Annotated in this window: 53 protein-coding genes and 3 pseudogenes (2 of these 56 only partly in view); 31 read left to right on the top strand and 25 right to left on the bottom strand. The window is 70.8% G+C overall.

Features of this window, described 5'->3' with window-relative positions:
- A protein-coding gene (paaK, locus tag A6A29_RS40255; RefSeq protein WP_073728623.1) for a phenylacetate--CoA ligase PaaK crosses the window boundary here: on the bottom strand, positions 1-1,280 show its 5' portion. 10 nt of this gene lie to the left of the window's left edge; only the first 1,280 of its 1,290 coding nucleotides appear in the window; its start codon is at positions 1,278-1,280; its stop codon lies beyond the left edge, outside the window.
- 301 nt (positions 1,281-1,581) lie between these two features.
- On the bottom strand, positions 1,582-3,240 hold the full coding sequence (locus tag A6A29_RS40250; protein ID WP_073728621.1) for an FAD-dependent oxidoreductase: 1,659 nt from the start codon (positions 3,238-3,240) through the stop codon (positions 1,582-1,584).
- Positions 3,241-3,512: 272 nt separating this feature from the next.
- Here A6A29_RS40250 and A6A29_RS40245 point away from each other — a divergent pair, with 272 nt between their 5' ends.
- The 7 genes from A6A29_RS40245 (at position 3,513) to A6A29_RS40215 (ending at position 8,842) form a co-directional block, all read left to right on the top strand.
- A complete protein-coding gene (locus A6A29_RS40245; protein WP_073728619.1) occupies positions 3,513-4,631 on the top strand; it encodes a TcmI family type II polyketide cyclase in 1,119 nt (372 codons plus the stop codon).
- Between the two features lie 89 nt (positions 4,632-4,720).
- Positions 4,721-5,170 (top strand): cupin domain-containing protein, encoded by a 450-nt coding sequence (locus A6A29_RS40240; RefSeq protein WP_073728617.1) that lies wholly within the window; start codon positions 4,721-4,723, stop codon positions 5,168-5,170.
- A complete protein-coding gene (locus A6A29_RS40235; RefSeq protein ID WP_073728615.1) occupies positions 5,167-6,435 on the top strand; it encodes a beta-ketoacyl-[acyl-carrier-protein] synthase family protein in 1,269 nt (422 codons plus the stop codon). The genes A6A29_RS40240 and A6A29_RS40235 overlap by 4 nt, the downstream gene beginning before the upstream one ends.
- Positions 6,432-7,682 (top strand): ketosynthase chain-length factor, encoded by a 1,251-nt coding sequence (locus tag A6A29_RS40230; protein ID WP_073728613.1) that lies wholly within the window; start codon positions 6,432-6,434, stop codon positions 7,680-7,682. Before A6A29_RS40235 ends, A6A29_RS40230 begins: the two co-directional genes overlap by 4 nt.
- Before the next feature lie 16 nt (positions 7,683-7,698).
- Positions 7,699-7,956, top strand: coding sequence for an acyl carrier protein (locus A6A29_RS40225; protein WP_073728611.1), 258 nt, complete (start codon positions 7,699-7,701; stop codon positions 7,954-7,956).
- A gap of 1 nt (position 7,957) precedes the next feature.
- A complete protein-coding gene (locus tag A6A29_RS40220; protein WP_073728609.1) occupies positions 7,958-8,437 on the top strand; it encodes an SRPBCC family protein in 480 nt (159 codons plus the stop codon).
- A gap of 72 nt (positions 8,438-8,509) precedes the next feature.
- Positions 8,510-8,842, top strand: a complete 333-nt coding sequence (locus tag A6A29_RS40215) for a TcmI family type II polyketide cyclase (RefSeq protein ID WP_073728607.1) — start codon at positions 8,510-8,512, stop codon at positions 8,840-8,842.
- A 70-nt stretch (positions 8,843-8,912) separates the two neighbouring features.
- On the opposite strand, the gene A6A29_RS40210 is transcribed toward A6A29_RS40215, so the two are convergent.
- The 3 genes from A6A29_RS40210 to A6A29_RS40200 form a co-directional block, all read right to left on the bottom strand.
- On the bottom strand, positions 8,913-9,983 hold the full coding sequence (locus A6A29_RS40210; protein ID WP_073728605.1) for a methyltransferase: 1,071 nt from the start codon (positions 9,981-9,983) through the stop codon (positions 8,913-8,915).
- Between the two features lie 35 nt (positions 9,984-10,018).
- Positions 10,019-11,164 carry a right-handed parallel beta-helix repeat-containing protein gene (locus tag A6A29_RS40205; protein WP_073728603.1) on the bottom strand — a complete coding sequence of 382 codons (1,146 nt, stop codon included), beginning with the start codon at positions 11,162-11,164 and terminating at the stop codon, positions 10,019-10,021.
- A gap of 147 nt (positions 11,165-11,311) precedes the next feature.
- A complete protein-coding gene (locus tag A6A29_RS40200) occupies positions 11,312-12,934 on the bottom strand; it encodes an acyl-CoA synthetase (RefSeq protein ID WP_073728602.1) in 1,623 nt (540 codons plus the stop codon).
- Positions 12,935-13,100: 166 nt separating this feature from the next.
- Here A6A29_RS40200 and A6A29_RS40195 point away from each other — a divergent pair, with 166 nt between their 5' ends.
- The 4 genes from A6A29_RS40195 to A6A29_RS40180 are packed head-to-tail and all read left to right on the top strand — an operon-like array spanning position 13,101 to position 17,085.
- Positions 13,101-13,901, top strand: coding sequence for a crotonase/enoyl-CoA hydratase family protein (locus tag A6A29_RS40195; RefSeq protein ID WP_073728601.1), 801 nt, complete (start codon positions 13,101-13,103; stop codon positions 13,899-13,901).
- 15 nt (positions 13,902-13,916) lie between these two features.
- A complete protein-coding gene (locus A6A29_RS40190) occupies positions 13,917-14,873 on the top strand; it encodes a Zn-ribbon domain-containing OB-fold protein (protein ID WP_073728600.1) in 957 nt (318 codons plus the stop codon).
- The gene (locus A6A29_RS40185) at positions 14,874-15,926 is read left to right on the top strand and encodes a thiolase domain-containing protein (protein ID WP_073728599.1); all 1,053 of its coding nucleotides are present in this window, start codon (positions 14,874-14,876) and stop codon (positions 15,924-15,926) included.
- Entirely contained in the window at positions 15,919-17,085 is a 1,167-nt protein-coding gene (locus A6A29_RS40180; RefSeq protein ID WP_073728598.1) for a thiolase domain-containing protein, read from the top strand. The genes A6A29_RS40185 and A6A29_RS40180 overlap by 8 nt, the downstream gene beginning before the upstream one ends.
- Here the strand turns inward: A6A29_RS40180 and A6A29_RS40175 are convergent.
- Positions 17,022-17,225: a hypothetical protein gene (locus tag A6A29_RS40175; RefSeq protein WP_073728597.1), complete on the bottom strand. Its 204-nt coding sequence runs from the start codon at positions 17,223-17,225 to the stop codon at positions 17,022-17,024. The genes A6A29_RS40180 and A6A29_RS40175 overlap by 64 nt on opposite strands.
- 127 nt (positions 17,226-17,352) lie before the next feature.
- Here A6A29_RS40175 and A6A29_RS40170 point away from each other — a divergent pair, with 127 nt between their 5' ends.
- From A6A29_RS40170 to A6A29_RS46085, 4 genes are all read left to right on the top strand, one after another.
- On the top strand, positions 17,353-17,946 hold the full coding sequence (locus tag A6A29_RS40170; protein WP_073728596.1) for a CGNR zinc finger domain-containing protein: 594 nt from the start codon (positions 17,353-17,355) through the stop codon (positions 17,944-17,946).
- A 172-nt stretch (positions 17,947-18,118) separates the two neighbouring features.
- Positions 18,119-18,619 (top strand): hypothetical protein, encoded by a 501-nt coding sequence (locus A6A29_RS40165; protein WP_073728595.1) that lies wholly within the window; start codon positions 18,119-18,121, stop codon positions 18,617-18,619.
- Between the two features lie 201 nt (positions 18,620-18,820).
- On the top strand, positions 18,821-19,666 hold the full coding sequence (locus A6A29_RS40160) for a glycoside hydrolase family 95 protein (protein ID WP_241838825.1): 846 nt from the start codon (positions 18,821-18,823) through the stop codon (positions 19,664-19,666).
- Between the two features lie 156 nt (positions 19,667-19,822).
- The gene (locus A6A29_RS46085) at positions 19,823-20,080 is read left to right on the top strand and encodes a glycoside hydrolase family 95-like protein (RefSeq protein WP_198953577.1); all 258 of its coding nucleotides are present in this window, start codon (positions 19,823-19,825) and stop codon (positions 20,078-20,080) included.
- Here the strand turns inward: A6A29_RS46085 and A6A29_RS40145 are convergent.
- On the bottom strand, positions 20,062-22,281 hold the full coding sequence (locus tag A6A29_RS40145) for a terpene synthase family protein (RefSeq protein ID WP_073728591.1): 2,220 nt from the start codon (positions 22,279-22,281) through the stop codon (positions 20,062-20,064). The genes A6A29_RS46085 and A6A29_RS40145 overlap by 19 nt on opposite strands.
- Positions 22,282-22,591: 310 nt before the next feature.
- On the opposite strand from A6A29_RS40145, the gene A6A29_RS40140 reads away from it, so the two are divergent.
- Entirely contained in the window at positions 22,592-23,923 is a 1,332-nt protein-coding gene (locus A6A29_RS40140; RefSeq protein WP_073728590.1) for an N-acetylmuramoyl-L-alanine amidase, read from the top strand.
- Between the two features lie 121 nt (positions 23,924-24,044).
- Here A6A29_RS40140 and A6A29_RS40135 read toward each other — a convergent pair whose 3' ends face one another.
- A complete protein-coding gene (locus A6A29_RS40135) occupies positions 24,045-24,737 on the bottom strand; it encodes a transglycosylase SLT domain-containing protein (protein ID WP_073728589.1) in 693 nt (230 codons plus the stop codon).
- A gap of 501 nt (positions 24,738-25,238) precedes the next feature.
- Positions 25,239-25,841, bottom strand: a complete 603-nt coding sequence (locus A6A29_RS40130) for an ROK family protein (RefSeq protein ID WP_241838843.1) — start codon at positions 25,839-25,841, stop codon at positions 25,239-25,241.
- 116 nt (positions 25,842-25,957) lie between these two features.
- Here A6A29_RS40130 and A6A29_RS40125 point away from each other — a divergent pair.
- Positions 25,958-26,969: pseudogene (locus A6A29_RS40125) on the top strand (ABC transporter permease).
- Positions 26,966-27,759 (top strand): annotated as a pseudogene (locus A6A29_RS40120) (substrate-binding domain-containing protein); the annotation flags it as partial. The pseudogenes A6A29_RS40125 and A6A29_RS40120, both read left to right, overlap by 4 nt.
- A 187-nt stretch (positions 27,760-27,946) precedes the next feature.
- Here A6A29_RS40120 and A6A29_RS40115 read toward each other — a convergent pair.
- A complete protein-coding gene (locus tag A6A29_RS40115; RefSeq protein WP_073728588.1) occupies positions 27,947-29,083 on the bottom strand; it encodes an aminoglycoside phosphotransferase family protein in 1,137 nt (378 codons plus the stop codon).
- Positions 29,084-29,314: 231 nt separating this feature from the next.
- Here A6A29_RS40115 and A6A29_RS40110 point away from each other — a divergent pair, with 231 nt between their 5' ends.
- Positions 29,315-30,808 (top strand): DNA-binding protein NsdB, encoded by a 1,494-nt coding sequence (locus A6A29_RS40110; protein ID WP_073728587.1) that lies wholly within the window; start codon positions 29,315-29,317, stop codon positions 30,806-30,808.
- Positions 30,809-30,927: 119 nt separating this feature from the next.
- Here A6A29_RS40110 and A6A29_RS40105 read toward each other — a convergent pair whose 3' ends face one another.
- Positions 30,928-32,379, bottom strand: a complete 1,452-nt coding sequence (locus A6A29_RS40105) for a PP2C family protein-serine/threonine phosphatase (RefSeq protein WP_073728586.1) — start codon at positions 32,377-32,379, stop codon at positions 30,928-30,930.
- 423 nt (positions 32,380-32,802) lie between these two features.
- Between A6A29_RS40105 and rpmG the strand changes: the two genes are divergently transcribed.
- Positions 32,803-32,967: a 50S ribosomal protein L33 gene (rpmG, locus tag A6A29_RS40100; RefSeq protein WP_073728585.1), complete on the top strand. Its 165-nt coding sequence runs from the start codon at positions 32,803-32,805 to the stop codon at positions 32,965-32,967.
- Between the two features lie 63 nt (positions 32,968-33,030).
- Positions 33,031-33,291: a type B 50S ribosomal protein L31 gene (locus A6A29_RS40095; RefSeq protein ID WP_073728584.1), complete on the top strand. Its 261-nt coding sequence runs from the start codon at positions 33,031-33,033 to the stop codon at positions 33,289-33,291.
- Positions 33,292-33,544: 253 nt separating this feature from the next.
- Here A6A29_RS40095 and A6A29_RS40090 read toward each other — a convergent pair whose 3' ends face one another.
- Positions 33,545-34,045, bottom strand: a complete 501-nt coding sequence (locus A6A29_RS40090; RefSeq protein WP_073728583.1) for a tetratricopeptide repeat protein — start codon at positions 34,043-34,045, stop codon at positions 33,545-33,547.
- Positions 34,046-34,120: 75 nt separating this feature from the next.
- Here A6A29_RS40090 and A6A29_RS40085 point away from each other — a divergent pair, with 75 nt between their 5' ends.
- Positions 34,121-34,966, top strand: a complete 846-nt coding sequence (locus A6A29_RS40085) for a VanZ family protein (protein ID WP_073728582.1) — start codon at positions 34,121-34,123, stop codon at positions 34,964-34,966.
- Here A6A29_RS40085 and A6A29_RS40080 read toward each other — a convergent pair.
- The 4 genes and pseudogenes from A6A29_RS40080 to A6A29_RS40065 all read right to left on the bottom strand — a co-directional run bounded on the left by A6A29_RS40080 (position 34,938) and on the right by A6A29_RS40065 (position 40,781).
- Entirely contained in the window at positions 34,938-36,671 is a 1,734-nt protein-coding gene (locus tag A6A29_RS40080) for a glycoside hydrolase family 6 protein (RefSeq protein ID WP_274535859.1), read from the bottom strand. The two genes, A6A29_RS40085 and A6A29_RS40080, sit on opposite strands and share 29 nt — an antisense overlap.
- A gap of 15 nt (positions 36,672-36,686) precedes the next feature.
- Positions 36,687-38,179 (bottom strand): annotated as a pseudogene (locus A6A29_RS40075) (cellulase family glycosylhydrolase).
- 396 nt (positions 38,180-38,575) lie between these two features.
- Entirely contained in the window at positions 38,576-40,132 is a 1,557-nt protein-coding gene (locus tag A6A29_RS40070; RefSeq protein ID WP_241838842.1) for a DHA2 family efflux MFS transporter permease subunit, read from the bottom strand.
- Positions 40,133-40,301: 169 nt separating this feature from the next.
- Positions 40,302-40,781: a MarR family winged helix-turn-helix transcriptional regulator gene (locus tag A6A29_RS40065; RefSeq protein ID WP_073728581.1), complete on the bottom strand. Its 480-nt coding sequence runs from the start codon at positions 40,779-40,781 to the stop codon at positions 40,302-40,304.
- Positions 40,782-41,022: 241 nt separating this feature from the next.
- On the opposite strand from A6A29_RS40065, the gene A6A29_RS40060 reads away from it, so the two are divergent.
- The 8 genes from A6A29_RS40060 to A6A29_RS40025 all read left to right on the top strand — a co-directional run bounded on the left by A6A29_RS40060 (position 41,023) and on the right by A6A29_RS40025 (position 47,474).
- The gene (locus A6A29_RS40060; RefSeq protein WP_073728579.1) at positions 41,023-41,808 is read left to right on the top strand and encodes a DUF4389 domain-containing protein; all 786 of its coding nucleotides are present in this window, start codon (positions 41,023-41,025) and stop codon (positions 41,806-41,808) included.
- A 37-nt stretch (positions 41,809-41,845) separates the two neighbouring features.
- Positions 41,846-42,379: a DinB family protein gene (locus A6A29_RS40055; protein WP_073728577.1), complete on the top strand. Its 534-nt coding sequence runs from the start codon at positions 41,846-41,848 to the stop codon at positions 42,377-42,379.
- A 385-nt stretch (positions 42,380-42,764) separates the two neighbouring features.
- Entirely contained in the window at positions 42,765-43,280 is a 516-nt protein-coding gene (locus tag A6A29_RS40050) for a lytic polysaccharide monooxygenase auxiliary activity family 9 protein (protein ID WP_073728575.1), read from the top strand.
- A gap of 249 nt (positions 43,281-43,529) precedes the next feature.
- Positions 43,530-44,555 (top strand): alpha/beta fold hydrolase, encoded by a 1,026-nt coding sequence (locus A6A29_RS40045; protein WP_073728573.1) that lies wholly within the window; start codon positions 43,530-43,532, stop codon positions 44,553-44,555.
- Between the two features lie 75 nt (positions 44,556-44,630).
- Positions 44,631-45,140: a mycothiol transferase gene (locus tag A6A29_RS40040; protein WP_073728571.1), complete on the top strand. Its 510-nt coding sequence runs from the start codon at positions 44,631-44,633 to the stop codon at positions 45,138-45,140.
- A 132-nt stretch (positions 45,141-45,272) separates the two neighbouring features.
- Complete coding sequence (locus A6A29_RS40035; protein ID WP_073728898.1) at positions 45,273-45,584, top strand: hypothetical protein; 312 nt, start codon at positions 45,273-45,275, stop codon at positions 45,582-45,584.
- Between the two features lie 370 nt (positions 45,585-45,954).
- A complete protein-coding gene (gene lepB, locus A6A29_RS40030; RefSeq protein WP_073728569.1) occupies positions 45,955-46,734 on the top strand; it encodes a signal peptidase I in 780 nt (259 codons plus the stop codon).
- A gap of 74 nt (positions 46,735-46,808) precedes the next feature.
- A complete protein-coding gene (locus A6A29_RS40025; protein ID WP_073728567.1) occupies positions 46,809-47,474 on the top strand; it encodes an SAM-dependent methyltransferase in 666 nt (221 codons plus the stop codon).
- A gap of 80 nt (positions 47,475-47,554) precedes the next feature.
- Here A6A29_RS40025 and A6A29_RS40020 read toward each other — a convergent pair whose 3' ends face one another.
- From A6A29_RS40020 to A6A29_RS39990, 7 genes are all read right to left on the bottom strand, one after another.
- Complete coding sequence (locus tag A6A29_RS40020; RefSeq protein WP_073728565.1) at positions 47,555-48,046, bottom strand: YfbM family protein; 492 nt, start codon at positions 48,044-48,046, stop codon at positions 47,555-47,557.
- A gap of 60 nt (positions 48,047-48,106) precedes the next feature.
- Positions 48,107-48,544, bottom strand: a complete 438-nt coding sequence (locus A6A29_RS40015; protein WP_073728563.1) for a protein-tyrosine phosphatase family protein — start codon at positions 48,542-48,544, stop codon at positions 48,107-48,109.
- Positions 48,545-48,682: 138 nt separating this feature from the next.
- On the bottom strand, positions 48,683-48,955 hold the full coding sequence (locus A6A29_RS40010) for an HPr family phosphocarrier protein (protein ID WP_073728561.1): 273 nt from the start codon (positions 48,953-48,955) through the stop codon (positions 48,683-48,685).
- A 63-nt stretch (positions 48,956-49,018) separates the two neighbouring features.
- Positions 49,019-51,058 carry a PTS fructose transporter subunit IIABC gene (locus tag A6A29_RS40005; protein ID WP_073728559.1) on the bottom strand — a complete coding sequence of 680 codons (2,040 nt, stop codon included), beginning with the start codon at positions 51,056-51,058 and terminating at the stop codon, positions 49,019-49,021.
- Positions 51,059-51,149: 91 nt separating this feature from the next.
- Complete coding sequence (pfkB, locus tag A6A29_RS40000; RefSeq protein ID WP_073728557.1) at positions 51,150-52,097, bottom strand: 1-phosphofructokinase; 948 nt, start codon at positions 52,095-52,097, stop codon at positions 51,150-51,152.
- Entirely contained in the window at positions 52,094-52,855 is a 762-nt protein-coding gene (locus A6A29_RS39995; protein WP_073728555.1) for a DeoR/GlpR family DNA-binding transcription regulator, read from the bottom strand. Before A6A29_RS39995 ends, pfkB begins: the two co-directional genes overlap by 4 nt.
- Positions 52,856-53,093: 238 nt before the next feature.
- Positions 53,094-53,342, bottom strand: coding sequence for a DUF6296 family protein (locus A6A29_RS39990; RefSeq protein ID WP_073728553.1), 249 nt, complete (start codon positions 53,340-53,342; stop codon positions 53,094-53,096).
- A 249-nt stretch (positions 53,343-53,591) separates the two neighbouring features.
- Between A6A29_RS39990 and A6A29_RS39985 the strand changes: the two genes are divergently transcribed.
- Positions 53,592-54,380 (top strand): PepSY domain-containing protein, encoded by a 789-nt coding sequence (locus A6A29_RS39985; protein ID WP_198953570.1) that lies wholly within the window; start codon positions 53,592-53,594, stop codon positions 54,378-54,380.
- A 92-nt stretch (positions 54,381-54,472) separates the two neighbouring features.
- Here the strand turns inward: A6A29_RS39985 and A6A29_RS39980 are convergent, their stop codons facing one another.
- Both A6A29_RS39980 and A6A29_RS39975 read right to left on the bottom strand, forming a co-directional pair.
- Complete coding sequence (locus tag A6A29_RS39980) at positions 54,473-54,967, bottom strand: GNAT family N-acetyltransferase (RefSeq protein ID WP_073728549.1); 495 nt, start codon at positions 54,965-54,967, stop codon at positions 54,473-54,475.
- A gap of 61 nt (positions 54,968-55,028) precedes the next feature.
- Positions 55,029-55,764, bottom strand: partial view of an ATP-binding protein gene (locus A6A29_RS39975; RefSeq protein WP_073728547.1) — the final stretch only. Its footprint extends 1,298 nt past the window's final position; the window shows 736 of its 2,034 coding nt (coding positions 1,299-2,034); the start codon falls outside the window, past its right edge — the gene reads right to left on this strand; the stop codon is at positions 55,029-55,031.

The raw sequence follows: 55,764 nt of genomic DNA, 5'->3' as shown, positions 1-55,764 counted from the left end.
TCCCGGAGGTCGATGATCCGCTTGATCTTGCCGACCGAGCGCTCCAATGACTCGGGGTCCACGATCTCGACCCCGACCGAGACCCCGATGCAGTCCTTCACCGCCGCCGTGATGGACAGCGCGGCGGCGGCCCGCTCCGCCGTCGTGGCATCGGCCCGCGCCTCCGCCCGTACCGTCAGCGCGTCGAGCCGCCCCTGCCGGGTCAGCCGCAGCTGGAAATGGGGCGCCACGCCTGGCGTACGCAGCACGATCTCCTCGATCTGGGTCGGGAAGAGGTTCACCCCGCGCAGGATCACCAGGTCGTCGCTGCGCCCGGTGACCTTCTCCATCCGCCGGAAGACCCGGGCCGTGCCGGGCAGCAGCCGGGTCAGATCCCGCGTGCGGTAGCGGATCACCGGCATGGCCTCCTTGGTGAGCGAGGTGAAGACCAGTTCGCCCTCCTCCCCTTCCGGCAGGACCTCGCCGGTGAACGGGTCGACGACCTCCGGATAGAAGTGGTCCTCCCAGATGTGCAGCCCGTCCTTCGTCTCCACGCACTCCTGCGCGACGCCGGGGCCCATCACCTCGGAGAGCCCGTAGATGTCGACCGCGTCGATCGCGAACCGCTCCTCGATCTCGCGCCGCATCTCCTCGGTCCACGGCTCGGCCCCGAAGATCCCGACCTTCAGCGCGGTCGTCCGCGGATCGACGCCCTGGCGCTCGAACTCGTCCAGGAGCGTCAGCATGTACGACGGCGTGATCATGATGATCTCGGGCCGGAAGTCCTGGATCAGCCGCACCTGCCGGGCCGTCATGCCGCCGGACGCGGGGATGACCGTGCAGCCGAGCCGCTCCGCGCCGTAGTGCGCCCCGAGACCGCCGGTGAACAGCCCGTATCCGTACGCCACATGAACCTTGTGCCCCGGACGGCCCCCGGCGGCCCGGATCGACCGGGCGACCACGTCCGCCCAGATGTCCAGGTCACGGTCGGTGTACCCGACCACGGTGGGCAGGCCGGTGGTCCCGCTGGACGCGTGGATGCGCCGGACCCGGTCCTGTGGCACGGCGAACATCCCGAAGGGGTAGTTGTCCCGCAGGTCCGCCTTGGTGGTGAAGGGGAAGCGGGCGAGATCGGCGAGCGTACGGCAGTCCTCGGGCCGCAGACCGGCCGTGTCGAAGGCCGCACGGTAGAAGGGCACGTTCTCGTACGCATGGCGGAGCGTGGCGCGCAGCCGCTCCAGTTGCAGCGTCTCCAGCTCGTCGCGGCCGAGTCGTTCCGCTGCGTCCAGCAGGGCCGTCATGCGCGTGTTCCTCTCCCCGGGCGGGCGACCGATCATTCGGTCGATCTTCCTGGGAGCAGTAATTCAGGATGCCGCGACCATGGCAAGGGGGGTGCACGGTGGATGACCGGCCGACGCTCCGGCGGCGCCAAGGGCGTGTTGCTGATGGAGGCGAAGCGCACCGCGATGCGGTTTCCGGGGGCGCGATCGCGACAGCGGCCGGTTCGGGCTCGCCCGAACCGGCACTCCGCGCCGAGGAGGCCGCCGTCCTGCTCCTGGCTGCCAACCGATCCGCCGCGTACGCCGGTTCGGGCGAGAGCGATCAGGTCCTGTACAGAACGGAGTCGAGGACCTCGTGCAGGGTCGCCTCCGGGTCCGGCACGGGGCCCGGAGACCGCCAGGCCACGAAGCCGTCGGGGCGCACCAGGACGGCACCTTCCGCGGTGACGCCGTGTGCCTGGGCCCAGTCGGTCCCGTCCTCGGTCTTGAGATCGGAGCCCGTTCCCGCCCCGATGCCGAGGGCGTCCAGGGAGACGGACAGCCGGCCGGCGACCCGCGCGGCAGCGGCGCGCCACGCCGTGTCCCCGGCATCGCTCAGCAGTACGAAGGACCGTTCGTAGAGATCGAGGGTGGACACCCGCTCGCCGGCCCGGCGCACCCACAGATGCGGTGCCCGCGACCCGGGTTCCCCCGCCAGCCGCATGCCCTCGGGCACCACCGGACCGTCGGGGTCCGCGTCCACCACGGCACCGTGGACATAGCGGTAGCCCAGTACGACCGGAAGCATCCCGCCCTTCCTTCCGCCGCCGGGACCGCCGGCGTCCGGTCCGCCCGCGTCCGGTGTGGGTGCGTAGCCGGGGTGGCTGTGCTCTCCCGAGCGGGCCGAGGCGCGTGCGCTGGTCGCCCTCGCCACGGGCAGGCGCTCCGTGCCGTAGGTCTCCAGCAGTCCGGGTCCCGCCGAGCCGTCGAGCACCGCGGCCAGCTTCCAGGCGAGGTTGTGCGCGTCCTGGATACCCGTGTTGGAGCCGAACGCGCCGGTGGGGGACATCTCGTGGGCCGAGTCCCCGGCGAGGAAGACCCGCCCGGACACATACCGCTCGGCGACCCGCTCGGCGGCGTGCCACGGCGCCTTGCCGGTGATCTCCACATCGAGACCGGGGTCGCCGATCGCCCGGCGGATGTGCTCGGCGCACCGCTCGTCGGTGAAGTCCTCCAGCGTCTCGCCCCGGTCGGGGTGCCAGGGCGCGTGGAAGACCCAGCTCTCCTCGTTGTCCACCGGCAGCAGCGCACCGTCCGCCTCGGGGTTGGTCAGATAGCAGACGATGAAGCGCCGCTCGCCCACCACCGCGGCGAGCCGCCGGGACCTGAAGGTCACGCTCACGTTGTGGAAGAGGTCACCGGGACCCGACTGGCCGATACGCAACTGCTCCCGGATCGGGCTGCGCGGCCCGTCGGCCGCGATGAGGTAGTCCGCGCGCACGATGGTGTGCTCACCGCTCTCGCGGTTCTTCACCACCGCGGTGACCCCTGAACCGTCCTGGACGAAGGACATCATCTCGCTGGAGAACCGCAGGTCACCGCCCTGTTCGCGGGCGTGGTCCAGCAGCACCGGTTCGAGGTCGTTCTGGCTGCACAGGCACCAGCCGCTCGGGCTGAAGCGGGCGAGCGCGCCACCGGGGTCGATCTCCTTGAACAGCCACTCCTCCTCGCCGCCGGTCAGCGAGAACGCCTGCAGGATGCCGTGGTTGTCGGCGAGGACGGAAGCGGCGTCCCGGATCAGCGGCTCCGCGCCGGCGACCCGGAAGACCTCCATCGTGCGCACGTTGTTGCCCCGCCCACGTGGATGGGTCGAGGTGGCCGCGTGTTTCTCGACCAGCACGTGCTCGACGCCGAGCCGTCCCAGGAAGAGTGAGGCGGACAGGCCCACCAGGGAGCCGCCCACGATGAGGACTGGTACGCGGAGGTCGACGTTCTCGTTCATCAGTTGATTGCTCCAGCTCGGACGCCGTGCGGATGCAGGTTCCATGCCCTTGTTCCGAGCGGTTCGGACGTCGGCTCACCTGAACGGTTCATAAATCTCGCACCAGCCGTACCAGCGTTCCAGGATCAGTGGGAGAACGATGCCCGCGATGCGCGGGTGGATGGCACACACCAGCGGTCGGGCGGGGCCCCGCGCTGAAACTCCACTGGACATCGACGGTTGACGCAGGGCCACGGAGGTGGCCGCCGCACCGTCTCGAAGGAGAGCGAAAGATGACCACCCTCTCGGAACGGATATCACAGTCCGCCTTCGACGGTTCAAGGCTCAGGGTCGTGCTGCTGCTGGATCTGCACGACGGAGCGCAGAAGCAGTTCCTGGAGGCGTACGAGCACCTGCGCAACCAGGTGGCATCCGTCCCCGGACACATCAGCGACCAGCTGTGCCAGTCCATCGAGAACCCCTCGCAGTGGCTCATCACCAGCGAATGGGAGAGCGCACCGCCCTTCCTCGCCTGGGTGAACAGCGAGGAGCACGTCGAGACGGTCCAGCCGCTGCACGGCTGCGTACGCGACACCCGGTCCCTGCGCTTCAGCATCCTGCGCGAGACCAGCAAAACCGTCGTTGCCGCTCCCGAGCCGGCCAAGGGACGCCTCCAGTCCGCGCCCCGCCTGGGCGACGGAGTGGTACGCCACGCCCTCACGTTCACCGTGAAGCCCGGCAGCGAGGACGCGGTCGCCAAGATCCTGGCCGACTACGACTCCCCGAGGGCACGCGTCGACGAGACCACCCGACTGCGCCGTACCTCCCTCTTCATGCACGGCAACCGTGTCGTACGGGCCGTGGAGGTCGAGGGCGACCTGCTGGCGGCGCTGCGCCATGTGTCCCGCCAGCCCGAGGTCAGGGCCGTCGAGGAAGCGATCAATCCCTATCTGGAGCAGGACCGCGACCTCAGCGATCCCGACTCCGCCCGGATGTTCTTCACCCGGGCGGCCCTGCCGACCGTGCACCACGTGACGGCGGGCCGGCAGAAGCCCGAGGACGTCCGGCGGCACGCGCTGTTCTACCAGGCCAAGGACGGCTGTGGCATGGCACTGGCCCGGCTCCTGGCCGGGCAGGACGAGGAAGCCGCCGACGACCACGCGAGCCCCATCGACAGCAGCACCATCTTCCAGCGCGACGACGTCGTCGTCCGGCTCCTGGAAGTGGGCGGCCCGCTCGACGCGCGGCCCGCGCAGGCACTCGGGATCGAGGGCCTGCGCAAGGCGGCCGTGCTGGGGCGTCTCCTGGACGGCGGCGCGAACGCCGTGCCGACGAACGACGAGGAGGCCGCGCGCTTCCTCGCCCGGTCCGAAATGCGTCTGATCACCGATCGACGGGCCACGGAGTCCTGACCGACGTACCGGCAACGCAACGGCAACTCCGGGGAATGCCCCCGGTGTTGCCCGCCCAACACGCACAAAGCGCCTGGAGGAGAGCATTCATGACCACGTTCCGGCCTCGCATCGTCGACCTCAGCGAGACGCAGCCCAACCGCAGGCGCGGAGGCGACCTGCGCGCCATGCTCACCCCCACGGCGGTGGGCGCCACCAGCGGCTTCATGGGCCTGGCCCTGATCCAGCCGGGCGATCGCATCGGCGAGCACTACCACCCGTACTCCGAGGAGTTCGTGTACGTCGTGCACGGCCTGCTGGAGGTGGACCTCGACGGTGAACCGCACTCCATGCGGGCCGACCAGGGACTGCTGATCCCCCCGCATGTGCGGCACCGCTTCCGCAACGTGGGCGACGTGGAGGCGCGCATGGTCTTCCACCTCGGCCCGCTCGCGCCGCGCCCCGAACTCGGGCACGTGGACACCGAGGACACCGGCGCGGTCGACGGCAGGTCCGAAGAGCGGGGAGCGCCGCCAGAACGAACCGGGGCGGCTTCATGAACCGGCGCGTGGCGGTCACCGGAGTCGGCGTCGTGGCCCCCGGTGGGATCGGCGCGCAGGCATTCTGGGACCTCCTGGCGGCCGGCCGCACCGCGACGCGCGGCATCACGCTCTTCGACCCGACGGGCTTCCGCTCCCGGATCGCCGCCGAGTGCGACTTCGATCCCGTCGCGCACGGACTGGACGAGGAAGAGATCGCCCGCTCGGACCGGTACGTCCAGTTCGCGCTGGTGGCCGCCGCGGAGGCGCTCGGCGACGCCGGACTGGACCCCCAGAAGGGCGATCCCTGGCGTATCGGGGTCTCGATGGGCACCGCGGTCGGCGGCACCACCCGCCTCGAACACGACTACGTCGCCGTCAGCGAGTCCGGCGCGCGCTGGGACGTCGACCCCCGTCCGGCGGGCCGGCATCTGGAGCGGGCCTTCTCGCCCAGTTCCCTCGCCTCCGCGGTGGCCGAACAGGTCGGTGCGCACGGCCCGGTGCAGACCGTCTCGACGGGCTGCACCTCCGGCCTCGACGCCATCGGATACGCCTTCCACGCCGTCGAGGAGGGCCGCGTCGACGTGTGCCTCGCCGGGGCGTCCGACTCGCCGATCACCCCCATCACGGTGGCCTGCTTCGACGCCATCAAGGCGACCTCGGCGAACAACGACGACCCGGAGCACGCCTCCCGGCCGTTCGACGCGGGCCGGGACGGTTTCGTGATGGGCGAGGGCGGAGCCGTACTCGTCCTGGAGGAGCTGGAACACGCCCGCGCCCGTGGTGCGACCGTGTACTGCGAGATCGTCGGCTACGCCACCTTCGGCAACGCCTACCACATGACCGGGCTGACTCCCGAGGGGCTGGAGATGGCCCGCGCCATCGACACGGCCCTCGGCCACGCCCGGATCGACGGCTCACGGATCGACTACGTCAACGCGCACGGCTCGGGCACCAAGCAGAACGACCGGCACGAGACGGCCGCGGTGAAACGGGCCCTGGGCTCCCACGCCTACAAGGTGCCGATGAGTTCCATCAAGTCCATGGTCGGGCACTCGCTCGGCGCCATCGGGGCGATAGAGATAGCGGCCTGTGTGCTGGCCCTGGTCCATCAGACGGTGCCCCCGACGGCGAACTACGAGACGCCGGACCCCGAGTGCGACCTCGACTACGTGCCGCGCGTCGCGCGTCCCATGAAACTGCGCAGCGTTCTCTCGGTCGGCAGCGGGTTCGGCGGATTCCAGTCCGCGGTGGCCCTGACCCGATCCGGAGGGAGGACCCCATGAACACCTCACAGGCACGGCGGCCGGTCGTCACCGGCATCGGCGTCGTGGCCCCCAACGGAACAGGCGCCGGCGCCTTCTGGAAGACGACGCAGGAAGGCGTCAGCGTGCTGGACCGGGTGTCGCGCGAGGGTTGCGAGCACCTGCCGCTGCGGGTCGCGGGCGAGGTCCGGGACTTCGATCCGGTGGCCCTCGTCGAAGAGCGGTACCTGGTGCAGACCGACCGGTTCACACACTTCGCGATGGTCGCGGCCGACCTCGCCCTGGACGACGCCCGGCTCGGCCGGGCCGACTACGAGGACGCGCCGTACGGCGTGGGCGTGGTGACCGCGGCCGGCTCCGGCGGAGGGGAGTTCGGGCAGCGCGAGCTGCAACGGCTGTGGGGCCAGGGCTCCCGCTATGTCGGCCCCTACCAGTCGATCGCCTGGTTCTACGCCGCCAGCACGGGGCAGATCTCGATCCGCGGCGGCTTCAAGGGGCCGTGCGCGGTCGTCGCCAGCGACGAGGCCGGTGGTCTGGACGCGCTCATGCACGCGGCCCGGTCCATCCACCGCGGCACGGACGCCGTCGTCGTCGGTGCGGCCGAGGCACCCCTGGCCCCGTACTCGGTCGTCTGCCAGCTCGGCTACGAGGACCTCAGCACCTGCGAGGACCCGGCGCGCGCCTACCGTCCGTTCACCGCGGACGCCTGCGGGTTCGTGCCCGCCGAGGGCGGTGCCATGCTCGTGGTCGAGGACGAGACGGTGGCCCTCGCCCGCGGAGCCCGGGTCCGGGCCGAACTGGCCGGTCACGCCGCGACGTTCACCGGCGCGTCCCGCTGGGAGCAGTCCCGGGACGGCCTGGCGCGGGCGATCGGCGACGCGCTGGCGGAGGCCGGCTGCGCACCCGAGGAGATCGACGTCGTCTTCGCGGACGCGCTCGGCGTACCGGCGGCCGACCGCGCCGAGGCCCTGGCCATCGCCGATGCCCTGGGCGCGCACGGACGGCGCGTACCGGTGACGGCGCCCAAGACCGGCATCGGGCGCGCCTACTGTGGCGCGCCCGTGCTGGACACGGCCGCCGCGGTGCTGGCCATGGAGCACGGCCTGATCCCGCCCACTCCCAACGTCTTCGATGTGTGCCACGACCTCGATGTGGTCACCGGCCGCGCACGCCCCGCGGAACTGCGGACGGCGCTGGTGCTGAGCCGGGGGCTCATGGGGTCGAACGCGGCGCTGGTGCTGCGACACCTCGACGGTCCCCTCGCATGAGAAGGAGAAGCCACTGATGACCACTCAACTGACCTACGAGGAACTCGCCGTGCTGATGAAGAACGGCGCCGGCCTCACCGTCGACCCCCAGGAGATGGAGAGCCGGCCGGCCGCCGTCTTCGACGAGTTCGGTCTCGACTCGCTCGGTCTCCTGGGCATCGTCGCCGCGCTGGAGAACCGGTACGGCGTACCGCTGCCGGCCGACGCCGACCGGTGCACCTCGCCCCGGGAGTTCCTCGACCTCGTCAACAGCAGCCTCGTGACAGGAGCCTGAAGTGTCCGGACACACCGAGAACGACATCACCATCGCCGCCCCCCTGGACCTTGTCTGGGACGTGACGAACAACCTGGAGGAATGGCCGCGGCTGTTCAGCGAGTACGCGGCGGTCGAGGTGATCGAGCGGAAGGGCGAGAAGACGACCTTCCGGCTGACCATGCACCCCGACGACAACGGGAAGGTCTGGAGCTGGGTCTCGGAGCGGACCACCGACCGGGCCGGGCGCAACGTCGTGGCCCGCCGCGTCGAGCCGGGCCCGTTCCAGCACATGGACATCCGGTGGGAGTACTCCGAGGTCCCCGGCGGCACGAAGATGCACTGGAAGCAGGACTTCGCGATGCGGCCCGACGCGCCGGTCGACGACGAGTGGATGACCGACAACATCAACCGCAACTCCCGCGTCCAGATGGAACTCATCCGGGACAAGATCGAGCAGCGTGACCGGGAGCGGCGTGCCGCCTCGGTCACGGCAGGCTGACCTCCCGCCCGTCCACGGCCCCGCACTCCGCCGCGGCGGAGTGCGGGGCCGGCCCCAGAAAGGCACCCTTCGATGCACCACGCACTGATCGTCGCCCGTATGGCGCCGGAGTCGGCGCCGGACATCGCGGCACTGTTCTCCGCCTCCGACAACACCGAACTGCCGCACCTCGTCGGGGTCAACCGGCGCACGCTGTTCCAGTTCGGCGATGTGTATATGCACCTGATCGAATCCGACCGGCCGCCGGGCCCGGAGATCGCCAAGGTGACGCAGCACCCGGAGTTCAAGGACCTCAGCGACCGGCTGACCGCCTTCGTGAGCCCCTACCACCCGCAGACCTGGCGCGGTCCGAAGGACGCGATGGCCCAGGAGTTCTACCGGTGGCAGCGCGACGGCGCTGTCTGAGCGCACGGAAACGCCCCGGGTCCGGTGTCTGCACCGGACCCGGGGCGTTTCCGTGCGCCCGAGGGTGGTCTCACCCGGGGACGACGCATTCGAACGCGTGCAGATACGCGTTGACCGGACGGATCTCACCGATGATCAGCCCGGCATCCGACATCCGGCCGACCAGGCTTTCCCTGGAGTGCTTGGCGCCGCCGACATTGAGCAGCAGCAGCAGGTCCATGGCCGTGGTGAACCGCATGGAGGGGGTGTCGTCGACGAGGTTCTCGATGATCACGACCCGGGCGCCCGGCCTGGCCGCAGCGACCACGTTGCGCAGGGTCCTGCGGGTGCTCTCGTCGTCCCATTCGAGGATGTTCTTGATGATGTAGAGGTCGGCCTCCACGGGGATGTTCTCGCGGCAGTCACCGGCGACGATGTCCGCCCGGCCGGCGAGATCGCCGCCGTCGCGCAGCCGGTCGTCGGCCCTGGCCACCACGCCGGGCAGATCGAGCAGGGTGCCGCGGACCTCCGGGTGCTTGTCCAGCAGACTCGCGAGCACATGGCCCTGGCCGCCGCCGATGTCGGCGACCACGGACACCCCCGTCAGGTCGAGGAGTTCGGCGACGTCCAGTGCGGACTGCTTGCTGGACGTGGTCATGGCCCGGTTGAACACCTGGGCCGACTCGGCCGCGTCCTGGTGGAGGTAGTCGAAGAACCCCTTGCCGAACGCCTCGGGGAAGACGCTCGTGCCGGACCGTACCGCGTCGTCGAGCCGTGGCCAGACCTCCCAGGTCCAGGGCTCCGTGCACCACAGGGAGATGTACCGGAGGCTGTGGGGGTCGTCCTCGCGCAGCAGCCGGGACATGTCCGTGTGGACGAACGCCCCGTCCTCGGTCTCGCTGAAGATCCCGTAGCAGCACAGGGCGCGGAGCAGCCGTTGCAGCGGCAGGGTCTCGGTCTTCACCGCCTTCGCGAGGTCCGCCGCGGTGGTGGGCGATTCGCCGAGCGCGTCGGCGACGCCCAGCCGGGCGGCCGCGCGTACGGCCGCGGCGCAGGCGGCCCCGAAGGCGAGCTCCCTGAGCCGCATGGCCGGTGGCGGGCCGGGGGTGGGGGTGGGGGGCGGCGCCGGGGTGGGCGCCGGGTTGGGGCTCACGGTGGTCATACCGCCTCGATTCTCCTGGTGCGGGGGGACATGTTTCAGCACATCCCCGCGGGTTCGGAAGTCCCGCACTCATTGCGGGTGAAGGTGTTGCCCGTCCCGGTGTCCCGGTTGGCGAGGTCGGCCGGCCGGTTGTCCCGCACCACGTTGTCGCTGATGGCGTTGTCGGTGTTCGGGGCGCCCACGAAGCTCTTGAACAGGACGATGCCGCCGGAGAGCGGTGTGGCGCCCACGTTGTCCTGGACCAGGTTGTTGCGCACGACGGTGCTCTCGCTGCCGGTGAGGACGATGCCGGTTCCCTGAATGGCCGACAGCCGGGGGGTCTCGGGGCAGAACTTGTTGTTCGCGACGATGCGGTTGTCCTGCACGGTCATCGCGCCGGCCTTGGGCTTCGACTCGTCGCCCACGACGAACACGCCGCTGCAGTTGCCGGTCATGGTGTTGTCGTCGATCGCGAGGTTCCTGACCCGCCGGGCGGTGACGCCGATGCGGTTGCCGGTCAGCCGGTTGTCCCGGATGTCCGTGCCCAGTGTGTCGGTGGCCCCGTCCTCCTCGTCGACCGTGTTCGCGACGAAGATCCCGGCGTCGCCGTTGTCGCGGGCGGTGTTGCTCCGGAACGCGCCCCGGGTGGACCTCTCCTGGGCGATGCCCCAGGTGCCGTTCTTCTCGGTGGTCACCTTGTGGACGCTCAGGCGGTCGGTCCACGAGCCCCAGATGCCGCTCTTGTCGAAGCCCGAGACGGTCAGCGAGCGGATGTGGACTCCGCCGACGGGCTTCGCCGACGTACCGATGACGCAGATTCCGTTGCCGCCCTTGGCGCAGGCGTTGACGGTCGCCCCGGCCGCCGTTCCCGCGGATCCCCCGGCCGTGGTCCCCGCGGATCCCCCGGCCGTGGTCCCCGCGGATCCCCCGGCCGTGGTCCCCGGCATGATCACGGTCCGGTCCCCGGACCCGGTCAGGGTCAGGTCCGGCGTCGTGACCAGCACGCTCTCCCGGTAGGTGCCGGGCAGGACGACGACGGTGTCGCCCGGCCGCGCGGCATCCACGGCCTGCTGGATCGACTCCCCGGGACGGACCACAAGGTGGTCGTGCGCGGTGGTCGCGGAGGAGGGGAGGGCCGTGGCCAGTCCCGTCGCGGTGATGACGGCCACGGCCGCCAGACATGTGATGTTTCTTGTCCTCATGAACCGAAGGTATGGGGGATCAGCCCCCTCTGCCACACAGGGTGAGCGGATGGATACACGGGGTCCCTGAATGGCTTACTCCGGGGCCCGGCACCCCCTCGGCCGAACGGGGGTACGCGGGCCGTTCACCTCCGCCGCCCGCTCGGCTCAGCGGCCCGGCGGGGGCGCGACGACCGAGCGGGCCCACCGGTAGTCCGCCTTGCCGCTCGGTGAGCGCTGGATCCGGTCGGTGAAGACGGCGCTGCGGGGGATCTTGTAACCGGCCAGCCGGGTGCGGCAGTGCGCCTGCACCGCCGCCAGGTCCAGCGGACCGGCTCCCTCGCGCAGCTGGAGCACGGCCGCCACGCGGTTGCCCCACCTCTCGTCCGGCACCCCGGCCACCAGCACGTCGTACACATCCGGATGGGCCTTGAGCGCCTGCTCGACCTCCTCCGGATAGACCTTCTCGCCCCCGGTGTTGATGCACTGCGATCCGCGCCCGAGGACGGTGACGATGCCGTCCTCGTCGACGGTCGCCATGTCACCGAGCAGCACCCACCGCTCCTCGCCCCGGCGGAAGAACGTCTCCGCGGTCTTCCCCGGGTCGTTGTAGTAGCCGAGCGGTACGTGCCCGCGCTGTGCGATCCGCCCCGGTTCACCAGGGGCCACCGGCTCGTACGTCGCCGGATCGACCACCTCCGTACGGGAGTTGACCCGGAGGCGGAATCCCTTGTCCGGGCCCGAATCGGCCGTCGCGGTGCCGTTGAAGCCGGACTCCGACGAGCCGAAGTTGTTGAGCAGCATCACCGTCGGCACCAGTGCCTGGAACTCCGCGCGCACCGAGTCCGACATGATCGCCCCGGAACTGGAGACGGAGAACATCGACGAGCAGTCCGTGCCCCTGAGCGGCCCCCTGAGCGAGTCGATCAGCGGCCGCAGCATCGCGTCGCCGACCAGCGACACACTGGTGACCTTCTCCTTCTCGATCGTACGGAGCACCTCGTCGGGGACGAACTTGCGGTGGACGACGATCCGCTGGCCGAAGTTGAAGCCGATGAACGCGGTGAGCGTGGAGGTGCCGTGCATCAGCGGGGGAGTGGGGAAGAACGTGATCCCGTCGCCGCCCGCGGCCACCCGCTCCGCCAGCTCCTGCGGGGACTCCACCGGCTCACCGGTCGGCGCGCCGCCGCCGAGCCCGGAGAAGAACAGGTCCTCCTGGCGCCACATCACGCCCTTGGGCATGCCCGTCGTCCCACCGGTGTAGATGATGAACTGGTCGTCGCCCGAGCGCGGCGCGAACCCCCGGCCGGGGGACCCGGACGCCTCGGCGTCCGGGAACGCGACGGCTTCCGGCCCCGGGGAGCCCTCGGCGGATTCCCCCACCCGCACGAGATGGCGCAGCTTCCCGGCCTGCGGCGCGGCGATCGCGACCCGCTCGTCGAACTCGGCGTCGAAGACCAGGGCCGCCAGATCGGCATCGCGGTAGAGGTAGACCAACTCCTCTTCCACGTAGCGGTAGTTGACGTTGACCGGGACGATGCGGGCCTTGAGGCAGGCCAGCACCGTCTGGAGGTACTCGATGCCGTTGTAGAGGTGCAGGCCCAGGTGCTCACCGGGGCGGACGCCCGCGTCCGCCAGGTGGTGGGCGATCCGGTTGGCGGCGGCGTCCAGTTCCGCGTAGGTGAGCCGGCGCTCCGCGCCCGTGCCGGGATGGTCGACGTACACGAGCGCCTCGCGGTCCGGAACCACGTCGACGACCGACTCGAACAGGTCGGCAAGGTTGTACTCCACCGTTCCTCCTGACCCCGGGTGCTGAGTGACTCGGCGGTCATTAGAGCGCCGACCGGCACAAGTGGGAAGAGGCGCCGCCGAAGAAATCTGACTGACTGTCAGAAAACTATTGAACTGCGACCCCTCCTACTGCAACCTGTTCTGGATCTGGAGACGGAGGCAGGCAATGGGTGGAACGGAACATCTCGGGACGCGGCGCGAAGGCGCCACGCTGGTGCTCACCTTGAACAGGCCGGAGGCCAAGAACGCGCTCTCGCTGCCGATGCTGGTCGGGCTGTACGACGGCTGGCTCGCGGCGGACGAGGACGACTCGATCCGCTCCGTCGTGCTCACCGGCGCGGGCGGATCCTTCTGTGCCGGCATGGACCTCAAGGCCCTGGCGGGCGGGGGAATGGCGGGTGAGCAGTACCGGGACCGCCTGAAGGCCGACCCCGACCTGCACTGGAAGGCGATGCTGCGCCACCACCGCCCCCGCAAACCGGTGATCGCCGCCGTCGAGGGGCACTGCGTCGCCGGTGGCACCGAGATCCTCCAGGGCACCGACATCCGCGTCGCGGGCGCGGGCGCCACCTTCGGGCTCTTCGAGGTCCGGCGGGGGCTCTTCCCCATCGGCGGCTCGACCGTGCGGCTGCCGCGCCAGATCGCCCGTACCCACGCCCTGGAGATGCTCCTCACCGGCCGCCCGTACAGCGCGGAGGAAGCCGCCCGCATCGGTCTCGTCGGACAGGTGGTGCCCGAGGGCACCGCGCTGGCGAAGGCCCTGGAGATCGCCGAGCGGATCAACGCCTGCGGACCGCTCGCCGTGGAAGCGGTCAAAGCCTCCGTCTACGAGAGCGCGGAGATGACCGAGACCGACGGCCTCGCGGCCGAACTCGCACGCGGCTGGCCGGTCTTCGACACCGCCGACGCCAAGGAGGGCGCCCGCGCCTTCGCCGAGAAGCGCCCGCCCGTCTACCGGCGCGCCTGAGCCAAGGAGACAACCGTGCCCGAAGTCCTCAGCGCACCGCTGGTGGTCGAATTCCCCTTCACCCGCTCGCTCGGCCCCGTGCAGAGCGCCTTCCTCACCGGACTGCGTGAGCGGACCGTGCTGGGCGTACGGACCGGCGACGGAAAGGTCCTCGTCCCACCCGTCGAGTACGACCCCGTCACCGCCGAGGAGATCCGCGATCTCGTCGAGGTCGCCGCCACCGGCACCGTCACCACCTGGGCCTGGAACCCGGCGCCCCGCCGCGACCAGCCCCTGGACACCCCCTTCGCCTGGGTCCTCGTCCGGCTCGACGGCGCCGACACCGCACTGCTCCATGTCCTCGACGCCCCGGGACCCGAGGCCGTACGCACCGGGATGCGGGTCCGCGTCCGCTGGGCGGCCGACCGGACCGGCGCGATCACCGACATCGCCTGCTTCGAACCGTACGAAGGCGACGCGGACGGCGGCCGGCCGGCCCCGCACAGCGGCGAGTTCACCGACCCGGTCACCACGATCGTCACTCCGGCCCGCCTCGACTACACCTACACCCCCGGCCGGGCCCAGACCGCCTACATCAACGCCCTCGCCGAACGGCGCACCGTCGGCGAGCGCTGCCCCTCCTGCCGCAAGGTGTACGTCCCGCCCCGGGGGGCCTGCCCCACCTGCGGCGTGGCCACCGCGGAGCCGGTCGAGGTCGGCCCGCGCGGCACCGTCACCACGTACTGCGTCGTCAACATCAAGGCCGCGCACACCGCGAACCTCGGCATCGAAGTCCCGTACGTCTACGCCCATATCGCCCTCGACGGCGCCGACCTCGCCCTGCACGGACGGATCGGCGGCATCCCGTACGACCAGGTGCGGATGGGCCTGCGCGTCGAGCCCGTCTGGACCGAGGGCGGCCGCTACCCCGACCACTACCGGCCCACCGGAGAGCCCGACGCCGACTACGACACGTACAAGGAGCTGCTGTAGATGCGAGACGTGGCGATCGTCGCCTTCGCGCAGACCGGCCACCGGCGGCGCACCGACGAACTCTCCGAAGTCGACATGCTGATGCCCGTCCTCCATCAGGTGCTCGGCGAGACCGGTCTGAAGGCGCGCGACATCGGCTTCACCTGCTCGGGTTCCAGCGACTACCTCGCGGGCCGGGCCTTCTCCTTCACCATGGCGCTGGACGGCGTCGGCGCCCACCCGCCGATCTCCGAGTCGCATGTGGAGATGGACGGCGCCTGGGCCCTGTACGAAGCCTGGGTGAAACTGCAGACCGGCGAGGCCGACACGGCCCTGGTCTACGCGTACGGCAAGTCCTCGCCCGGCGAGGTCCGCGACGTCCTGACCCGGCAGCTCGACCCGTACTACGTCGCACCCCTCTGGCCGGACTCCGTGGCTCTGGCCGCCCTCCAGGCCCAGGCACTCATCGACGCGGGCGCCGCCGACGAGGCGGCCCTCGCCGAGGTCGCCGCCCGCAGTCGCACCGACGCGGCGGCCAACCCGTACGCCCAGCTCAGCGGCGACGTCCCGGCGGGCGACTATCTCGTGCGGCCCCTGCGGACCGGCGACTGCCCGCCCGTCGGCGACGGAGCCGCGGCCGTGGTCCTCGCCGTCGGGGACACTGCCCGCGCCCTGTGCGCCCGTCCCGCCTGGATCCGGGGCATCGACCACCGCATCGAGGCCCACGGCCTCGGCGTCCGGGATCTGACCGACTCCCCCTCCACCCGGCTCGCCGCCGAACGTGCGGGGGCCTTCGAACGCCCCGTCGACACCGCCGAGTTGCACGCGCCCTTCACCTCCCAGGAAGTGGTGCTCCGTAAGGCCCTGGGGCTGGGGGACGAGGTCAGCGTGAACCCCTCCGGCGGTGCGCTCGCCGCCAACCCGGTGATGGCCGCCGGTCTCGTCCGGCTCGGTGAGGCCGCCGCCCGCATCCACCGCGGCGAGTCCGACCGGGCCCTCGCCCATGCCACCTCCGGACCCTGCCTGCAACAGAACCTGGTCGCCGTCCTGGAAGGGGAGAGCACTCATGCCTAAGGAGCCCGTCGCCGTCGTCGGCATCGGCCAGACCAAGCACGTCTCCGCCCGGCACGACGTCTCCATCGCCGGACTCGTCCGTGAGGCCGCCGTAGCCGCCCTCGCCGACGCCGGTCTGACCTGGGCGGACATCGACGCCGTCGTCATCGGCAAGGCTCCCGACTTCTTCGAGGGGGTGATGATGCCGGAGCTCTATCTCGCCGACGCCCTCGGCGCGGTGGGCAAACCGATGCTCCGCGTCCACACCGCCGGATCCGTCGGCGGATCGACCGCCCTGATCGCCGCCAACCTGGTGGCCGCCCGTGTCCACCGGACCGTACTGACCCTCGCGTTCGAGAAGCAGTCCGAGTCCAACGCCATGTGGGGCCTCTCCCTGCCCATCCCCTTCCAGCAGCCACTGCTGGCCGGCGCGGGCGGCTTCTTCGCCCCGCATGTGCGCGCCTACATGCGCCGCAGCGGCGCCCCCGACACGGTCGGCTCCCTGGTCGCGTACAAGGACCGGCGCAACGCCCTCAAGAACCCGTACGCGCACCTCCACGACCCCGGCATCACCCTGGAGAAGGTCCAGGCCGCACCGATGCTCTGGGACCCCATCCGCTACTCCGAGACCTGCCCGTCCTCCGACGGCGCCTGCGCCATGATCCTCACCGACCGCGGCGGCGCGGCCCGTTCGCCGCACCCGCCCGCGTGGGTGCACGGCGGCGCCATGCGCAGCGAACCGACGCTCTTCGCGGGCAAGGACTTCGTCTCGCCGCAGGCGGGCAAGGACTGTGCCGCCGATGTGTACCGGCAGGCCGGGATCACCGACCCGCGCCGGGAGATCGACGCCGCGGAGATCTATGTGCCGTTCTCCTGGTACGAACCGATGTGGCTGGAGAACCTCGGGTTCGCCGACGAGGGGGAGGGCTGGAAACTCACCGAGTCCGGCGCCACCGAACTCGACGGCGACCTTCCCGTGAACCCCTCGGGCGGAGTCCTGTCCACCAACCCCATCGGGGCATCCGGCATGATCCGCTTCGCCGAGGCGGCCCTGCAGGTACGTGGCCGGGCGGGCGAACACCAGGTGCCGGGGGCCACCAAGGCGCTGGGCCACGCCTACGGCGGCGGGGCGCAGTTCTTCTCGATGTGGCTCGTCGGATCACAGCCGCCCGCCGGGTGAGACCGGGCGCCCGCCGGGGCGGGCGGGGCGGCCACCGCCGCGCTCTCCCGCCCCGCTGCTGCCCCGTCCTCGAAGTCCTCGAAGCCCTCGAAGCCCTCGAAGCCCTTGAAGACCCGCGGCAGCTGACGCGGCTCGCCCATTCGGTCCCCACTCCCGAACGAATGAATCCACGAACGGGCGAAGCCACGAACGAGGGAATCCCGAACGGGGACCCCCCGAACGGAAACCCCCCGAACTAATGGGTGAGCGCAGATCTACCATTAGCCCATGTCCGACACCCGGATCGCCCTCGATCTCGCCCTCACCGTCCGCCACGACGGACAGGGCGGCGTCGGCGACGATCTCCGCACCGCCGCGGACCTCACCCGATGGCTGCACCGCCATCCCGGTCTGCTCGACGCGGCATGGGAGGCCGACGACCGGGCGCTGGCCGCCGTACGGTCGCTGCGCGCCGCGGTCCGGGCACTCTTCGCGCACGCCGTACGCCCCGGCGCCCCCAGCCCCGCCGACGCCGGGCGGCTCCTCCCCGTCGCCGAGGCCCTGGCACGGCTCAACGCCACGGCCGCGGCCGTTCCCACCGTGCCCGTGCTGGCGTGGCCGGAGGCCGGTGAACCCGCCGCCGACGACCGTCCGGCCGCCGGCGGCGGCGCCGGTGCGGACCTCCCGGCCGCGGCTCTCGCCCGCGCGGCCATCCGCTTTCTCGCGGGTCCCGACCGGGCCGCCCTGCGCGCCTGCCAGGCGCCGAGATGCGTGCGCTACTTCGTCAAGGAGCACCCCCGCCAGGAATGGTGCGGCCCGTCCTGCGGTAACCGGGCACGGGTGGCCCGCCACCACGAGCGGCACCGCACGCCCCCCTCGTAGCGTCGCGCGCACGGCGGCGAGCGAGGTCGTCCGGCCCCGACGCATGCCCTCGCGGCCGGGGACCGGACCAGGCTCGACCGTCGTCGGCCGGGCGGGAGTGCCCGCCCTTCGCGGGCCGCCGTCCGCACGGGCCCGGCTCCGCAACGTGAGCCGGGACACGTAACATGTGCGCATGTCCTTCCTCCGTCGCCGTAGCGCCGCCACACCCGCGGGCCCGGACTTCGATGTCCTGGCCATGGACCCGGGGGACTGGCCCGGAAACCTCGGCGCCGGTCTGCTCCCCGCACCCGACGGGAGCTGTCAGGGCGTCTTCCTCCGCTACGACCTCTACGGCGGACGCGGCCCGGCCATGATCATCGGGAACCTCCCGACAGGCTCTCCCGCCCGTGAGACCGAGGAGGGCCAGGTGCCCTTCGAGGTGGCGCAGCTGCTGCTCGCCCTGGAGAACGACGAGCCGATCGAGGTGACGAGCACCGAGGACGTCCCGGTCATGCAGGGGGACAATCTGCTGATCGTCCGACGGGTCAAGCTCTCGGAGAGCCGTATCGCATGCGTGCAGTTCGACCGCAGCGACGGTGTGCTCGTCACCATCGCCAGCTGGGACCGGCCGATCACCGACGATCTGTACGCCCTGCTGAAGCCGCTGCCCGCGGAGCTGTTCCAGCAAGGCTGAAACGTCACTGCTGAGGCCGCCCGCACCGCGTCGGGCGGCCTTCCGCTTTCCCCGGCCGCCGGTTTTCCCGATTCACCTGGCTCCCCGGCCCCGTATCCCTCTCCCCGGCCACTTCCGTCCACGCGCCCGTGACCTCCGTCCAAGGGGCCATTGCGTTCGGTGTCTTGCCGGGCAGTCGTCGGACCTTTACGGTGCTGTGGCATGGCATCCGGGATGACGCGACGCACCACAGTGAAGACGGCGGCCAGCGTAACAAGCGCCCTAACCCTAGGGGTTCCGGCCCTCTCCGGAACAGCGGCAGCAGCCGTTACCTCCGATGAATCGCCGGATGCGGTCCACCGTGACGCATCGGCGGAACTGCCCGCACCGACCCTCTGGTACAGCACCCCCGCTGCGGGCTGGGAGCGGGAGTCGCTCCCCATCGGCGGTGGCGCGCTCGGCGCGAGCGTCTTCGGGACGCTCGCCACCGAACGCCTCACCTTCAACGAGAAGACCCTGTGGACCGGCGGCCCCGGATCGGCGCAGGGATACGACTTCGGCAACTGGACCGCCGCCAGGCCCGACGCCCTCACCGGCGTCCAGGATCGCCTCGACCGGGACGGCTCGCTCGGCCCCGACGATGTCGCCGCCGAGCTCGGCCAGGCGCGCCGCGGCTACGGCGCCTATCAGGTCTTCGGTGATCTGCTGCTCGACCTGCGGGACGCCCCGGCCGCGCCGGACGCCTCCTACCGGCGCGCACTCGACCTCTCCACCGCCCTCGCCACCGTCAGCTACACCCACCAAGGGGCCCACCACACACGGGAGTTCTTCGCCTCCCACCCCGGCCGGATCCTTGCCGGGCGGCTCGCGGCCGACCGGCCCGGCCAGGTCGCCCTCACCCTGCGCTACACCTCGCCGCGCAGCGACTTCACCGCCATCGCCGCCGGGGACCGGCTCACCGTCCGGGGCGCCCTCCAGGAGACAACGGGCTGCGCTTCGAGGCCCAGATCCGGGTCCGTACCAGCGGTGGGAGCGTCACGGCCGGGGCGGACGGGACCCTCACCGTGACCGGTGCCGACAGTGCCTGGTTCGTCCTCGCCGCCGGGACCGACTACACGGACCGCTATCCCGCCTACCGGGGCGAGGACCCGCACCGGGCCGTCACCCAAGCGGTCGACGCCGCGGCCGGGACCTCGTACGAGAAGCTGCGCGAGGACCATGTCCGTGACCACCGGACCCTCTTCGTACGGAGCGGTGGAGATCCTGCCCGCGCTGCCCGCCGCCTGGCCGGACGGTTCGGTCCGGGGCCTGCGGGCGCGCGGCGGCGTCACCGTTGACATCACCTGGGCGGGCGGAGAGCCCACCCGGATCGTCGTCACCGCGAGCCGCACCGGTGAACTGACCCTGCACAGCGGCCTGTTCACCGGTGGTGAGAAGAAAATGAAGGCCCGAGCGGGCGGACGTTACGTGTTCACGGGCTGAGGCATCAGCAAGGAGATCACCCTGGCGGCCGAAGTGCCGATCCCGGTGGGGCCGTTGAGGTGCCACGGGGCTCCGCCCGTACCCGACCGCAGGTCCGCCTCGCCGTAGCGGACGCAGTCGCGGTGCCAGTTCAGAATTCCGGCCAGCCAGTTCTGCAGATCGAGCACATAGGTGTCCAGGATCTCTCGGGCATCGGCATCGAGTGCGAAGTCATCATAGAGGAGCGGCAGTTCGTGCTCGATGACATGCTCGAACTGCCGCAGTCGGCTCTGCATCAGCTCATGCACCATGGACACGGCCGTCGGGTAGTCGACCCCGAAGAAGTTCTGCACGACCAGGACGCAGTTGTGCACCTCGCCCTCGTACTCGATCTCCTTCTGGTAGGAGAAGAGGTCGTTCAGCAGCGTCGCGTAATCGACCGCGGCGTTCTCCAGTGAGCGGATCGGTCCGCTGCGGTAGACATCGGCGGGTACCCGGTCGCCGTGGGACAGCCGGCTCAGCCGCATCGTCATGTCCGCGCCGAACGTGAACCGCCGCATCTCGATGTAGTCGACCGGGTCCGGAATGCGGTTCTGTGCCTGGTTGGTCAGCTCCCAGAGCCAGCTGTCCAGCATGTCGTCCACCGACGTGCGGAACGTGCGCCGCGAAGCCTCGTCCATCGGCCCCGCCGTGCGCGCCCACAGATCGGCGAGCCCGCGCTCCATGGCGTCGGTGGGCTCGGGAACGGGCTTCCCGTCCAGCGGCATGAACAACCGGAGCCGCTCGTTGGCCGCCCATGCCCCGGCCAGGTCGCGGGCCCGCCCGTAGATCACCGGATAGAGGTCGTCGCCGTACGTGCCCCACGTCAGCCAGTTCGACGACAGGTCCAGCTCCTCCGGTGTCGCGTCCGGATCGATGCCGGCCGAGCAGAGCGGCAGGTCGATGTTGCGGGCCCGGCGCTCGTCCCAGACATGCGATCCGGGCCGGCCCGGCAAGGGGCCGAGCATGCCCGTCCGCCGGGCCCACTCGATGTTCCGGTTCCGGGCGCCCGCCAGATGCGGACTCAGCGTGAGGGGGTACGGGAGATCGAAGTCGGGAAGCAGGGAGGGGCCGACATGCTGGAACGGCACATGGGTATGGCTGCGCCGGCGCGCATCCCCCGCCCGGGGAGTGAGGCGGATGGACGCGGCGGCCATGCCCCAGCCGGATTCGGCGGGCCCGGCCGGAACCCCGCCGCCGTTCATGTAGCGGCTGGAGCGCAGGTGCCACTCGTGCCCGCCGGACTGCCAGTCCTGAAGCCCCTTGGTGTACGCGAACACGGCGGAAGCCTCGGTGGGCGTGAGCCCCTTCTCGGCGCAGAGCGGCCCGACTTCGGTGAGCGCCGTGTTCTCGAACTGCTGGAGCCGTGAGGTCAGCAGGTCGTTCACGGCCTCGGCCGCCTCCTGCGTGGTGCACCCGAGGAAGTTCTCAAGGACCAGCACACCATTGCTGTTCTCCTTCTCGTCCTCGACCTCGCGCTGGTACGAGAAGAGGTCGTTGCGCAGATGCACCGCGTCCGAGAAGGCGTCCCGCAACACTCCGAGCGGCCGTGATCCGGCCACCGAGGCCGGGACCTCCGCATCCGCCGCGAACTCCACCAGACCCGCCGACCAGGGCGCGCCGCCGACCTTCCGGCGCATCTCGATGTACTCGACGGGGTTGGCGATCCGACCCTCGTCCATGTTGGAGAGCTCCCACAGGGACTCGTTCAGCAGATGCTCGGTGTTCTCGGCGAACCGGGCCCGCCAGGCGCCCGACATGGACGGCACGGTACGCGCCCACAGATCGGCGAGCCCCGCCTCGACGGGGTTCTCCGGCTCCGGCATACCGTCGGCGAGGTCCGTGGGCATGAAGGCGGGCAGCCGGTCCAGGTACCGTTTCCCGCCCTCCCGGTCCAGCGTCCGTTTGTAGGTCTCCAGGAAATGGTCGTCGAAGAAGAACACCCACACATACCAGTCGGTCACCAGCGACAACGCCTCGGCTGAGCAGTCGGGGTGGGTGTACGCGCACAGCAGCGCGTAGTCGTGCGCCTCCAGGTCCTTCTCCTCCCAGATGCCGGAACCCTCCAGCATCCGCATCCCGCGTGCCCACTCACGGGTGTGACGTCGTGCCTCCTCCAGATGAGGGTTGAGCCGTGCCGGATACGGAACATAGAAGTCCGGGAGAGAGAAGGGCTGTGCCATGGTGCGTCCGGCCTTTCCGAGATTTCCGCGCGGCGCCCGCGCGGACCGTTGGTGTCCGCGCCAGCACTACCCCTCGGCCGTCCGGGGCACGCACAGCGGCAATTAGTCAGATAAACGCGGGTGGGTGGCGAGTGCGGGAAACCGCAGGTCGGAGCATCCGCCAGTGGTCTGGTCCAGTGGCTCATCGAGCCGTCTCCCCGGCACTCTTGACGTGCTATCACCTCACGTCACAGAGTGTGCGCCCATAACGAGGAACGCGGAGATCGCCCAAGGAACGGCTCCTGTACGACCAGCTCCAGGAAGGGTTGTCATGACGTCCAAGCGGAGGACCAGACTCGGGCTCGCCCTGACCGCGGCCGGTGCGCTGAGCGCTGCCCTGCTCGCCCCCGTGGCGCAGGCCGGGGCGGACGGGGTGCGGCCCGAGTGTCCGCGCTCTCTCGCCTGCGACTGGGTCCCGGCGGCCTACCAGCAGACCGGGGACCCGGCCGACAAGGAGACGTACGGCAATTACGACACCGCCGACCGGCCGCACAGCAACAAGATCAAGTTCATCGTCCTCCATGACACCGAAGTGGACTTCGACACCACTCTGAAGATCTTCCAGAACCCGCTGAACAAGACCTCCGCCCACTATGTGGTGCGCTCGTCCGACGGCCATGTCACGCAGATGGTCAAGAACAAGGATGTCGCCTGGCAGGCCGGCAACTGGTACCTCAACACCCACTCCATCGGCATCGAGCAGGAGGGCTTCGCCGCCGAGGGCGCCAAGTGGTACACGCCCGAGATGTACCGCGCGACGGCGAAACTCGTCCGCCACCTCGCCGCGCGGTACGGCATCCCGCTGGACCGTCAGCACATCATCGGCCACGACGGCGTCCCGCCCACCAGCGCCTCCGGGACCAAGAACATGCACTGGGACCCGGGCCCGTACTGGGACTGGAACCGCTTCATGGCGCTGCTCGGCGGGCCCACCGCGCCGACCGCTCCCAGAGGCGCCGAACTCGTCACGGTCAGCGCGGACTTCAAGCGGAACAAGCAGGCGTTCCGCGACTGCGAGAAGGGCGTCGACCTGCCGCGCCAGGGGAGCAGCGCCGTCCCCCTGTACACCGGGCCCTCCACCGGCTCCCCGCTCTTCGCCGATCCGGGCCTGCACCCCGACGGCTCGCCGGGCACCAACTGCGCCGCCGACTGGGGCAGCAAGATCAGCGCCACCCAGCAGGCGGTCGTCGCGGACCGGGCCCCGGGCTGGACCGCGATCTGGTGGTACGGCAAGAAGGCATGGCTGCAGACCCCGGACCGCGCGCGGGTCATCACGCCGACGGCCGGCCACGTCGTGAAGCCGAAGGACGGCAAGGCGGAGGTGCCGGTGTACGGGGTGGCGTACCCGGAGAAGTCCGAATATCCGGCCGGCCACACGGCGCCGGTCGTCGGCAGTCCGCTGGTCTACACGATCAAGAGGGGCCAGGCGTTCCCGGGCGGCGGAGAGGCGCCCACGGGGTACTTCTACGCGCCGACGATCGACTCCTCGAAGCCCTACGACCACACGTACTTCGCGGGCGGTCAGAAGTATGTGACGGTCCAGATCGGACACCGGATCGGCTTCGTGCGGGCCTCGGACGTGGAGGTGGTCCGCGTGCGGTGACGCACGGCGGCGACGCGAGTCCGGTGCGCGGCGGCGAGGTCCGCGGCGGGGGAGCCCGCCGCGGGAGGTCCGTGGCGCGGCGGGGCGGGGTGGCCCCCGCCTGCCGCGCGCCGGACGGTGCTCAGTAGGCGGAGTCGACGTTGTCGATCGAGCCGTAGCGGTCCGCGGCGTAGTTGGCCGCGGCGGTGATGTTGGCGACGGGGTCGGTGAGCTTCTTCGGCGTACCGTTGACGTGGTACGTGTCGAAGGTGGGCTGGATCACCTGGAGGAGCCCCTTGGAGGGCACGCCGTTGCGGGCGTTGATGTCCCAGTCGTTGACCGCGTGCGGGTTGCCGCTGGACTCGCGCATGATGTTGCGGTGCAGCCCCTCGTAGGTGCCGGGGATGCCCTTCGACTTCATGATGTCGAGCGACTCGCGTATCCAGCCGTCCAGGTTGTTCTTGTACTGCTTGGGCGCGGCGGCGGCCTTGCGGTCGGTGGAGCGGTTGGCGCTCTGCTCGGACTTGTGAGCCTTCAGGACGGCGGCCTTCGCGGCCTCCGACTTCGCGGCCGCGGCCTTCCTCGCGGCCGCGTCCTTGGCCACCGCGTCCTTGAGCATCGCGTCCTTGTTCAGCCGGGTGTCGGCGCCGGGGATTCCGGTGGCCCCGGCCGCCTTGACGGCGATGGGCGCGTGCGCTGCCGCGGGCTGCGCATCGCTCGACTCACCGGTGGCGGCGAGCGCGGTGACGGAACCGGCCGCGACGAGCACGGCGGCGGTGATCTTCTGCGATCGGTTGATGCGGACGGTGTTGCGGAGGGTGCTGAGGCGAGGCATGCGGGAGCTCTTCCGGTGGGGGACGGGCGTGGCGGCCTTCGGCGGCGCGGGGTGCAGGAACCGATGGCCCGACCTCGTTCGCCGGATGGCGTGGGTCGCAGGCTCGTTCTCGGTGCTTGCCGGGATCCATGGTTAACGGGCTGAGTACCGGGAGGCAATGACCCCCTTTACTAACCTTCATCGTGAGATAGCGCGGAATACCCCATTTGGCAGCCTATTGCGCCGGAAAACGAGAGGGATGCGCCTACTATCGACCGTCGTATGTGACCGAGGTCCTGTGGCGGGCTTCACCTGGCGGGGCCCGGAAGGGCGCGCCTGCGTGCCGCTCGGTCATCGGGCGTTCACCGAGCGTGGAAGGTGTGACGGGAGGGGGGGATTACCGCGGGAGTTCGGCTGAACGAGAGGTGCCGTACGGCCGCGCGAGGGCCGTGAAAGAGCGGGAGGAAGCCGCGTCGGGCGGATCCGGAAGGCGCGCCTGCCGGGCTCGGAAGCCGAGGCCCGTCAGCGCCCCGCGACCTCCCGGTCCACCTGCTCCACCGACAGCGCGTGCTCGATCGCCAGGATCCCCGCCCCGACCGCCGCCGCGTTCTCGCCCGTCCGGCTGGGCTCGATCCGCAGGACATGCGTGGCCGGCGGGTGCGAGCGCCGGTACACCGCCTCGCGCACCCCCGCGAGCAGCTGGTCGTGCACGGCGGCCAGCGCACCGCCCAGCACCACCGTGTCCGGGTTGAAGAAGTTCACCAGTCCGGCCAGTACCTCGCCCACCGCCCGGCCCGCCTCGCGCACCATCCGTACCGCGTCACGGTTGCCGGACTTCACCAGCCGCACCACATCGCTGCCCGAAGCGGCCTCCAGCCCGAGACCGGTCAGCTTCGCCGCCAGTGACGCACCGCCCGCGACGGCCTCCAGGCAGCCCGAGTTGCCGCACCGGCAGGGGTCATCCAGCTCCGCGACCCGGATATGGCCGATGTCGCCCGCACAGCCCCGCGCCCCCCGGTGCAGCAGGCCGTCGGAGACCATCCCGCAGCCGATACCCGTACCGACCTTGATGTACAGCAGATAGCGGCAGTCGGGGAACGCCCGCCGCTGCTCGGCCAGCGCCATCACGTTCACGTCGTTGTCGACGAGCCGTTCTTCAAGAACGTCGTCCGAGGCGTCGTCATCATCGCGGCCGTCGCCCTGTACGCCCGGCGCCGCCGCACCCCGCAGGGGAGGACCGCATGACCACCGCAGTCAAGACCCCGCCCACCGGCCGCCGCGTCCTGCGCGCCCTCGGCACCGGCACCTCCGTCCATCTGCTGCTCGCCGTACTCCTGGTGGCCCTCGCCCTCACCGACCCCGGGTTCTACGAACCGGACCGCTTCCTCGCCTTCGTCAAGCGCGCGGCCCCTCTCGTCATCCTTGCCGCAGGCCAGTATCTGGTCATCGTCTGCGGCGAGTTCGGCCTGTCCGTCGGAGCGGTCGTCACCGCCGGGGTGGTCGTCGTCGCCGAACTGTACGCCGCCTTCCCCGCCGCACCCTGGTCCCTGGTCACCGCCGTCCTGCTGCTCGCCGGGGCGCTGACCGGACTCGTCAGCGGACTGATCACCACCCTGCTCAGGGTGCCCTCCTTCATCACCACGCTCGGCATGATGCTGATCCTCGAAGGGGCCGTCTTCTTCTGGACGGGCGGCTCCCCGCAGGGCGTTCTGCCCACCGCGTTCCGGCAGCTCGGCGGGGGAACCGCGTTCGGATGGCTGCCCTGGGCCGTGCTCGCCTGCCTCGCAGCAGGAGCGCTCGCGGTGGCACTCATGCGTTCCGACTTCGGCCGCACCCCGCTCGCCACCGGGGACAGTGAACGGACCGCCGCGCTCTCCGGCGTACGGGTCGCCCGCGTCCGCACCATCGCCTTCGTCCTCTCCGGCGTCGCGGCAGCCCTCGCCGCCGTACTCGTCGGCGGGTTCTCCGGAGTCTCCGCGCAGGCGGGCCGGGGCTACGAGTTCGAGGCGATCACCGCCGTCGTCCTCGGCGGGGTCGTGCTCGGCGGCGGCCGGGGCTCCGTCGTCGGGGCGATGGCCGGGGCGTTCTCCCTCCAGGCCGTTGTTCGCCCTGCTCAACCTCCAGGGCGTATCCGGCGCCCTGGAATCGGCCGCGCAAGGCGTCATCGTCATCGCCGCCGTCGGACTCGGCGCGGCCGACCGGTCCCGGCCGCGCCGCCGCCGTACCCCATCCCCGGGAGGGACATCCACATGAGTACGCGACCGACCCGGCACGCCCGCCTCTGCGTCACCGCGGTCCTCGGTGCCGCCCTCCTCGCCGGCTGTACGAGCGATGTGCCCCCCGGCACGCCGGCCGCCGGATCGAGCAGCCCCACCGAGGGCTCCGGCACCGGCGAGCAGTCGGCGTTCTTCGACCGGGCCGAGTACGACCGGCAGCTCGCTCTCGGCAAGGAGACGGCCGAGGGCCCGGCGGACCGGCCCTGGGAGCAGATGCTCCGGCCGGAGCTCGTCGACACCGCGCGGTACCGGAAGAAGGGCTCCGGCGGCCTGTACCTGTGCTTCTCCGAAGCGGGGGTGTTCAACCCCTGGCGGCAGGTCGGGCTGAAGAACATGCGGGCCGAGGTCGCACTCCACAAGGAGATCACCGACTTCACCGTCCTGGACGCCCAGGGCAAGGACGACAAACAGATCTCCGACATCCAGGAACTCCCCGGCCGGGGCTGCGACGGCTGATCGTCTCCCCGAACACCACCGCCACCCTCACCCCCGCCGTGAAGCAGGCCTGCGCGAAGCTGCCCGTCATCGTCTTCGACCGCGGCGTGGAGACGGACTGCGCGGTCACCTTCATCAACCCCATCGGCGGCTACGGATACGGGGCGGCCGCCGCCGACTTCCTGGTGGAGAAGGTCAAGCCGAAGGGCAGGATCCTGGCCCTGCGGATCTCGCCGGGCGTCGACGTGCTGGAGACCCGCTGGTCGGCGGCGAAGCTCGCCTTCGACAGGAGCGGACTCGACGTCGTGGACGTGAAGTTCACCGACGGCGACCGGCTGACCCCCGACCGACCGACTCCTCGGCCCCGACCGGCCCCGACCGGCCCCGGACCCGTCCGGACAACGAACAGCGCGCTGTGGGACCGGTGTGTCGGCACCGGTCCCACAGCGCGCTTCCCCGTCGCCGCGGTCCCCTGACACGGGCCACCGTGCCGTGGCCCGCCCTTCTACCTCGTCCTGTTCACCGTGTGCCGACCGCGGCGCGCACAGCCCGCCGCGCCATGGCGCAGTCGTCGTGCAGCCTGCGCAGCAGCAGCCGCTGCTCCTCGCCCGAGAAATGCGGACCCGGCCGGTCCTGGGCGGAGGCTGCCGGTGCCGTCTCGCGCATGGTGCGCTGCACCGCCGTCTCGTACTGACGGATCTCCCGTGTCAGTACGAGCATCAGATTCACCAGGAACGCGTCGCGTGCCGCGGGGCCCGCGGCCTGCGCCAGCTGGCTGATCTGCCGCCGTGCCACCGGCGCGTCACCGAGTACGGCCCACAGCGTCGCCAGGTCGTAGCCCGGCAGATACCAGCCCGCGTGCTCCCAGTCGACCAGCACCGGGCCGGTGGGCGACAGGAGGATGTTGGAGAGCAGCGCGTCGCCGTGGCAGAACTGCCCCATGCCCTGCCGCCCGCCCGCAACCGCCAGACCGTGCAGCAGCTTCTGCAGATCACCCAGATCACGGTCGGTGAACAGACCCAGCTCGTGATAGCGGGCGATCCGCGAGGCGTAGTCCAGCGGCGCGTCGAACAGCCCGGCGGGCGGCCGCCAGGCGTTGACCCGGCTGATCGCACCGAGCGCGGCCCGCACATCGGCCCGGGGCGGAGCCTCGGACGGATGCCGCGTCAGAGCCGCGACCCGCCCCGGCATCCGCTCGATGACCAGCGTGCAGTTCTCCGGGTCCGCCGCGATCAGCCGGGGCACCCGAACCGGTGGGCGGTGCCGGACGAACGCGCGGTATGCCGCTATTTCGTGCCGGAACCGTTCCGTCCAGGCCGGGGAGTGGTCCAGTAAGCACTTGGCCACGGCGGTCGCGCGGCCGGTGGTGCCGACGATCAGGACGGACCGGCCGCTGCGGCGCATCACCTGGACCGGGTTGAACTCCGGGCAGATGCGCTGCACCGAGACGATGGCCATCCTTACCTGCGCGCCCTGTGGCCCGGACAGGTCGATCCTCCCGCTGAGGGGCCCGGCGACCGGCCCCCCCGCCCGCCGCGGCCGGCCCAGCACCGGCACCGGTGCGCCGGGGTGCGGGGCGAGATACGGACCGCTGCCCGGCCCCATGGGACGGAGCGGCCGGGGCGGGGCGGACACGGAGGACGATGCTGTGTACATGGGCGAGACAGATCCCTTCGCGCGCCGACAGATTACGTGCGCCGCCCCGGCCGGCGGCCGATCGGCACCCTGGGGAGTACCTAGGGCTGCCGGGCGGGGTGGCGCTTTCCTACCTGACACCGCGCCACGGGTGGCAGACCATCTGGCGTGCCCTGGCGAACCCTGGCGAATAGTCGACCGGCATCTGACAGGGGGTTAGTGTCAAGTCAGCCGAGAACCTGGGGGCTTGACGTGACCGGAGAACCCAACACCCGCCTTTCTGACCTGTTCGGCCTGGCCGGCTGGTCCAAGGGCGAACTCGCGAGAATGGTGAACCGGCAGGCGGCGGCCATGGGCCACCCCCAGCTGGCGACCGATACCTCGCGGGTCAGGCGCTGGATCGACATGGGGGAATCCCCCCGTGATCCCGTGCCCGAAGTGCTGGCAGCCCTGTTCACCGAGCGGCTCGGCCGTGTCGTGACCATCGAGGACCTCGGGTTCGGCCGACGCGGGCGTGTGGGGAAACGGCGTGACTCCGGGACGGAACAGAATCCCGACGGATTGCCGTGGGCGCCCGAACGGACGGCAGCGGTCCTCACCGAATTCACGGGAATGGACCTCATGCTCAACCGACGCGGCTTGGTGGGGGCGGGCGCCGCGCTCGCCGCCGGATCAGCCATCACCGGCGCCATGCACGACTGGCTGCACAGCGATCCCGCTCTGGCGGCCGACGCTCCACGTCTCGACGATCCCCTGCACGCCGACCCCGCCGGTCTCGACCGGTACGAGGCCGCTCCGGTCGGGTCCCAGGAGATCGAGGCACTGGAGCACTCGGTCGAGGTGTTCCGCGCCTGGGACGCCGCCCGGGGCGGCGGACTCCAGCGCAAGGCGGTCGTGGGCCAACTCAACGAGGTGGGCGGGATGCTCGCCTACCGCCACCCCGACCATCTGCAGCGGCGACTGTGGGGCGTCGCCGCCAACCTCGCCGTACTCGCGGGCTGGATGTCCCACGACGTCGGTCTCGAACCCACGGCCCAGAAGTACTTCGTCATCGCCGCGCACGCGGCCCGCGAGGGCGGCGACCGGCCACGCGCCGGTGAAGCACTCTCCCGGGCGGCCCGCCAGATGGTGCATCTGGGCCGCCCCGACGAGGCGCTGGACCTGATGAAGCTCGCCAAGTCGGGCTCCGGCGACGAGACACTGCCCCGCACCCAGGCGATGCTGCAGACCATCGAGGCATGGGCGCAGGCGGCCCTGGGGCGCGGACAGGCCATGCGGCGCACCCTGGGCGAGGCCGAGGAACTCTTCGTCTCGGACAAGGGCGATGTGCCGCCGCCGAGTTGGATGCAGATGTTCGACGAGGCGGATATGCACGGCATGCAGGCGCTCGCGTTCCGCACGTTGGCCGAGCACGACCCGGCGGCCGCGACCACGGCCCAGCGCCATGCGAAGGAGGCCCTGGACCTGCGGGGAGACGGTCGCCAGCGGTCCAAGCTCTTCGACTACATCTCGCTCGCCTCTGCCTGCTTCATCGCCGATGACCCGGAGCAGGCCGACCGGTACGCACGGCTCGCCCTCGTGTCGATGGGGGAGACCTCCTCGCACCGCACCTGGGACAGGCTCCGCGAGATGTACCGGCTGACCGGCCGGTTCGCGGGTTCCGCCAGGATTCAGGACCTGCGCGAGGAGATCGAGCTCGTGCTGCCGCAGAGGGCGGCGAAGAAGGTCAGGGGTACCCAGATCTGATCCGAGGCGCTGCCGGGCAGCGGCGCCCCCGTCCTCCGTACAACCGCCCCGTGTCCATCCGTCCGGCGTCCACTCACCGATTCCCCGCACCGGCGGGCGTCACATCGTCGTGCGCTCCGTCATGCCCCGATGCGGGCGATCAGCACACACGCGTCGTCCGGACGCTCGGTCCCGCCGAACCCCTCGACGACGGTCCGTACGCAGTCCTGTGCCGTGCGGGCGTGGGCGAACCTCGGTGCGAGATCGAGCAGCGCTTCCGGGCCCGCACCCCGGTCGCCGCGCCGCGTCAGCCCGTCGGTGTGCAGGACCAGCACATCGCCGGGCAGCAGCGGCACGTCCTCCTGCTCGTAGGCGACCCCGGACGCCGCACCGAGCAGAACCCCGTCCGGCGGGGGCAGGGGGCGCCCCGTTCCGTTGCGGAAGAGCAGCGGGGCGGGGTGTCCTGCCTGCGCCCACGAGAGAACGCCGGTCGCGGGGTCGAAGCGACAGCACAGCGCACTGCCCAGTGCGGGCTGCATCGACGATTCGAGCAGCTGGTTGAGATGGCCCATCAGGGGACCGGGTCCGATGCCGGCCACCGCCATGCCGCGCAGGGCGCCGAGCATCATCGCCATGGCCGAGGTGGCCGGGATGCCGTGGCCGGTCAGATCGCCGACGGTGAGCAGTGTCCTGCCGTCCGGCAGCTCCATGGCGTCGTACCAGTCGCCGCCGATGAGATCGCTCGACTCCGACGGCAGATGGTGGGCCGCGATGTCCATCGCGCCGGGGCCCTGCCGGGGGAGCCGTAACGATCCGCGCCACGGAGGCAGCACCGCCTCCCGGAGTTCGAGGGCCAGCCGGTGCTCGGTCCGGACGATGTGGTCCTGGCGGCGCACCGAATCACGGTTCCGGCCGACCGTCCGCTCACTGCGGCGCAGCTCGCTGACGTCACGCAGGACCGCCCACATGGAGGCGGTGCAGCCTTCCGCGTCGAGGACGGGCTCACCCATCATGTGCAGGGTCCGCATCCGGCCGTCCGGCCGCAGGATACGGAACTCCCCGTCTATCGGCCGTCCGTCGACGAGGCAGTCCGTCACCATCGAGGTCAGCGACGGCTGGTCCTCGGGGAGAAGGACGGAGGGCAGTTCGTCCAGCGACAGCGGTCCCGTCCCGGGCGGCCTGCCGAAGATGCGGTACAGCTCGTCGGACCAGCTGACCTCGTCGGTCAGGAGGTTCCATTCGGCGCTGCCGACCCTGCTCAGCAGTGAACCGGGCGGCGTTTCGGGTAAGGCGTACCGGCCGGACGCGGCGGCGGAGCCGGAGGCCGGTGCGGCGTCCCCGGTGCTCTGCGTGGGCACCCCCGCCCGCAGCTGTCCCAGGTGGGCGTCGAGATCGTCGAGATGCTGGACCGCGAGTTCGCACAGGGCGCGCCGCCAGCGCAGCTGCGGGTCGTCCTCGTCGACGATCACGGCGTCCCGCCGCACGGCGTCCACGTCTCCGCGCAGCCGACGGGTCCGGTGGATCAACGCGTCGACGGCATCGTGCTCGGGCGGCTGTGGTGCGGGGCGCTCCGCGAACAGATGGGAGGGCATCTCTACTCCGATACAGGCGCGGCGCGGCCAGTTCTGAGGGGTGGGCCGAAGACGACTGTGGCACAGGCTGCGGCAGCCCGTAAGGGATTTGGCAACACTCGATACGTTGTTGCATCCGGCATATGCCATGGGCTGTGTGGGGCGATGGCTCGCCGAACACCCTTGCCTTTGCAGGGATGTTGACGCAAGTCGCCCGGCGTGCGCGGCCGCTGTGCGCGCCCGCGTGCGAGGTTCCCGCGCGGTGTGCGCGAGGGGGGTCGGGGCATATGCCGTCGGCGGGACGGGTGAGGCGGACGGGATGCCTGAGGCGCGGGAGCGGTGCGCGGGAATGCGGGCGGACCCTCCCGCGTTACGACACCAGAACGAAAACGACACCCATTCCCGATACGGGGGCGGGGTCGACGCACACGCCGGGAGGCGCCCATGGCACGCAGTGAGGTCAGGCCCGTCGTCACACTCCGTTCGACGGCCGGAACAGGCCTGAGCTATGTGACGCGCAAGAACCGCCGCAACAACCCGGACCGACTGGAACTGCGCAAGTTCGACCCGGTCGCGAGGAAGCACGTCCTCTTCCGCGAGGTCCGCTGACCGTCGGGGAAGCACGCGCCCGTACACCCGCCACCGCGCCCGCGGTGAGGAAGGAACGCATCCATGAAGTCCCGTATCCACCCCGTCTCCCGCCCCGTGGTCTTCCGCGACCGCGCTGCCGGAGTGGCCTTCCTGACCCGTTCGACCGCTGACGCCGAGCAGCGGGTGGAGTGGGAGGACGGCAACACCTATCCCGTCATCGACGTGGAGACCTCGTCCGCGAGCCACCCGTTCTACACCGGCGCAGGCCAGGTGCTGGACACGGCGGGTCGCGTCGAGCGGTTCCGCCGCCGCTACGGAAACGCCGCGACGGCCGGAAACTGACGCGAGCCGGGAGTGCCGTGCCCTGGATCACACGCAGGGTCCGGATTCCCGGGAACACGTCCGGATGGTTTATCGTTCATCTATCAGTGGGTGTGAGGGGGACAGTGTCCCCGGGCCTCACCTGTAGCCCATGGGGAAGATCGTTCGGCTGAAGCCCCATGGAGCCCTCCGCCGAGAGGCGACCGCCCTTCACTCCCACGCACAGGCCGCCCCGGCCGGATTCCCCCGATCCGGCCGGGGCTTCTCCATGCGGTCACACGGTCTCGTGGAGATCCTTCGCGTAGTGCTCGATGGCGCGCCGGTAGCGCTGCACGGAGCGGTCGTCGCTGGTCGAGGCGAGCAGCTCCAGCAGAATGCGCATCGCCTCGTGGTGCTCATCGGTGTTGAACAGGGCCATGGAGAGGAAGGTCCTCAGCGCACCGTCGTCGGGGAACTCCGCCACGCCCCGCCGGAGCGTTTCGACCGCCTGGCCGTATCTGCCCAGCACGCGGTAGGTGCTGCCGAGGCCGAGAAGCGCGCCGCGGCGGTCCTCGGCGGCAAGTGCCGTGTCCCGCAGGCACCGCTCGTAGTACGGCACCGCCTCGGCCTCCAGGCCGAGCACATCGTGGACCCAGGCGGTCTGGTACGCGACCTCGGCGTCGTCCGGGAATTCCGCCGTGAGGGCGAGGAGGCGTTCCCTGGCCTCCTCGGGGCGGCCGTCGGCGCGCAGTCGTACGGCCTCGGCCAGCAGGGCGTCCCTGTCACGTGAGTTCATACGGTCATCGTCGCAGGCGGAATCCCGCCACTTCGCCCCAGGTGTGTCCCCGGATGCCGGGGGCACCCGTCCGCCATGACTCCAGAGACGAATCGTGGTGCACGCCCAGCGGGAGGGTGGCGGGTCCTGCTGCGTGCGACCGTGCTGGTGGTCGCCTTCCTGGGACTGGTGGCCTTCTCCGTCCTCCTGGCGAAGGTGACGCTGACACCGTCGCCCGCGTCCGAGGATCTCGTCACCTCGAATCTGCGGCCCGGGAGGTCGCTGCGGCAGTACGCCGAGGACTACACGTTCCTCGCCGCCTGCAAGCAGGCGGGCGGAAACCTGCTGCTGGGCGTGCCCTTCGGTGTGCTGCTGCCGATCGTCGTGCCGCGCCGGCTCCGGATGATCCGTATGACCTTCCTGACCGTCCTGGTCGTGATCGCCGTCGAACTGGTGCAGGGCGCGCTGGTCGCCGGACGGGCCTTCGACATCGACGACGTGATCCTCAATACGGCGGGTGCGCTGCTGGGCTACCTCCTGCTCGGGCGCCGGCTCAGCCACCGCTACCACGTGTTCGCGGCGGGCGAGGGAGAGGCGCGGACGGAGCGGACGGACAGCAAGGGTCGGGAGAAGCGGACACAGGCCAACGGGAAGGCACGGACGCGGACCAACGGGAAGGCGGGGAGCCAGGTCAAGGCGAAGGCGGGGAGCCAGGCCAAAGGGAAGGCGCGGACTCAGGCCAAGGGGAATGCCGGGGTGCAGGCCAAGGGGAAGGCGGGGGCGGCGGGGTCCAGGGGCGCGAAGGCCCGCGCCGGTGCGGCGGCGCGGGCCCGGCGCGGGCGTGAGCTGATCGCCCGGCTCTGCGGGCGCCGACCGGTGCCGGGCGGGGAAGCGCCCGGCACCGGACGTCGCACTAGAGCGCCGGGTGGGCGTTCTTCATGAGCTCCTGGAACTGGGCGGAGAACCACTGCCCGGAGAGCGGGGCGTCCGGCAGCGCGCCCGACATGTTGTTGCCGTTGCGGACGTTGCCCGGGTACGTCGGGTCACACATCCGGTCGAATCCCTTGCCCTCCCCGTTCGGGATCTCCTTGCTGGAGCCGTCGGACTCACCCGGCGGCTTCATCCAGACGTACGCGTCGACCCCCGCCTCGGGCGCCGCCTGCGGCCGCTCACCGAGGCCGGCTCCGGACTGGTTGCACCAGTTGCCGAGGTGGATACGCCGGTCGTAGCGGCCGCCGTCGACGTACGTGTCCACGCTGGTGGTCGCGCCGGGTCCGGTCGGCCGGGCCGTGCCGCCCCAGCCGTTGCGGGAGGTGTCGATCAGCATGCCGATATGCGTGTCGAAGCCGATGGAGACGAGTCGGGTGCGGAAGGCCTGGGCGAAGGACAGCTCGTCGGTGTAGCGGTTCCAGTCGACCCACTTCGACTGGCGTACGGACGTTCCGTTGACGGAGTCGCCGATGGCGAAGTGCTCCTCCTTGAGCGCGCTGTAGTTGGCCGTGTTGGTGATGAAGCCGTGTACGTCGCCGACCGTGGCGCCCTCGGCGGTGGCCGCCTGCTTGAAGGTGTCGGCGGACGCGGCGAAGTTGTCGTCCCAGCCGATCCAGCCGTGGTGTCCGGCGTCGATGTAGTTGTAGACGTTGGACACGTCGCCGAGCTTGTTCAGGGCGTAGCCGACGCCCTTCGCGTAGTTCCCGTTGGCCTTCATCGTGTCGCAGGCCGGGGTGGCGGTCGGGCGGCTGCCGGTGTTGGTGACCAGGTTCGGCAGCGAGTCGATCTCGACCGTGGTGACGATGCGCAGCCCCGCGTACTTCGCGTCGCCCAGGATCGCCGCTATCGGGTCGATGTACTCCGTCCTGTACCGTCCCAGGTCGTTCGGCCCGAGCTCGCCGTTGGAGGCGAGCGCCGCGCAGTCCCGGCCGGGCAGGTTATAGATGACGAGCTGGACGACGAGTTCGCCGTTGCCCTTCTGGGCCAGCGCCTCGTCCAGGTGGTCGCGCAGCCCCATTCCGCCGTTGACGCCCTCGATCGCGGCGATGCGGTCGAGCCAGACCCCCGTGGGCTCGTCGGCGATCCGGGAGCCGCCGGGCTCGGCGGACGCCTTCGCCGCCCACTCCGGGTTCACATAGACCTGCGCGCCGGCGTACGGGTTGTCGACGCGGTCACCGGGCCCGGTGGGATCGGTGGGGTCGACCGGGCCCGTGGGGTCGCCGTTGCACGTCACGCCGTTCAGCTTGAACGTCGCGGGGACGGTGCTGTTTCCGCCGGCCGTCGCGTTGAAGCCGAAGGAGGCCGAGGCGCCTGAGGCGAGGGCGCCGTTGTACGAGACGTTCTTCGCGGTGACGGCCGTGCCGCTCTGCGAGACGGCCGCGTTCCAGCCCTGGGTGACCTGCTCGCCACCGGCGAACGTCCACTCCAACTGCCAGCCGGAGAGCGCCGCGCCGTTGTTGGTGACGCTGACGGCGCTGGTGAACCCGCCGTTCCACTGGTTCTGGATCGTGTAGTCGACGGTGCACCCGGCCGCCGCGGCGGAGGCCCCGTGGGGATCGGAGGCGGCGGCGGTGCCCGCTGCCGCGGCGACGAGTGCCGCCGCGGCGAGGAGTGACGTACGTGATCGGCGCAAGGTGGTGCGGCTCGTGCGGCTCATACGAATTCCGTTTCCTCAGCTGTCGAGGGCGCGCAGATGATCACGCAGCCCGATTCCGTACGGGTGGGGGTTCCTTCGTAGTCGCTGATCAAGGACGGGCCCGAGGAGCAGTCCCAGGTGTTCCAGGTCCATCCGAGAGAGGAGAGTCCGCGGTCGTCGAACCACCGCATGACCCGGTCGGCGAAGTTGTGGGAGCAGGTGTTCTCGCCGATCTCGCCTGCGACGAGGGGGACTTCGGCGGCGACCGGCGCGAGCGTGGAGTTCCAGCAGTCCTCGTTCGCGCAGACATCGAAGTTGTAGAGGTGCCAGGCGGCGGCGAGATTGCCCGCCGGGTCCAGGGGCCGGTGCCGGATCCACTGGCCGAGGTCGTTGGAGTACGCGAGTCCGCCGGCCAGGATCAGGTTCCCGGCGCCGGTCGCCCGTACCGCGTCGACCAGATCCTGCATGCCCGCGACCTCGTACCCGATGCCCGGGCAGGTGCCACCGTCCCGCCAGCAGGTCCATGCCTGGTCGAGGGTGGGCATGGCGCGGTCCGGATACGGCTCGTTGAACAGGTCGAACACCACGGTCGGGTCGTCCTTGAACGTCGAGGCGACCGAGGACCAGAAGTCCGGGGTGTACCGCGCGTCCGGCATCGGCTTCTGGCAGCTCGCGTGCACATCGGAGCAGCCCGCCGAGTTGCCCGTGTACTGGCCCCAGGACCAGTGCAGTTCGACCATGGGGGTCATGCCGTGGTCCTGGACCCGTTGGACGAGGTCCTTCACGGCATTGATGTAGTGGGTGCCCGCGTACCGCGGGTCGATGTTGTCCAGGCCCAGCCAGCACTCCTCGTTCAGGGGGATACGGACGGTATTGGCCTTCCAGTCGGCGATCGCCCTTACCGAGGCGTCGTCGACCGGGCCGTCGAAGATGCCATGGCCCTGTACGCACATGAACTCTCCGCCGGAGCGGTTGACGCCGAGCATGCGCCGGGTGGCGCCGGACTCGTCGACGAGCTTGTTGCCGGACACCTTCAGTACGGGCGGCCCGGCGGTGGGGTCGGGGGGATCGGTGGGGTCGGTCGGGTCCGGGCCGGGATCCGTGGTGCAGAGGGTGCCGTTGAGCGTGAACGTGGCGGGAGGGGAGCCGGCTCCGGACCCCGAGACCAGGAATCCCGCGGTGACGCTCGCCCCGGTGGCGAGCGTGGCGTTCCACGTCTCGTTCGACGCGGTGACCACTCTGCCCGACTGCGACCACCGGGCATTCCAGCCCCCGGTCACCGTCCCGTTGCCGGGCAGAGCGAACTCCAGATCCCAACTGCCCACGGAGGGACCCAGGTTGGTGAGTGTCACCGCTCCCTGGAAACCGCCGTCCCACTGGTTGGCGGCTGTGTACTCCACCGCGCAGACAGGGGCGGATCCGGAAGCGGGGACCACGGGTCCGACGACGATGCCGGCCGCGGTGAGCACTGCTCCGAGGAGCAGCCGGAACAGGTGCCGTACGTGCGGTAAGCGCGGGGGATGTCGCATGAGCGACTCCTTGCAGTTCGGATGTGTCCCCTACGACACATCGACTGATGGAACCGCTCCCACTGGTGTGGCATGACGTTAGAGCGTCATGAGGTGTCGGTCAACACACGCGTTCTGAGCTGTCGCTATCGAATTTATTCGACTCTTCAACTCTCTTGACTCCCCTTTTCTCCGTCTCCATGCTGGGAGCGCTCCCACTGGTTCAAGGCTTGTGCTCGACCCCGCACGCCCGTCCTGTCGCCGAACCGCGAGGAGGAACCCGCGTATGCCATCGGGAAGCGCACGAAGACCATGGGTGCCGGGGAGATCCGGCACAACCGGAGCGAAACCCCGTCGGCGGACGGCATCGCGGACCGGTGACCGGACCTCCCTCGGCGCGGACCGCCGACGCGGTCCCTACGCGTGGCCGGGGGGCGCACCCCGGGCGCGGTGCAGTCCGAAGGCGGCGAGGGCCGCTCCGAGCAGGCACAGCACCCCGGTCACGGTCACGGCGGTGTGCACCCCGTTCATGAACGCCTGCCCGCTGCCCTCGGTCACCGCGGCCCTCAGCCGGTCCGGCATCCCCTCGGAAACGGGTGACACCCCCATCGCCACCGCGTCCCGGGCCTCGCCCAGGCCCTGTGCCACGGGCGCCGGAACCCCCGCGGAGGTCAGCTCGCCCGTCAGGGTGGAGCCCACCCGGCTGCTGATCAGGGAGATGAGTACGGAGGTGCCCAGCGCCCCGCCGACCTGGAGGGACGTGGCCTGCAGCCCGCCCGCCACCCCGGCGTGCCGGACCGGCGCGCTCCCGACGATCGCGTCGGACGAGGCGGCCATGACCATGCCCACACCGAGGCCGAGGGCGATGAAGGACGGCCACATCGCCGCGTACGGCGAAGCGGTGCCCAGGCCCAGCAGTCCGAACGAGGCGCCGGCCTGGAACAGCATGCCCAGCGTCATCGACAGCCGTGCGCCGAACCTCTCGGTGAGCGCCGCGCCCAGCGGGGAGGCGACCACGGAGGCGAGACTCAGCGGCAGCGTACGGACGCCGGCCTCGACGGGGCTGTAGCCCCGCACGTTCTGCAGGTACAGCATGATGAAGAAGATCGCGCCGAGCAGCACGAAGAAGTTCACCGCGGTGATGATCGTGCCGATGGTCAGCGAGCGGTTGCGGAACAGCCGCATCGGCAGCAGCGGGTGCTCGGTGCGCGTCTCGAACCATCCGAAGACGACGAGGACGAGGAGCCCGGCGGCCAGCGTGCCCGTGGTCCGGCCGGAGGTCCACCCCCAGGTCTCGCCCTTGACGACGCCGAAGACGACCACGAGCAGGCCGAGGGCCAGCAGGACGACGCCGGCGATGTCGAAGCGGTGATGTCCGGTGGAGTTCTTGCTCTGCGGGAGCACGAACGCACCGTACGCGAGCGCGATCGCGCCGATGGGCGCGTTGATGTAGAAGACCGTCTCCCAGCTGGCGTGCTCGACGAGGAGACCGCCGACGATGGGGCCGAGCGCGGTGGAGACGGACGAGACCATCGCCCAGATACCGACGGCCATCCCGAATTTCCTCGGCGGGAACACGGCGCGCAGCAGACCCAGGGTGTTGGGCATCAGCAGCGCGCCGAAGAAGCCCTGCACGGCGCGGAAGGTGATGACGCCCTCGATGGACCCGGCCAGACCGATCGCGACCGAGGCCAGGGTGAATCCGGCGACCCCGACCAGGAAGTACGTGCGGCGCCCGAAGCGGTCACCGAGTTTGCCGCCGAGGATCAGGGCCGCGGCGAGTGCCAGGAGATAGGAGTTGGTCACCCACTGGAGCTGGGACGTGCCGGCTCCGAGGTCCCGGCCGATCGCCGGGTTGGCGATGGAGACGACGCTGCCGTCGAGGCCCACCATGAACAGACCGAAGGCCACGGCGGTGAGCGTGAGCCACGGGTTGGACCTGCGTCCGGCCGGGCCCCGGGGCGTTTCCCGCATCGGGGTCCCGGCCGTCGGGGGAGTGTGCGCGGGCATGACGAGATCGCCCGCGGAGGGGGAGGACATGCGGAAGTGCCTTTCGACTGAACCGGAATGAGACGCCCCCGCCTCGGGCGCCGGGGCGGGGGAAGTGAAGGGGAGGGTGGTAGGGGCGGCAGGCCGGCAGGTGTCAGCTCGCGTCCGAGCGGACCTGTCGCGCGAGCGCGGAGAGGGCGGGCAGGGCGCGGGCGATGGAGGCGACCTCGTCGTCGCCCAGGGACCGGAGCCCTTCCGCGACATAGGTGCCGAACAGCGCGTCCACGGCAGTGCTGTGTGCGCGCGCCCGCTCGGTGCTGTGCAGATGGGCCACCCGCCGGTCGGCGGGATCCTGCCTGCGTTCCACGAGGCCTTCGCCGCTCAGCTGGGACACCATCGCGCTGACGTTGTTCGGTTTCATGAGAAGGGTCTCGGCCGCCTGCCGGACGGTGATGCCGTCCTGTTCCGTCACCAGGCGCAACAGGGCGAGTTGGCCCTCCGACGGCTTGGGGTGGCCGTATTCCCGTTCGACCCGGCGGTCCGCCGCCCGCAACAGCACCGGAAGCACGGCCGTGAGCGTCGCGGCGATCTCGGCGGGGGTGCGGGGGGACGGGCCGGAGCTGTCGGGAAGCATGGAAGCACCTTAGGTATGAAGTGATAGGTATGTCAACATAGCTAAATTCGCGACGGTCGTACGGCGTCGATCCGGCCGGTGGTCGCGGGCCGGATCCGCGGACGCGGTCGTCTCCCTCATGAGCCGTCCGGCGGGCACCCGTTCGGCCCGTGGCCGATTGCGGGCCGGTTCGTGCGGACCCAGCGTGGGGTCACGTCGTACGCGCCGATGCCGTACGGATCACCTGCCGAGGAGGAGTGCGATGGCCGACGGTCAGTGGAGCCCGGGCCGCGTCGCGGGGGACGCGGACGAATTCCAGCCCGTCGTCGACATCGTCGAACCGTCCCGGCAGCGCCGTCTCACGGTGCTGCTGCGTCTGCTCCTGCTCATCCCGCAGTTCATCGTGCTGTTCTTCCTCTACATCGCCGCCGTGGTCACCGTGATCGTGGGCTGGTTCGCCGCCCTGGTGCTGGGGCGGCTGCCCCAGCCGGTCTTCCGCTTCCTCTCCGGATACCTCGGCTACCACGTGCGGGTCTCCGCGAGCGAGATGCTGCTGGTCGACCGATACCCGCCGTTCGCGCTGACGCCGCCGCCGGACTACCCGGTGCGGATCGAGGTCCGGGCCACCGACCTCAATCGGCTCGCCGTGCTGTTCCGGCTGTTCCTGATGATTCCGGCGGCGATCGTGCAGAGTCTGGCGGTGACCGGCTGGTTCGTCCTGGGGTTCCTCTGGTGGCTGATCACCCTGATCCTGGGCCGGATGCCGCGGCCGCTGTTCGAGGCGACGGCGGCCACCCTGCGCTATCAGACACGGTTCTACGCCTACGCCATGATGCTCACCCCGGCCTATCCCAAGGGCCTCTTCGGTGACGACGACCTCTCCGTACTGCCCGCCCGGACGCGTTCCGGCACCCGGCCGCTGGTGATGGGCGGAGCGGGCAAGGCCCTGGTGGTGCTCTTCCTGGTGCTGGGCCTCCTGGGCGGTATCGGCTCTTCGACCACCACATGGTCGGACGACGGCGATGACCACAGGATGAGCGGCCAATAGGTTCGCGCCGACGGCCGTCAACAGGCATGCTCGCCGAATGACATGGACAGCACCCGAAGCAATCGACGCCTACCGTTCCCCGATGGCGGACAGCCCACTCGCCGCGGGCGAGCGCGAGATACTGGCGGAGTTCCTCGCCTCCTTCCGCACCGCGCTCCTGCAGAAATGCGCCGGTCTGACGGGGGAACAGCTCGCCGGGACGACCGTGCGGCCGTCCAACCTCAGCCTGCTCGGGCTCATCAGGCACATGGCGAAGGTCGAACGCGTCTGGTTCCGTGAGCGCTTCGCCGGTCGGACGCTGCCCCCGATGTACGACGCGGACAAGGGCAAGGACGCCGATTTCGAGGACCTGGCGCCCGAGCGTGCCGCGGAGGACTACGCACGCCTGGTGGAGGAGATCCGCCTCGCCGACGAGGCGATCGCCGGTGCCTCCCTGGACGACACCTTCGTCCACCGGGGCGAGGTCTACTCATTGCGCCTGGTCCATGTCCACATGATCTCGGAGTACGCCCGCCACGCGGGCCACGCCGATCTGCTCCGGGAGAGCCTGGACGGGGTAACGGGCAGCTGAGGGCGGGCCCCTGAGTCTCGCCGCCCCGTCCGCCGGGGGGTGGCGCCCCAGTACGTCAGGGGCGCCACCCCCCCCGGCGCCTTCGTGCTCGCGGTGAACTCCGTGGCGCGGTGCTCCTCGCGCACCGTGAGCCTCCGGGACCGGCTCATGCGGGTGGCCGGTTTTCGACTCCCTCCGCCTCCGGTGTCCTTGACGTGTACGCGCCGATCGGTATGGTCTAGTCCAAGTGCAAGGCCTTTCCGGACAGCCGCAGACCGGGCTCCGGCAGTGGTCCTTGCTGTGCCCTTCGCGCCACTTGGCCCCACACTCGCGAGGCCTCGCCGCCCCCAGCCGGGTCACCCCACGGCCCGCCACCATGCGGCACGGCCTCCTGTGAAGGAGAAGCATGCACGCCAAAAGGAAAACCGCGGTCGCCGTCGGTGCCGTACTCGCACCGGTGCTCGCGCTGAGCCTCCCCGTGAGCTCCGCCGGTGCCCACGGCTATATCTCCTCGCCGCCCAGCAGGCAGGCGCAGTGCGCCGCCGGAACCGTCAGCTGCGGTGAGATCAAGTACGAGCCGCAGAGCGTGGAAGGCCCCAAGGGGCTGACCAGTTGCAGCGGCGGCAACAGCAGGTTCGCCGATCTCGACAACGACGCCAAGGGCTGGCGGGTCAGCCCCGTGAGCCGCTCCCAGTCCTTCCAGTGGACCCTCACCGCCCGGCACTCCACCAGCACCTGGCAGTACTACGCGGGCGGCCAGAAGATCGCCGAGTTCAACGACAACGGTGCCCAGCCGGGAGCGACCGTCACCCACCAGGTCAACTTCGGCAGCCACACCGGGAGGCAGAAGGTCCTCGCGGTCTGGAACATCGCGGACACCTCGAACGCCTTCTACGCCTGCATCGATGTGAACGTCAGCTAGAGGGCTCCGCACACCGCGCCCCGGACGGGCATCCTCGTCCGGGGCGCCGTGCTGCCCGTGACCGGAGAACGGCATGGCGCCGAGAGTGTCCTGTCGGTGCCCGCGGCTCATCCGGTTTGCCGTACCGGCAAGTTTCCTTGTGCCTGCCGCGGCCCGGTCGAATGATCGTGCAGAGGGCGGCAGGACGGACGATCAGCCGCCTCGCCGGTCGTCGGCGTCCCCGATGTCCGGGACGCCCGAGGAGGAAATATGCCGCAGACCACCCCGACGCCCCAGCCGCCGGCGACGGACCGGACATGGCCGTCCACCGCCGTTCCCGGCGCGGTCCACCGCCTGGTAGACGTCCCCGGCGGCCGTATCCATCTGGTCGAGCAAGGCGCCGGCCCCCTCGTCCTCCTCGTCCACGGATTCCCCGAGTCCTGGTACTCGTGGCGGCATCAGCTCCCCGCGATCGCCGCCGCGGGGTTCCGTGCCGTCGCCATCGATGTACGCGGCTACGGCCGCTCGTCCAAGCCCGCCGCCGTGGACGCCTACCGCATGCTCGACCTGGTGGCCGACAACGCCGGGATCGTACGCGCCCTCGGCGAGGCGACCGCCACGGTCATCGGCCACGACTGGGGCTCGTCCATCGCGGCCAACAGCGCACTGCTCAAGCCCGACCTCTTCACCGCCGTGGGCCTGCTCAGCGTTCCGTACGCACCCCGCGGCGGCATCCGTCCCACCGAAGGCTTCGCCCGGATCGGTGGCGACGAAGAGTTCTACGTCAGCTACTTCCAGACACCCGGCCGGGCCGAGGCGGAGATCGAGGAGGACGTGCGCGGCTGGCTGGCCGGCTTCTACACGGGGCTCTCCGGCGACACCCACGCACCGCAGGACCGGCCGAGCCTCCACTTCGTCCCCCCGGGCGCGAAGCTCTCCGACCGGTTCGCCGAGGGCCCGCTGCCCTCCTGGCTCACCGAGTCCGACCTCGACGTCTACAGCGCCGAGTTCGAACGGACCGGGCTCACCGGCGCACTCAACCGCTACCGCAACGTCGACCGGGACTGGGCGGACCTCGCCGCCTGGGACGGCGCGCCCGTGACCCGGCCCGCACTCTTCATCGGCGGCGCACTCGACGCCTCCACCACATGGATGGCCGACGCCATCAGCGCCTTCCCCACCACCCTGCCCGCCCTGACCGCGGCGCACATCCTCGAAGGCTGCGGCCACTGGATCCAGCAGGAACGGGCCGACGACGTCAACCGCCTGCTGACCGACTGGCTCAGCGCGCTGTGACTACGGGCCGCATACCCGGGCCCGCCATGCCCCGGTCGGGGTGCGCCCGGCGGGCCCGCGGGTCATGGTGACCGTATGAACAGTGCAGGTTTGCTGGCCGACTCCTTCGGCCGGGTTCGGGAAGCGGTGCATTCGGCGGCCGAAGGGCTCCCGCCCGACCATCTCAACGCCCGGCTCGACGACGGCGCCAACTCGATCGCATGGCTGCTCTGGCATCTCGCGCGGGTCCAGGACGACCACATCGCCGATGCCGCCGGAACCGAGGAGGTCTGGCTCGCCCAGGGCTGGTCCGACCGGTTCGCCCTGCCGTTCGAGGAGCGGGCGACCGGATACGGCCACAGCGCCGAAGAGGTCGCCGCCGTGCGGGTGGACTCGACGGAACCGCTCCTCGGGTACTACGACGCCGTGCACGAGCGGACCCTGGAATTCGTCGCCGGGCTGACCGGCCACGCGCTCGACCGGATCGTGGACGAAGGGTGGTCACCCCCGGTGACCCTGGGTGTCCGGCTGGTCAGCGTCCTCGCCGAGGGCCTTCAGCACGCCGGTCAGGCAGCGTTCGTCAGGGGCTCGTTGCAGCGCGCGTGACCCCTGACGGCGAGGGCGCCGACAGTCCTGGAACCATGCCGGACCGCACACCCGTGCGACACCGGAATTCCGGTGGCATACTCGGAAGCAGTCCCGCTGGACAGACTGTCCCTGGCCGAAAGGCGACACGTCATGAACTGGGCATCCTGGACGACCAGCGGTGTCTACGCGGGCGCCGGCGGAGTCCGCACCGAAGAGGTAGGCATCCTGGCCGGAGATCTGACCGTCCATACCACCTGGTCCGACGGACAGGCATCGGTGGCCGTGCAGTACAGCGGCTCCTCGGACTGGTTCACCCTGGCGGGCAGCCCCGTGCCGTGCCCCTCCGAAGAGGAGAGCCGCGCGTTCCATCAGAGCGTGGTCGAGGCAGTACGTGCCGGAGACGGCGCCACGGTCCCGGTCGCCGGGAGCCCGCCCGAACCGCCTCCGCCACCCGCCCCGTAGCGTCCCGTCCCCACGCTGCGTGCCGGCGACGGTACGGGCGATTGCGGCACTACAGGAGGCGCGGGGCCAGGCGGCGCGCGACCCACATGAGCCTGGTGCTCCGTCCGGGAAAGGCCCACAGCCACCCCCTCGGGCCAGGGCCTTGTCCATCGAGTCCCGTACGGCTTCCGGCGGCAGGCCGGGGCGGACACCCACCATGTCGGGACTGTCGGCGCGGAGTTCTCACTCCAGCCATATCGGCGCAGGCCACAACACCCCACCCGTACGGGAGAAATGTCCGCTCCGCAGCCTTCCGCAACACGCTTTAGAGTGGCCTCCGGGCCACTCCGGGTACGGGGCGGGCGGTGAACACGGGGCGAGGAGCGGCGTGATGGTGCTGGCGGGCGCACGGCGGAGCAGAACGAAGAAGCAGCGTCCGTTCTGGGTGGAGCTTCCGCTGCTCATCGGCATGGCGCTGGTGCTGGCCCTGCTCATCAAGACCTTTCTCGTTCAGGCGTTCTCGATTCCGTCGGAGTCCATGCAGAACACCCTTCAGAAGGGCGACCGGGTCCTGGTCGACAAGCTCACCCCGTGGTTCGGATCGGAACCCGAGCGCGGCGAGGTCGTCGTCTTCCACGACCCGGCGGACTGGCTCAGCGGGGTACCCGTGGACAAGCCCAACACGGTCCAGAAGGTGCTGAGTTTCGTCGGCGTGATGCCCTCGTCCGAGGAGAAGGACCTCATCAAGCGCGTGATCGGTGTCGGCGGGGACACGGTGGAGTGCGCGGGCGACGGCCCGCTCAAGGTCAATGGCACCGCTCTGGACGAGCCGTACGTGTTCCCCGGGAACACCGCGTGCAGCGACGACGACGAAGGCCGGTTCAAGGTGACCGTGCCCGCCGGCCGGATCTGGGTCATGGGCGACCACCGGCAGGATTCGGCGGATTCCCGCTACCACCAGGACGACCCCCACGGCGGAATGGTCCCGGTCGACGACGTGGTGGGCCGCGCCGTGCTGGTCGCCTGGCCGGTCACCCGCTGGGGCACCCTCCCGGTGCCCGGCGCTCTGGACCGGGCCGGTGCGGTGGCCGCCGCGCATCCGGGTGGACCGGCCCTCGCCGGTGCGCTGACGCTCGTTCTGGTGCGGCGTCGGCGCCGGGCGGGCAACTGAGCACGGCACCGGGCGTTTTGCCGTAACGGCAACGGAATTCGCCTGTCGGCCGGAACCGGGGTCACAGTGACGGCATGAGCCACCATCACTCGGCCGACCACACCGAGAACACGGATGACCACTTCACCCAGGAGTTCTGGGACGCCCGCTACCGTGCGCGCACCGTCTGGAGCGGCAACCCCAACCCTCTCCTCGTCGAGTACGTCGCGGGTCTCACCCCGGGCACGGTGCTGGACGTGGGCAGCGGCGAAGGCGCCGACGCGATCTGGCTCGCCTCGCGCGGCTGGCAGGTCACCGGTGCCGATCTGTCCACCGTCGCGCTGGAGCACGCCGCACGGAACGCGGCCGAAGCGGGCGAGGACATCGCGGGCCGGATCACCTGGCAGCATGCCGACTTCCTCAGCTGGGACCCGGCCCCGCGGCGGTTCGACCTGGTGTCGGCGCAGTTCATGCACCTCCCGCGGCCCTCGCTCGAAGCCCTGTACCGCAGGCTGGCCGCCGCGGTGGATCCCGGCGGGACCCTGCTCGTCGTGAGCCACCACCCGGCGGACCTGGACACGTCCATGGGCCGGCCGATGGCCGTGGACACGTTCGTGACGGGGGAGGAGATGGCCGCCGTACTCGACCCCGACGCGTGGGCATCGATCGTGACGGCGGCCCCCGAACGCATGGCGGCGGACCCCGAGGGCCGTCAGATCGTCATCCGTGACGCCGTGCTCCGGGCCGTACGCCGCGGCTGACCCGCCAGGACCGGACACGACGGGGGAGCGCTCACGCCCGCGTCCCGACTCCGGCGGACGCGGGCGCGACCGCGCCCCGGTTACTGGTCGACAGTGAAGATCGCCGCCCGGCCCGCCCGCGCGGCCTCACCGTAGAAGTCCCGCAGATCGGGCAGATAGGCGAGCGCGTAGCCGATGTCGTCCTCACCGCCGCTCCCCTGGTACTCGGAGAAGGTGAGGGCGGCGAAGCGCTCCCTGAGCCATTCCTCGTCGAGCGGCGCCAGGGCACGGGCGATGTCCCGGACCTCCGCCGCATCGACGTACGAAACGATGTAGTCGTCGCCCTCGTGGAGCAGCCTGCCCCCGAGGACGGCATGGGAGAGCGGGTACTCACCTCCGGCGTAGGACAGGCTTCCATCGGTCAGACAGCGATGCAGGACGTCCCAGGACTTGTCGAGCTCCATCAGCGCCGACACGTCCCAGCCCTCCTCGATCGTTTCGACGATCTCCATCACCCCGGTATCGCTTCCGGCCGCCAGCAGCCGTTCCGCGTCCGCGGCCTCCAGCGCGAAGAGGACCCCGCGACAACCCATGTGCTTTCTCCCGCCCGGTGGCATTGACTCAGGGAAGATCCAACCACAGGGCCGCGGGCGCTACTTGCCCGCTCCGAAGTGCCGCACATAGCGACGCTGCCAGGGTGTCTCCACCGCACGCGGATGGTAGTGGCGGCGGATGAACGCGACCGCCTGATCCGCCGGGACACCGTCCAGAACGGCCAGGCACGCCAGGGCCGTTCCCGTCCGGCCGATGCCGCCTCCGCACGCGACCTCGACCCGTTCGCGGTCGGCCCGGCGCCACACTTCCGCGAGGAGATCACGCGCCGCCCGCCGGTCCGCGGGGAGCCGGAAGTCCGGCCAGTGAAGCCAGTCGGACTCCCACGGCGTGGGTGGCGGCCGTTTGCCCAGCAGATAGACGCCGAAGTTTGGCACCGGTCCGTCGGGAAGGGGACGGCGCAGGCCACGGCCACGTACCGTCCGCCCGGAAGGGAGGCGGACGACGGCCTTGTCCGCAGGGCTCCAGCTCTCAGTCACGCGGCCAAATCTAGCGAGGTGACGGGCTGCGCCGTACCCCATTCGGCACACCCCGTTCATCAAAACGCCCGGAGACGGCACCGGTCGCAGTCGATGCCGTCTCCAGGGGGGCTTCGCCCATTCCCGGGGTCCGCCGGTTCAGCTCCGCGCGTCGAGATCCCGCTCAAGAAGCCCGGCGAGCTCCTCGACCGCCGCACGGGCACCGTCGCCCTCGGCCGACAGCACCACGGGGTCACCGTGCTGCGCCGCCAGGGCGAGTACCGCGAGCATGCTGCGGGCATCGACCGGATCGCGACCGTCCCGGGCGATGGTCACCTTGACCGGCTGACGGGTGGCGGCCTGGACGAACAGCGAGGCCGGGCGGGCGTGGAGGCCGCTGCGGGAACCAACGGTCACGGTGCGCTGATGCATGGGTTCACTCCTGTTTGAGGTACACCGGAAAGGTGGGGTCCACCGGATAAGAGGGCGTGGCGATCAGGCGGTGACGGTGACCTCGGAGCCATCGGCCGCCGACGGGGCGGCCACCGTCGACCGGCGCATGCCCTTGAGCAGCACGACCAGAGCGGTCGCCACGACCGTCCCGGCCGCGATGGCCAGCAGGTAGAGGAACGGATTGCCGATCAGCGGTACGACGAAGATGCCGCCGTGCGGAGCCCGCAGCGTGCAGTCGAAGGCCATCGACAGGGCGCCGGTCACCGCGCCGCCCGCCATCACCGACGGGATCACCCGCAACGGGTCGGCCGCCGCGAACGGAATCGCGCCCTCGGTGATGAACGAGGCGCCCAGTACCCAGGCCGCCCTGCCGTTCTCCCGCTCCGTCCTGGTGAACAGCCTGCTCCGTACGGTGGTGGCGAGGGCCATCGCCAGCGGCGGCACCATGCCGGCCGCCATGACCGCGGCCATCACCTTGAGGCTGCCCGGCGTCGGGTCGGCGAGGCCGCCGACCGCGAAGGCGTACGCGACCTTGTTCAGCGGGCCGCCCATGTCGAAGCACATCATCAGGCCGAGGACGATGCCGAGGATGATCGCGTTGGAGCCGGACAGGCCGTTCAGCCAGTCCGTGAGGGCCTTCTGCAGCGAGGCGATCGGCTTGCCGACCACGATGAACATCAGGAATCCCACGACCGCCGAGGCGATCAACGGGATCACCAGCACCGGCATGATGCCGCGCAGGGTCGGATGGACCTTGACCCGCTGGATCGCCATCACCACCGCACCGGCCAGCAGTCCGGCGACGAGGCCGCCCAGGAAGCCCGCGTCGACGGTGAGCGCGATGGCTCCGCCGACGAAGCCGGGCACGAGCGCGGGGCGGTCCGCCATGCCGTACGCGATGTACCCCGCGAGGACCGGGACCAGGAAGCCGAAGGCCGCGCTGCCGATCTGGTTGAGCAGGGCCGCCCAGCTGTCCGCCTCGCCCCAGACGAAGTGGTCGGCGACCGACTTGGCGCTCGCTATCTCGTAGCCGCCGATGGCGAACGAGAGGGCGATGAGAAGTCCGCCCGCCGCGACGAACGGAACCATGTAACTGACGCCCGACATCAGGTACGTCCGCAGCCGCACGCCGAAGCGGGCGTGGTCGGCGTCCGGCCGGTCCGCACCGGGCGCCGCGCTGTCCGGGGTGTCCGAGGCGGTGCTGATCTCACCGCGCTCCGCCTTGCGGCGGGCCTCGGCGATCAGTTCGACGGGACGGTTGATGCCCGCCTTCACCCCGACGTCGACGACCGGCTTGCCGCCGAACCGCGCCTTCTCGCGCACCTCCACGTCATGGGCCCAGATGACCGCGTCGGCCGCGGCGATGAGCGCGGGGTCCAGCTTCTGGAAACCGGCCGAGCCCTGTGTCTCGACGGTGAGTTCGACGCCCTCGGTCCGGGCCGCCGCCGCCAGTGCCTCGGCGGCCATGTACGTGTGCGCGATGCCGGTGGGACAGGAGGTGACGGCCACGATCCGGAACGGTGCGCGCTCGGCAGCACCGGCCGGGGGGCCGGGCACGGCTCCGGCGGGAACCGGGGCGGACGGAGCGGCGGAGCCGGCCACCGGTGCGCCCCCGGTCGCCTCGGCCTCCCGGGGCGCCGGCTCCTCGCCCCGGATCAGACCCGCCACCGCACCGGGATCGTCCTGGGCACGGAGCGCGGCGGTGAACTCCGGGTCCATCAGCCTGCGGGCCAGGCCCGACAGGATGGTGAGGTGGTCGTCGTCGGCTCCGGCCGGTGCCGCGATCAGGAAGATCAGATCCGCCGGACCGTCGGCCGCACCGAAGTCGATGCCCCGTTCGCTCCGCCCGAACGCAAGGCTCGGCTCGCTCACGTGCTCGCTGCGGCAGTGCGGGATACCGATGCCGCCGTCCAGACCGGTCGGCATCTGCGCCTCCCGGGCGGCCACGTCGGCGAGGAAGCCTTCGAGGTCGGTGACGCGATGCTCGGCGACCATCCGCTCGGCGAGCGACCTCGCGGCGGCGTCCTTCGTTCCGGCGGACAGATCGAGGTCGACCAGTGCCGCGGTGATCAGTTCACTCATCGCGGTGCTCCTTGCTCGTGGACCGCCCTGCGGGCGGCCGGGGGACGTGGGGCGGCAGGCTCATGCGCGTGATGACGGCGGGTGGTGCCGCTCATGGGGCGGGCTCCGTCAACGCGCGGTCCAGGGGAACGTCGGAGGTCGTGACGACCGCCGACAGATCGATATCGGCCGGGGTGGGCATGACGCTTCCGGGAAGCTGCACCGCCGCCGCACCGTGCGCGACGGCTGCCGCCAGCGCGGCCGGTCCCGCACCGCCTGCGGCCAGGAACCCCGCGAGGGACGCGTCGCCCGCGCCCACGTTGCTGCGGACCGATTCCACGAAGGCACTGCCGAAGTACGTACCCGACGCCTCCACCAGCAGTTGTCCGTCGGCCCCCAGGCTGGCCAGCACGGACCCGGCGCCCCGCTCGCGCAGCTCCGCGGCGGCCTTGACGGCGTCCCCGACGGTCGCCAGGGGGCGGCCGACCGCTTCGGCGAGCTCCTGGGCGTTGGGCTTGATCACATCGGGGTGTTCCCGCAGGGCCGCGGTCAGCGCCGTACCGGAGGTGTCGAGCGCGATGCGCGCACCGGCGCGATGGCTGCGCGTCACCAGCTCGGCGTACCACTCGTGCGGCAGCCCGCGCGGGAGGCTGCCGCAGCACGCGATCCAGTCCGCGGCCGCCGAGCGCGCCCGCACGGCCTCCAGCAGGTTCTCCGCTTCGGCCGCCGTGATCTCGGGGCCGGTCGCGTTGACCTTGGTGAGGGTGCCGTCGGGCTCGACGAGCGTGATGTTGACCCGGGTGCTCCCGGCGATCTCCACCCCGGCGGCCTCGATCCCGTGCTCGCCGAGCAGACGGGCGAGCAGGGCGCCCTCCGGTCCGCCGAGGGGGGCGACGGCCACCGTACGGTGGCCGGCCGCCGCGACCGCGCGGGAGACGTTGACGCCCTTGCCGCCGGGGTCGACGCGGTCCGCGGCGGCCCGCAGGACGGTGCCCCGGACGAGGCCCGGGAGCTCGTACGTACGGTCCAGGCTCGGATTGGGGGTGACGGTGAGGATCATGCGCGTACTACCTCCGTGCCCCGGCTCTCGATGGAGCGGGCGTCCTCGGGGCTGAGGCCCGTGTCGGTGATGAGCAGGTCGACGTCGTCGAGAGCGCCGAAGCGGGCGAAGTGTTCCTGACCGAATTTGCCCGAGTCGGCGAGCAGGACGACACGCCGGGCGGCCCGGATCACCGCCCGTTTCACCGCGGCCTCGGCGAGGTCCGGGGTGGTCAGCCCGGCGTCGGGCGAGAACCCGTTGGTGGCCAGGAAGACGACATCGGCGTTGATCTCGGCGTACGCGCTCAGGGCCCAGGCGTCGACGGCGGCTCGTGTACGGTGCCGGACCCGGCCGCCCACGAGGTGCAGGGTGAGGCCGGGGTGGTCGGCGAGGCGGGCGGCCACCGGCAGCGCGTGCGTCACCACGGTCAGGGCCGAGTCGATCGGGACGGCGGCGGCGAGCCGGGCTGTCGTGGTCCCGGCGTCGATGATCACGTTGCCCTCGGCGGGAAGTTCCCCGAGCGCGGCCTCCGCGATGCGGTCCTTCTCGTCGGCCGCGACCGCGTCGCGCTCGGCGAGGTCGGGCTCGAATCCGAGCCGCCCCACGGGAATCGCGCCGCCGTGCACCCGGCGCAGCAGTCCGGCGCGGTCCAGGGCCTTCAGATCACGCCGAACGGTCTCGGCGGTCACCTGGAACTCCTCGGCGAGGGACAGCACATCGACCCGGCCGCCCTCCTGGGCGAGACGGAGGATCTCTTGCTGCCGCTCCGGTGCGTACATGTGGTTTCGTATCCGTTTCATGCCCGAGTCTGTGGTTTCGCGATCAGATTACGTCCGGGGTGCGGGAATGTAAACACAATCGGGCGAAGAGTGGGCATGTACGGGCAGCAGACAGCAGACAGCAGACAGCAGACAGCAGACAGCAGACAGCGGCGGGGCGCCCAGGCGGCCGGCCCGGCCACCCGGATGCCCCGCCGCTGCCTGCTCGCCACAGGCTTCGGCCGGCTTCGGGCCGCGCTCAGTGCGTGTGCGGGCTTCCCTGGCTCACGGGCCGGGCCAGGAGCGGCACTCCGAGGACCTGGTGCCCACCGCTCGCCAGCATGCGTACCTCGCCGCGGTCACTGATCTCCGCGCGGACGATGCCCGTCTCGTCCTCGTAGACCGGGTATCCGCCGGCCCCGGACCGGGCGGTCAGCCGCACGGTGACGACATCGTCCTCGGCGCCGGACGCCTGGAAGATCAGTTCGTAGCTCTCCGGGTATTCCATGACGGCCTCCCGACCGGGCGGCGACAGGAACCGGCGCCCGCGTTGCGTCCATTGTTTCCCACCTCCGCGAGACCCGCTCAAGGAGCGGACCCGTGGCACGCGGTGCCACCCGCCGGGGACGCCCGAGGGCGGCGGGACGACGGCCAACGGGCGAAGAGGCCGGTCGATCGGGTGACTCCGGCCGGTCGGGCAACATGACTGATCGCCGGGAGGGCTAGGCATGCGCGTATGAGACTTGAGCCCCGACGAATGACCCGTGTTTCCTCCCGTGCCCGAAACCTCCGTGTCGCAGGCGCCCTCTGCGTGGTCGCCGCCGCCGTGCTGGTGACCGGATGCGGGGCGAGCGGAGACGAGACGACGGCCACGGCCACTTCCGAGGCCGCGAAGGTCGTCCCGCAGCAGACGACCACCGCGTCGAAGAGCGCGTCCGGCAGCCCTTCGGCCACGGCACAGCTGACCAAGGACCAGAAGGAGCGCAAGAGGCTGATCGAGGCCACCAAGGTGACCTTCGACAAGGCGGCCACGACAGCGGTCGGCGAGGTGGCCGGGAGCAAGCTGGCCGAGCTCGACCTGGACGACAGGGACAGCGACGCGAGCGCGAGCCCCAGCGGGAGCATGAGCGCCAGCCCCAGCGGAACCATGAGCGCCAGCGCCAGCGCCAGCGCGAGCCCGAGCGCCGGCGCCGTGAAGCCGGAATGGGTCGCGGAGGTCGTGGAGAAGGACGGCACCGCGCACACCGTCCGCATCGACGCGGTCTCGGGAGAGGTGATCGAGGCCACGGCGGACACCGATCAGGACGCCGCCGAAAAGAAGCAGATGGCCCAGTGGATCACCGAGGCCACGCAGACGCCCGAGCAGGCGGCCAAGGTGGCCACGGACAAGAAGAAGGGAACGGTCACCTCGGTCAACCTGGACGACAACAACGGCAAGGGCGTCGTCTGGACGGTCGACGTGGTCGACTCCGGGTGGAAGAAGACCACGTTCGACGTGGACGCGAAGAACGACACCATCATCAGCGAGAAGACCGACGAGGACTGACCTGTCGGTGACGTGACCGTACGTCGGCGGTCTGCCGCGAGGGCACACCACCGACGTACGGGAAGCGTGGAGACCGGCCGGGCATCCCCGGATCAGTGGAGCGGTGCGCTCAGACCGAGCGTGTAGAGACGCCCCGGGCGGCCGTCGAACACGGCCTCGCCCGTGGGCTCGAATCCCGTACGCGTCAGTACCGCGTGCGAAGCCGCGTTGTCCACGGTCGTGGCGGCCCGCAGCGTGGTGAGTCCGTAGTCGGCGGCGGCCAGAGCGCAGACCCGGCGGACGGCCGACGTCGCCAGCCCGTGACCCGCCGCCCGCTCGGCGATCCGGTAGCCGAGCTCCGCGGAGCCGTCCGCGACCTCGATCAGGTTGACCCGGCCCAGTACCGTGCCCTCGCCGTCCTCCACGATGTGGAAGTGGTGCAGCCCGGCCCGCTGTTCGGCGAGCAGGTCGTGGTGCCGTACATCGAACTGGGCGAAGTAGTCGTCTCCGCGGTCCGGGACCGAAGCGGCGAAATAGGCACGGTTCTCCTGCTCGAAGGCGAGCAGGGCCGGGGCATGGTCGAGGCGAAGCCGACTTATGACGATCATGCGGTGACGATAGTGTCCGGTGCGCCGGAGGTGCACGTCGCGAGGGGGTGCGGGACAGTCCTCAGGGAGAGGCCTGCCGTTCCAGGGCATGTGCCAGGCCACGTTCGGCATCGTCGGACGAGGCGCGGTGGTAGGCCCGTTCGTAGGCGGTGTCGCCCGCGGATTCCCGCGCGTGGCGCTCCCACCGCTCGCGGATCGCGCCGAGCTCGGGGGTGCCGCGATGGGGGTGGCCGATCATCCGCCAGTACGTGTGTCCCGTGCCGGACGTACGGGCCGCCTCGACTCCGTCTCCCTGGGCGGCGATGGCCCCGGCGAGCAGGTCGAGACCGAGGGCGATGCCGAGGCTGTCGTGCAGGGTGTGCTTGCTCGCGAGCATGGCACGCGCGTGAGTCTCGGCATGGCGCGGTCGGCCCTGCAGCAGGTGTATCAGGGCGAGTTGGTGGTCCGCGTAGGCACGGGCCCAGTGTTCGCCGTGGCGCAGGCTGATCTGCTGGAGCCGGGTGGCTTCTTCGTACGCCTCGTCCAGGCGGCCGAGCGCGGAGAGCGCGAAGAGCCTTATCACCCGGCAGCGCATGTGCGAGGGGGCGTCGCGCGAACTGTCCGGCAGATGACGCAGGGCGTGGTCGCTCACCGAGTGGGCGGTCTGCGGACGGCCCATCATCAGATAGGTGAAGCTGATGGAGTGGGCGGCGGAGAGTATGGATTCGGCGTCCTGGTCGCGCCGTGCGGCGCGGTTGCACTCCTCACCGACCCGCCGGGCGGCCTTGTGGTCGCCCTGGAGGGTGAGCGTGATCCCG

Source organism: Streptomyces sp. TSRI0281 (assembly GCF_001905125.1).
Classification (GTDB): domain Bacteria; phylum Actinomycetota; class Actinomycetes; order Streptomycetales; family Streptomycetaceae; genus Streptomyces.
Note: the sequence above shows the minus strand (reverse complement) of the source record. Positions and strands in the feature narration are given on the sequence as shown.

Coding starts and splice junctions, on each gene's coding strand:
- A6A29_RS40250 (WP_073728621.1), bottom strand. CDS start 3,240: ATGAACGAGAACGTCGACCTCCGCGTACCAGTCCTCATCGTGGGCGGC.
- A6A29_RS40245 (WP_073728619.1), top strand. CDS start 3,513: ATGACCACCCTCTCGGAACGGATATCACAGTCCGCCTTCGACGGTTCA.
- A6A29_RS40240 (WP_073728617.1), top strand. CDS start 4,721: ATGACCACGTTCCGGCCTCGCATCGTCGACCTCAGCGAGACGCAGCCC.
- A6A29_RS40235 (WP_073728615.1), top strand. CDS start 5,167: ATGAACCGGCGCGTGGCGGTCACCGGAGTCGGCGTCGTGGCCCCCGGT.
- A6A29_RS40230 (WP_073728613.1), top strand. CDS start 6,432: ATGAACACCTCACAGGCACGGCGGCCGGTCGTCACCGGCATCGGCGTC.
- A6A29_RS40225 (WP_073728611.1), top strand. CDS start 7,699: ATGACCACTCAACTGACCTACGAGGAACTCGCCGTGCTGATGAAGAAC.
- A6A29_RS40215 (WP_073728607.1), top strand. CDS start 8,510: ATGCACCACGCACTGATCGTCGCCCGTATGGCGCCGGAGTCGGCGCCG.
- A6A29_RS40210 (WP_073728605.1), bottom strand. CDS start 9,983: ATGACCACCGTGAGCCCCAACCCGGCGCCCACCCCGGCGCCGCCCCCC.
- A6A29_RS40205 (WP_073728603.1), bottom strand. CDS start 11,164: ATGAGGACAAGAAACATCACATGTCTGGCGGCCGTGGCCGTCATCACC.
- A6A29_RS40195 (WP_073728601.1), top strand. CDS start 13,101: ATGGGTGGAACGGAACATCTCGGGACGCGGCGCGAAGGCGCCACGCTG.
- A6A29_RS40185 (WP_073728599.1), top strand. CDS start 14,874: ATGCGAGACGTGGCGATCGTCGCCTTCGCGCAGACCGGCCACCGGCGG.
- A6A29_RS40180 (WP_073728598.1), top strand. CDS start 15,919: ATGCCTAAGGAGCCCGTCGCCGTCGTCGGCATCGGCCAGACCAAGCAC.
- A6A29_RS40175 (WP_073728597.1), bottom strand. CDS start 17,225: ATGGGCGAGCCGCGTCAGCTGCCGCGGGTCTTCAAGGGCTTCGAGGGC.
- A6A29_RS40170 (WP_073728596.1), top strand. CDS start 17,353: ATGTCCGACACCCGGATCGCCCTCGATCTCGCCCTCACCGTCCGCCAC.
- A6A29_RS40165 (WP_073728595.1), top strand. CDS start 18,119: ATGTCCTTCCTCCGTCGCCGTAGCGCCGCCACACCCGCGGGCCCGGAC.
- A6A29_RS40160 (WP_241838825.1), top strand. CDS start 18,821: ATGGCATCCGGGATGACGCGACGCACCACAGTGAAGACGGCGGCCAGC.
- A6A29_RS40145 (WP_073728591.1), bottom strand. CDS start 22,281: ATGGCACAGCCCTTCTCTCTCCCGGACTTCTATGTTCCGTATCCGGCA.
- A6A29_RS40140 (WP_073728590.1), top strand. CDS start 22,592: ATGACGTCCAAGCGGAGGACCAGACTCGGGCTCGCCCTGACCGCGGCC.
- A6A29_RS40135 (WP_073728589.1), bottom strand. CDS start 24,737: ATGCCTCGCCTCAGCACCCTCCGCAACACCGTCCGCATCAACCGATCG.
- A6A29_RS40130 (WP_241838843.1), bottom strand. CDS start 25,841: ATGGCGCTGGCCGAGCAGCGGCGGGCGTTCCCCGACTGCCGCTATCTG.
- A6A29_RS40115 (WP_073728588.1), bottom strand. CDS start 29,083: ATGTACACAGCATCGTCCTCCGTGTCCGCCCCGCCCCGGCCGCTCCGT.
- A6A29_RS40105 (WP_073728586.1), bottom strand. CDS start 32,379: ATGCCCTCCCATCTGTTCGCGGAGCGCCCCGCACCACAGCCGCCCGAG.
- rpmG (WP_073728585.1), top strand. CDS start 32,803: ATGGCACGCAGTGAGGTCAGGCCCGTCGTCACACTCCGTTCGACGGCC.
- A6A29_RS40095 (WP_073728584.1), top strand. CDS start 33,031: ATGAAGTCCCGTATCCACCCCGTCTCCCGCCCCGTGGTCTTCCGCGAC.
- A6A29_RS40090 (WP_073728583.1), bottom strand. CDS start 34,045: ATGAACTCACGTGACAGGGACGCCCTGCTGGCCGAGGCCGTACGACTG.
- A6A29_RS40085 (WP_073728582.1), top strand. CDS start 34,121: ATGACTCCAGAGACGAATCGTGGTGCACGCCCAGCGGGAGGGTGGCGG.
- A6A29_RS40080 (WP_274535859.1), bottom strand. CDS start 36,671: ATGAGCCGCACGAGCCGCACCACCTTGCGCCGATCACGTACGTCACTC.
- A6A29_RS40070 (WP_241838842.1), bottom strand. CDS start 40,132: ATGCGGGAAACGCCCCGGGGCCCGGCCGGACGCAGGTCCAACCCGTGG.
- A6A29_RS40065 (WP_073728581.1), bottom strand. CDS start 40,781: ATGCTTCCCGACAGCTCCGGCCCGTCCCCCCGCACCCCCGCCGAGATC.
- A6A29_RS40060 (WP_073728579.1), top strand. CDS start 41,023: ATGGCCGACGGTCAGTGGAGCCCGGGCCGCGTCGCGGGGGACGCGGAC.
- A6A29_RS40055 (WP_073728577.1), top strand. CDS start 41,846: ATGACATGGACAGCACCCGAAGCAATCGACGCCTACCGTTCCCCGATG.
- A6A29_RS40050 (WP_073728575.1), top strand. CDS start 42,765: ATGCACGCCAAAAGGAAAACCGCGGTCGCCGTCGGTGCCGTACTCGCA.
- A6A29_RS40045 (WP_073728573.1), top strand. CDS start 43,530: ATGCCGCAGACCACCCCGACGCCCCAGCCGCCGGCGACGGACCGGACA.
- A6A29_RS40040 (WP_073728571.1), top strand. CDS start 44,631: ATGAACAGTGCAGGTTTGCTGGCCGACTCCTTCGGCCGGGTTCGGGAA.
- A6A29_RS40035 (WP_073728898.1), top strand. CDS start 45,273: ATGAACTGGGCATCCTGGACGACCAGCGGTGTCTACGCGGGCGCCGGC.
- lepB (WP_073728569.1), top strand. CDS start 45,955: ATGGTGCTGGCGGGCGCACGGCGGAGCAGAACGAAGAAGCAGCGTCCG.
- A6A29_RS40025 (WP_073728567.1), top strand. CDS start 46,809: ATGAGCCACCATCACTCGGCCGACCACACCGAGAACACGGATGACCAC.
- A6A29_RS40020 (WP_073728565.1), bottom strand. CDS start 48,046: ATGGGTTGTCGCGGGGTCCTCTTCGCGCTGGAGGCCGCGGACGCGGAA.
- A6A29_RS40010 (WP_073728561.1), bottom strand. CDS start 48,955: ATGCATCAGCGCACCGTGACCGTTGGTTCCCGCAGCGGCCTCCACGCC.
- A6A29_RS40005 (WP_073728559.1), bottom strand. CDS start 51,058: ATGAGTGAACTGATCACCGCGGCACTGGTCGACCTCGATCTGTCCGCC.
- pfkB (WP_073728557.1), bottom strand. CDS start 52,097: ATGATCCTCACCGTCACCCCCAATCCGAGCCTGGACCGTACGTACGAG.
- A6A29_RS39995 (WP_073728555.1), bottom strand. CDS start 52,855: ATGTACGCACCGGAGCGGCAGCAAGAGATCCTCCGTCTCGCCCAGGAG.
- A6A29_RS39990 (WP_073728553.1), bottom strand. CDS start 53,342: ATGGAATACCCGGAGAGCTACGAACTGATCTTCCAGGCGTCCGGCGCC.
- A6A29_RS39985 (WP_198953570.1), top strand. CDS start 53,592: ATGACCCGTGTTTCCTCCCGTGCCCGAAACCTCCGTGTCGCAGGCGCC.
- A6A29_RS39980 (WP_073728549.1), bottom strand. CDS start 54,967: ATGATCGTCATAAGTCGGCTTCGCCTCGACCATGCCCCGGCCCTGCTC.